Raw genomic sequence first — 57,671 nt, forward strand, 5'->3', positions numbered from 1 at the left:
AAATGAAGCAACTGCGCATCTCGGGAAGCCGGACGGTTTCAATCGAACTGACCACCACCGTGCGAGTGAAACCCAACCTTCTCGGGTTACTGACGTCGGGCGTGGGCGGTGGTTTGAATGCGGGGATGCTGTGGTTCAACGTGATTTCGCTAAAGACCGCCTACAACAGCCTGCAGCAGAGCGATGCACCGGAATACACCATGGGGTTTGCTTCATCGATTTTCGGGGTGATCGGTGCAGTGGCGGCGACGTTAGTCAGCGTGCGCGCAACGCAAAAAGCCGTGATGCTGAGGTTGAGCTCAACAGCACCAGGAATAGCTTTTGGCAATGGCATAATCAAGTTCTTAAGTAGTAATTTGTTTGCGCGTTTAGCAGGATACCCTGCAATAATAACTGGCCTAATTGCTGATGTACTTAAGGCACAGCGTCAGCGCAGTAATGGGAACAAAATGGCAGCTAGGTATACGACGGCTGGCGGCGCAACCATGGCTGCTGGCTCCATCGTCGTACTTGAAGCAGGACTTGCAGTTGCTGGCGCTACGTCGTTGGTGCCCTTTGCCGGATGGGCCGCAGCTGCGCTTGTCCTTGTAGGTGCAGCAATCCTTGGAGGAGGCTTCTATCTCCACGCCAAAGCACATGAGCAACTTCACAGCCCAATTGAGCTTTGGGCCGCGCGTAGTATCTTCGGCAATCGAATTAACGATGGAGAGGTCCGTCCTGAAATCACCTTGGACTATGAAAAAAAACTGCCTGCCTTCCCATCGCTGCACGCGGAAATCCAAGATTGGCACAATGAGCATTACGGGCCAAAACTACTATCAGCCGAACAGGCCATATCATTAGGCGTAAACAAAGTCGATACCCGATGGCATCAGAACGATCACTGGACGCCGCCAAACTGGACAGCCATCACACATAACGAAGTAGTCACGACTCAGCCAACCGTTGAGTTCACAGTGCTTCTGCCAGGCTTCGTGTTAGGGGCAAGCGAATGGTCAGGAAGTTTAAGTAGCATTCGTGAAGATGAGGGGATGGACGTTTTCTCAATCGCCCCCTCTGCCCACCTCGTAGCTGCGGGTTTGGTTCTGCATTTCGAGAACACACTATCCAACCAGCACCATGTTTCCCTACATCTCGCCTACAGCGCCAACCAAGGGCTAGACGGAGACAATGAGATCCATTCAATTTTCCGTCTTGAGCGCTGATCATGGCAACCATTTGGCTATTCAACACGACATCCGATTCAGGTCATAAACCTGCTATTGGCGGACAGCTATTGAGCTTATCCAAAAATACTATATGCCTGCGAAATCCTTGGATAACAGACTCTGTTTTCATGGGGAAGTTATACTGCGCATCGATTATAATAGTTATGGCCGGCATCTATCCCACTACTTTCTTCTCAAGCGATGCCTGGAACCCTTATACTTTCGACCTAGCACTGATGATCGGATTCACACTCACCCCCTTTATATTCTTCCCCTTCCTCGCCTACCGAATATACCTTATAAAAAACTTATCTAACATCTGCCTCCACCGGCCAACTCGAAAGATTTACTATCAACGTTTGAGCAAGACGTTAATCTTCGATTGGAATAACACCGGAGGAGGAATTTTCAAGCGCACTGAGTTTGGCGGTTCATCGTTCAGCACCAGCTATGCCCTCGCTTTCGCCCCTCGCCGAGAGGACGGCAGCCTCCACCAAAAGGATTGCCTCTGGGTGGACAGCAACGAACCCACCGAACCGGGCGTCAAACACGTTGCCGAAGTCTGGGAATACCTCCGCCACTTCATGGACCACGGCCCGGACAAACTTCCCCCACCCGGCGAACCCAACTGGTGGCACAAGCCACTGCACGCGATCTGCCTGACCCCGGCAGAAGCCTGGCGCCACTACGCCCCCTGGCGAACCGGCGAACCCGGTGAAATGCAAGGCAAGAAGAACTGGCAACTGCCGTTCTGGGCCGTGCTGTTCCCCTACAACCTCTCAGTCGCCATCTGCTGGTACGGCGTCTGCCGCCTGTTCAACGTCCGAGCAGCCGCACCGCCCGCAGAAGCCTTCGAAGAGGCACCTCTGCAACCAGGCAAAAGGAAGCGCAAATGAAACCCATCGTACTCGTAGGTCACCGTCATAGCTGCCCGCTGCATGGCGAAGGCACCGTGAAAACCGGCGCAAGCGCAACATTCGTCGATGGCAGAGCCGTCGCACGTGTGGGCGACCGCATCAGTTGCGGTGCCGTCATCGAAACAGGCGCTGCCTGCACGATCATCGAGGGCCAACCAGCGGCACGGGAGGGAGACACAACCAGCCACGGAGGGACTCTGGTTGAGGGAGACCCAGGTTGGCTCGTTGACTAAAGGCAAAAGCCAGCCACCTACCACATCCCCACACCAACTTACTCTAGCTTAATAAACCCCACATGTAGGAATATACTTACACAGGCAACTAAAAACCAAACAAATCCAATAACAGCGAGACCACCACAACCCGCCAAAAACATTTCACAAATTATTTCATTGCTTGCATTCCTACTCAGCAGCAACTAACACTACATCCATCAACTGATGGAGAAACAACATGTCCCGCCTCGCCGAATTCCGCGCCCTCGAACGGCTACTCGCCGCCAAAAAGTCCGAACTTTCCTTCATAAAAATCGACCCCCGCCTAAAGCGCGAATTCGAGTTCGAAAGCAAACTCCACGACTTGCTTGCCGAATACCAATTCGACCTGTCGAATGTATTAGCCATCAGTGAAAGTCAAGACAACAGCACTCAACACCTATGGTCACCACCTCCACCACTCCCCCGTTTCAGATCGCGGCAAAGCAAGCACTACAGAAACCCCTACACCGGCGAGGTGGTAGAAGCGAAGAGCACGTCACACAAAACCCTCCAATTGTGGATCAAGCAATACGGCCGCGCGAAGGTCGAAAGCTGGGCAACTGTATGGTTCTGATTGCACTTGAGCCAGTTGACTCCCTATCCGGAACACATCCAGCCCTTCCTCCCGCCGCCACCTGCCAAGTCTGCGTTTATCAAACAGCGAGAGGTGCATACCGCCTAGCTTCGATCCAGGCTGCCCCTCGCCCCGCAGGCCAACGCAACCGTTCGGTAACCGAACACTAGCCCCGTCCTTGAATTGACGCTGCCGCCTTCACTGCTCACCATGCTCCGGCCTTGCGTGCCCCCTGCCTGGGAACCGGTCACGCGCCCGTAGCACCGCAGCTGAATACAATTTCAAGAAACGAGCAGTTCATGACCCATTCCAAGATCACCCCCGCCGCCGCCCGAATGCCCCAAGGTTCGATCGGCGACAAGCTTCGCGGCGCCTTCGGCGTCGGCAAGACCCGTTGGGGCATGCTTGCCCTGGTGTTCTTCGCCACCACCCTGAACTACATCGACCGTGCCGCGCTCGGCATCATGCAGCCCGTCCTGGCCAAGGAAATGAGCTGGACGGCGATGGACTACGCCAACATCAACTTCTGGTTTCAGGTCGGCTACGCGGTCGGCTTCCTGCTGCAGGGCCGGCTGATCGACAAGGTCGGGGTAAAACGCGCGTTCTTCTTTGCCGTGCTGCTGTGGAGCCTGGCCACCGGCGCCCATGGCCTGGCCACCTCGGCCGCCGGCTTCATGCTCTGCCGCTTCATCCTCGGCCTGACCGAGGCCGCCAACTACCCAGCCTGCGTGAAGACCGTGCGCCTGTGGTTCCCGGCTGGCGAGCGGGCCATCGCCACCGGCCTGTTCAATGCCGGCACCAACGTCGGCGCCATGGTCACGCCGGCCCTGCTGCCGCTGATTTTGGCCGTGTGGGGTTGGCAGGCCGCGTTCATCGCCATGGGCAGCCTTGGCCTGGTGTGGGTGGTGCTGTGGCTGCTGAAGTACTACAACCCTGAAGATCACCCGCGGGTGCGCCAGAGCGAGGTGGCGTACATCCAGCAGGACGACGAGCCTGAGCCAACCCGCGTGCCGTTCAGCCGCATCCTGCGCCTGCGCGGCACCTGGGCCTTTGCGCTGGCCTACGCGATTACCGCGCCGGTGTTCTGGTTCTACCTGTACTGGCTGCCACCGTTCCTCAACCAGCAGTACAGCCTGGGCATCAACGTGACGCAGATGGGTATCCCGCTGATCATCATCTGGCTGACGGCGGACTTCGGCAGCATCGGCGGCGGCATCCTGTCTTCCTGGCTGATCGGCCGTGGCGTGCGCGCCACCACGGCGCGGCTGGTGTCGATGCTGATCTTCGCCTGCACCATGGTCAGCGTCACCTTTGCCGCCCACGCCAGTGGCCTGTGGGTCGCGGTGACGGCCATCTCGCTGGCAGTGGGCGCACATCAGGCGTGGACAGCGAATATCTGGAGCCTGGTGATGGACTACACGCCCAAGCACCTGGTGAGTACTGTGTTCGGTTTCGGCAGCATGTGCGCGGCGATTGGCGGGATGTTCATGACGCAGATCGTCGGTAGCGTGCTGACCGCTACCCATAACAACTATGCCGTGTTGTTCACCATGATCCCGGCGATGTACTTCCTGGCGCTGGCATGGATGTACTTCATGGCGCCGCGCAAGATCGAGCGCGCCTGAACGCGCTGGCCACTTACCTCCACGGGGCCCTTGCGGGCCCTTTTTTTGACCAATCTGATACACGCACTGTGTGTGGGGCCACGCCTGACTCAAGACATGCGCTGTACCTGTGCGAGCGGCTTCAGCCGCGAAGAATCCAACGCGGTGCCTGGCACCGGCTGCGCCGGTGTTCGCGGCTAAAGCCGCTCCCACAAGGCCCCTGCCAAGTCAGTGAATCATGTGCAGCTCTGTGGGAGTGGGCGTGCCCGCGAATACGGGCGATAGCCCGTGCCATGCGCCGCGTTCTATCAGTCAGACTCTGGCCAACACTGCCATGGCCTTCTCCAGCGCCATGCGCGCACGCTGTTCGCCGCTGATGCCCTGCTCCAGCAACTGCCGTGTGGGGATTTCCAGGCTCAGCGGCACACTTGGCGGCAAGCCGCGCAGCAAGCCGACCAGGTCGGCATCGCCCTCGCCGGGGAAGCGCCGTTCATTGCGCGCCTGGCGCAGGATCTCGTCCATGTCGGCCGGTACCGGGCCGGTAACGTCGCACAACTGGGCATAGCGCATGCGCTGCGGCGCCAGCTGCGCCAGGTCGCCCAACGAAGACCCGGAGCGGTTGAAGTGGAAGGCATCCACCAGTACGCAGGCATTGGCGCGATCGGCATTGGCCACCACCCGCATGGCCTGGCGCAGGTCACGTACATCGGTCCAGGGCATGAACTCCAGATGCGGATGAATACCATACCCCACCGCCAGGTCGCACAACGCGGCAAAGCGCTCGGTCAAACGCGCCTCATCCGGGTCGTTGCCAGCCACCAGAAGCTCCGTGCCGCCCAGTTCGGCACCCACCGCCAGAATCGGCTCGAGATCGGCCACGCAGGTTTCCGGCTTCAGCCGCAGGATTTCCAGATCGAGCACCTTGATGCCGGTGTCGCGCAGGCGCGCCTGGGTTTGCCGGCGCAGGTCGGCATCGGCCAGCAGCGGGAAGTGCTGCTCCTGCTCGGTAGCAGGCAGCAGGCGCAGGCCCACGTGGCTGTAACCGGCGCGGGCTGCTGCCTCGACCATGTCCGGTGGGGGTAGCTCGAGCACCGTCAGGGCCGCCAGGGAGAAAATTCGATCAGTCATTATCGTCACCAAACACGTTAAGCGATGTGCTCGGGCGCACAGGCCCGGCCACTTTCCGCTGCCTGGCGGATCGCCTCGATCAGCGCCAAGGTGCGGCCACCGTCGGCGGCATCGATCAGCGGCGCTTGTTCACCCCGAGCCACCCGCACGAAGTGCTGCAATTGCAGGGTCAATGCCTCGCCGACGGGGATGCTTTCCTCGCTCTGCAACAACGGCGTGTGCCAGCCCGACCCGGCCTCGGCGTAATGCCAGCGCTTGAGTTGCGGAATGCTCAGCGCTCCCCGGGTGCCGGCCAGCAGGTAGCACGGCTGGCCATCCTGGCGTGGGTACACCGGGCTTTCGCCGGAATCCAGTTCCCAGCTCCACGGTGCGGCCACCGCATCGGAGCCGGTCAGGCTGCCCAACGCACCATTGGCGAACTGCAGTAGCACCGCCGCGCTGTCTGCGTTGGCAAAACCGCGCACATCGTTGCGGGTGAACGCCTGCACCTGTACCACCTCGCCGCACAGGTGGCGCAGCAGGTCGAGGTCATGGATCAGGTTGGTCAGCAGGAAGCCAGCGCCCGGCTCGCGGCGCCAGGGGGTTTCGAAATAACTGTCGGGCTTTTGCAACTGCCATAGCGCGGTGACGTTGATCAGCCGGCCCAGCTTGCCGTCGCTGATCACCTGGTGGGCCTTGGCAATCAACGGGTTGTGCCGGCGGTGATGGCCAACCAGCACGGGTACCCCCCGGCGGCGCGAGGCCTGCACCAGCGCGCGTACTTCATCCAGATGCACGCCCAGCGGTTTTTCGACCAGCACCGGTACGCCAGCCTCGACGCAATCCAGGGCGCTGGCGACATGCAGGTTGTTCGGGTTGGCGACGATCACTGCCTCGGGGCGCACGTGCTCAAGCATCTGACGGTGGTCGGCAAAACACGGCACGCCGCATTCGACAGCGAAGGCCTCGGCCTGCGGGCTCGGGTCGGCCACGGCGCACAGCCGGGCCTGCGGCACATTGAGCAAATGCTGGTAATGCTGGCGGCCCATGATGCCGGCGCCGATCAAGGCAATACGAAGGGGTGCGTTCAACAGCCTGTCCTCTTGTCATGATTGTCATGCGGATTGTGAAACCAGGTTCCACAATCTACATTCGACAATTTAGAACCATGTTCGGCTTTTCAGAAGAACCGGCAGGACGGACTGTGCGGTAATCGACCGGAAATGCACCGTCAGGCGAACAGCTCGCTGGCCCGACTGGCCGCCGACAGCTCTTCTGCCGCCGCCAGCAACAGCGGCGCCAGCTCTGCCAGACGGGTTTGCGCCAGGCGGGCACTGGGCCCGGCGATGCTCAGTACACCGATCACCTCATCACTTTGCGGGCGGCGTACCACCGCAGCCAAGGCCGAGGTGCCAATCGCCGAGGTTTCCTCGACCCAGGCATAGCCGCGCTCGCGGGCGCGGTGCAGGTAGGTGAGCAGCTCGTCGGTGGAGCGTGGCGCATTCGGGCCGAACTGCGCCGGGTCGGCAATGCCCTGGCGCAACACCATCTGCAGCGCCTGCTCATCGTCCAGGCTGGCCAGCCAGGCATGCCCGGACGCGGTATAGAACAGCGGCGCGTCGCGGCCCATGTCCGGGTCGTAGCGCAGCCCGGAGCGGGCGCCCTGGGACTTGGCGATCCAGGTCTGGCGGGCACCGTCGATCACACCAAGACGCACCAGTTCGCCGCTGTCCTGCGCCAGGCGGTCGAGAATCGGCTGGATGATGTCAGCACCGCTGCTGGCCAGGTAACGAAAGCCCAGCGCCACCAGCTTGGCCGACAGCTGGTAGCGGCTGTTGTCACGGTTCTGCCGCACATAGCCCAGCCGCACCAGCTCGGCGAGCATGCGATGGGCGGCGCTTTTGGGGATGTCCAGGCGCTCGGCCAGGGTTTGCAACGGTAGCCCCTGCGGCTCACCGGTAAGGCTTTCTACAAGACTGAAGGCGCGTTCGATCTGACTACCAGCCATGACACGGGTCCCTGAAATTTTTGCGAATTCTAGAAGATGATTCCACACCGCCGATAGACGCCGCAGCCCGGGAAATGTCCGGTTATCGCCCATTACTTGCCCAGGATGGTCGCCACACCCTTGCGGGGCGATTCGCTGCCAACAAGAATATGGAACCTTGTTCCAATAATAATACAGGAATCCCGCAATGCCTTCTGCTCCCTTCGAAACCGAATGCGATGTACTGGTCATAGGCTCTGGTGCCGCCGGGCTGGCTGCGGCGGTGACGGCTGCCTGGCATGGGCAGAAGGTGATCGTGGTGGAGAAGGAGCCAGTGTTCGGCGGTGCCACTGCCTGGTCCGGCGGTTGGGCCTGGGTGCCGCGCAACCCGCTGGCACGCCGGGCCGGCATCGAGGAAGACATCGAGCAGCCGCGCACCTACCTGCGCAACGAGCTGGGGGCGTACTACAACGCCGAGCGCATCGACGCCTTTCTCGAGGCGTGCCCGCACATGGTGGCGTTTTTCGAAAAGCACACGGTGCTGCAGTTTGCCGCCGGCAACGGCATCCCCGACATGCATGGCGACACACCGGGTGCAGCCCAAGGTGGGCACCAGGTGATCGCTGCTCCCTATGATGCCCGCGAGGTTGGCGCGCTGCTGCCACGCCTGCGCAAGACCCTGCGCGAAACTTCGTTCATGGGCATGCCGATCATGGCCGGTGCCGACCTTGCCGCCTTCCTCAACATGACCCGCTCACCCAAGGCCTTGCTGCACGTGTGCAAGCGCTTTGGCCGCCACTTATACCACTTGGCCCGGTATGGCCGGGCGATGCACCTGGTCAACGGCGTGGCGCTGGTGGCCCGCCTGGCCAAGTCGGCACAGGACCTGGGCGTGCGCCTGCAGGAATCGGCGCCGGCCAAACGCCTGCTGGTCGAGGATGGCCAGGTGCGCGGGGCGCTGGTAGCAATGCCGCAGGGCGAGCAACTGATCTGTGCCAAGGCCGTGGTGCTCGCGGCGGGTGGCTTCCCCAACGACAACGCCCGGCGCCGGCAACTGTTCCCGCGCGATGCCAGCGGCCATGACAACCTGGCCCTGCCCCCCAAGGGCTGTTCGGGCGACGGCCTGCGCCTGGGCGAGTCGGCCGGCGGCGTGGTCGCCACCGAGCTGAAGTCGCCGGTGGCCTGGGCGCCGGTTTCGCAGGTGCCGCACCGCGACGGCAGTGTTGGCCACTTCCCGCACATCATCGAACGCGGAAAACCGGGCATCATCGGTGTACTGGCCAACGGCAAGCGTTTCGTCAACGAAGCGCACGGCTACTACGATTATGTGTCGGCCATGATCGCCGCGGTGCCACAGAATGAAGAGGTGTGCTCGTGGCTGATCTGCGACCATCGTTTCCTGCGTCGCTATGGCCTGGGCCATGCCCGCCCGGCGCCGCTGCCGGTGTGGCCGCACGTGCGCAGCGGCTATCTCAGGCAAGGCGCCACCCTTGAACAGCTGGCCCAGGCCTGCGGCATCGACCCGGTAGGGTTGCGCACCACGGTCAGCGACTTCAACAACCATGCCCGCAACGGCCAGGACCCAGCGTTCGGTCGCGGCTCCACACCGTTCAACCGCAAGCAGGGCGACCCGCAGCACAAAGGGCCCAACCCGTGTGTGGCGCCCATCGAGCAGGGGCCGTTCTATGCGGTGAAGGTACAGCCCGGTTGCTTTGGCACCTTTGCCGGGTTGCGCACCGATGGCAGTGCCCGGGTGCTGGATGAGGCCGGGCAGCCGATTGCAGGCCTGTATGCGGCGGGTACCGACATGGCCAGCGTGTTTGGCGGCTGGTATCCGTCGGGGGGCATCAACCTGGGCCCGGCACTGACCTTTGGCTATGTGGCCGGGCGGCATATTGCCGGGGTGCGGGGGTATGAGTGATTGGTCCTGCATACCGAAAGGATTGCAGCACCTGTGAGACCGAGCGCTGAAACTGCCACGGCAAACGCCTTTCGGCCCTCATGCGATCTGAAGGCAAACTCTCACTGCTTCATGCCCAGTTCGGCATCATCCATCAGCGCCTTGGCCATCGCGCTCAGGTAATGAGCGGCCCAGATCATCATCGGTTTCTCATCCATCAGCCCGGTGATGGTGAGCTCGATGCGGAACAGTGGGTGGGTGCCGTTTTCGCCTTGGTAGAAGGTGGTCTTGCCGACAGTGAATTGGGTGTCTTCTGTGGTCATTATTCAATCCCCCTGAAATATCTCGAGTGCCTGAGCCGGCCCTTTCGCGGGTAAACCCGCTCCCACAGGTACTGTGCAAGTCTTGAAGACTGTGATGATCCTGTGGGAGCGGGTTCACCCGCGAAGAGGCCTGCCCTGGCGACACATCAATAAAGCCTTAATGCAAATTGGGCATCTGCACCTGGATCAAGTGGGCCTTCGAATGAATGGGGGATTTGGGGTGGATCGGGGACAAATTTCAGCATGCTTTGGTATCCATTTGTTGGGCCACTACCGGCCTGCTGTCAAACAGGTAGGTAGGTGGCAGCTGTACATAGGTTGACAGACCGGCGGATACCAGAACCGGCGCACGCGAACGTGCCCCATGCACAGCCACCATGAAGGGCAAAGCCATGCGAAGTATCTCGTCGCGACCCGCCGAGACTAGAGCGCTGCCAAAGCGGCCGCAACGGGAAACAGGCGGCGTGAGTATCTTTAGGAAATGGCCTACAAGGAAGGGGCTAAATCTGATTTTTCGTTCAGGCCGGGCAACGCATCTGCCCCAACCAGTACGCTACATCCACCTCATCGATCTGCTCTGCACGCAGGAAGCGCTCGGCATACTGGCGGTACACACCGCTGCTGAGGAACAGCTCCAGCAGTTGCCCGTCGATGTGCCCGTCGCGGGCCATGCCCACCAGGATCTTCACTGACTCGGACAAAGTCTTCGGCGCCTTGTAAGGCCGGTCGGCCGCGGTCAGCGCCTCGAAGATGTCGGCAATCGCCATCACCCGTTCGGCAATGCCCAGGTCCTGCTCGCCCAACCGGCGCGGGTAGCCGCTGCCGTCGATTTTCTCGTGGTGGTTGCCGGCGATGTCCGGAACCCGCTTGAGCTGGCGCGGAAACGGCAAGGAACTGAGCATGATGATGGTCTGCACGATGTGCTCGTTGATCTTGAAGCGTTCCTCATCATTCAGCGTGCCGCGGCGGATCGCCAGGTTGTACAGCTCGCCGTAATTGCTGGCGTAGGCCGGCAGGCACATGTCGAAGCCCCAGCGGTTGCGCGGGTCGTCCTTGGCCACCGGCGGCTTGCGGGGGCCCCAGGGCACGCAATGCTCAGGGCGGTCGGCCAGCAGTGGTTCGTCAACCGGTAGCGCAGGTGCTGGCAGGTCGGCAAAGCGTTCCACCTCATCACGGGAAATGCCCAGGCGGTTGTCGAAGTGGCGCTGCCAGCGGTGCTGGCCAATCTGCTGCAGGCGCTGGATGTCGGCGTCCTGCATGAACTCGCCGCCAATGTTGGCCTGGGCGACGAAGGCGAAGTCGTCCTGCAGCTGGGCCTGGCTGCGCGCCAGGGTGGCTTGCAGCGCCTGCGGGTCGGCACCGCTGGCCAGGCCTTGCCAGTAGGCCAGCTCGGCATCGCGCCACAGCACTTCGAAGCGCATGCGTACCTCATGGATGCGGTTGTACAAGGTTTCCAGCTTGGTCGCCTTGTCTACTACGTATTCGGGGCTGGTGACCTTGCCGCAATCGTGCAGCCAGGCCGCCACACGGAATTCGTAGCGTTCAGCCGCGCTCATGCTGAAGTTGGCGTACGGACCGGTTTCGGCCGCCACCGCCTGGTCCAGCAGCATCTGCGCCAGTTGTGGCACCCGCTCGCAATGGCCGCCGGTATAGGGGCTCTTGGCATCGATGGCGTCGGCCAGCAGCTTGATCATGGCATCCAGCAGGCGTTGCTGGGCTTCGGCCAGCTGGCGCGTCTCGATGGCCACCGCCACCACCCCGGACAGTTCCTCGACAAAGCGCCGAAACGCCTGGCCCACTTGCTCATGTACATGTTCATCGTCCAGTTGCAGGACCAGGATGCCCAGCAGCGCCTGGCTACGGTCATTCAGCACCAAAGCCAGGCTGTGCTCCTGTAGACCAAGGGCTTGGGTGACCGCCGCCGCCAGGTGCTGCTGGGCAGCCTGGTCCACGGCCAGCTCGCCCGGGTACTGCTCGCCGCGGCAGGCGGCGGCGAGGCGCAGCAAGGCGTGCTCGGTATCGAACAGGTAGACCACGCCGGCATTGACCCCGGAGGCTTCCACCAGATGGCTCAACACACCGTCGAGCATGCGCTCCAGGTCGCGCTCGCGGCTGAGTGTGAGGGTGATCGCCTGGAAGCTGCGGATGGTGCCGGACATGCGGCTGAGCACGCGGCTCAGTTCACGTACCTCGGACACCCGCGAGCGCACCCCCACTTCGCGGCTGAAATCAAAGCCGGCCAGGCCTTGTAGCTGTTCAGCCAGCAGCCGCAACGGGCGGCCGATACGCCGACCGAGCACACCACCGAGCACCAGCAGTACGCTCATCAGGGCAGCGGTCCAGAGCAATTGTTCGAGCAGTACCTTACGCGCACCGGCCAGCAACTCATGACCTGGCACGGCAATCAGCACCTGCAGGTCCTGCCCGGCCAGGGTGGTCAGTGGCACCCGCATGCCATACCAAGTCTGGCCGTCCACCTGATAAGGCTGCGCCCGGGCGCCTAGCGGCAGGTCGGCGTAAAGGTGCTCCAGGCTGGGAATGCCCAGTTCACCGATGCGCGACAAGCGCACGGCCTGCCCTTCGTGCACGATCACCCGCTGCAGGTCCGGGTAGGCCACTACGCTGCCCTGATCGTCGACCACGACGATCTCGGTGCCGGGGGTCATGCGCAGGCCCTGGGTCTCGCTGGCCAGGTCGTCGACCGAAACGTCCATGCCGATCACCGCCCCGCCGTCGATGCTGCGCTGGGCCATGGTCAGGCCGATCTCGCGGGTGGTGAAGAACACATACGGGTGGGTCAGCACGGTGGTGGGCTGGGCGCTGGCTTCGACAAACCAAGGGCGTGTGCGCGGGTCGTAGCGGTATTCGGGCTTGGCCTGGGCCTGCAGCAGGTTCAGCGCGCGGTCGTAGAAACGCCATTCACCCTGCACCGCCCCCCCCTCACGGCTGACGCTCTGCACCAGAAATGCCGTACCCGGCGGCGCGGCGAAACGCTGCAGCAATTGCGGGTCGCGCAAGCGACGCACCAGCAGGAACTCACCACTGGGGTAACCCATGTAGGCAGCACTGAGCATGCGGTTGGCGTCCAGCGTCTCGACCAGTTGCGGCAAGCGTTCCAGGCGCTGCGCCGCGTTTTGCGCAGCCGGGTTGTGGGCGAGCAGGCGGATACTGCTGTGCACCGGGTCGATCAGGCGCCGGGCGCGCTCGTCGATGGTCTTGCCTATTTGCTGGGCAGAATCACCCGCTGCGGCCACCAAAGTCTGGCGAATGCCGCGATAACCCTGCCAGGCCAGGGCGGCGCCGAGCAGCAGCATGCCCAGTACGATGGCGAGTGCCACCAGCCACTGCAGTGAAATGCCACGTCCGGCGTTGCCAGCAGCACGACCATTCGACACGCAGCCCATCTCAGGTACTCCATGTATGGCACATTGCCTTGGCTGATACCCGCAGCAGTGTAGAGGGCGGGCGGGCTTTTTGCCGGGCTGGAGAAGAAATTTAGCCTTGCACGACTCTTCTAGCCAGCACTGACCCTTGTAGGAGCATGCCTTGAGGGCAATAGGTTCAGGCGCGCAACTGGTACCAGGTGGTCTTGAGCTGCGAATACTTGTCGAACGAATGCAGCGACAGGTCGCGGCCAAACCCGGACTGCCTGCCGCCGCCGAACGGCACCGTCACGTCCAGCGCATCGACCGTGTTCACCGACACAGTGCCGGCCTTCAACGCCCGCGCCACTCGATGCACCTGGTTGAAGTCATCGCTCCACAGCGACGCCGCCAGTCCATAGATGCTGTCGTTGGCCAGGCGTATGGCCTGCTCTTCACTGTCAAAGGCACTGACCGCCAGCACCGGCCCGAACACCTCCTCCCGCGCCAGGCTCATACGGCCATCGACACCGGCAAAAATGGTCGGTTCGATGTAATTGTCCGAACCGTCGATAGTCAGGCGCCGACCACCGCACACCAACCGCGCCCCATCGTGCCCGGCGCGGGCGATGGCGGCTTCGATCCGGCCAGTCTGCCCGGCATCGACAATCGCACCGGCCCGGCTCGCCGGGTCCAGCGGGTTGCCTGGCAGCCACTGGCGGGCCTTGGCCTGCAGGCGCTCGATGAACGCGTCATGGATGGAGCGCTGCACGTACAGCCGCGAGTTGGCCGAGCACACCTCGCCCTGGTTGAAGAAGATGCCGAATGCCGCCTTTTCCGCAGCCAGGTCCAGGTCCTGGCAGTTTTCGAACACCAGGTTGGGGCTCTTGCCACCACACTCCAGCCATACCTGCTTGAGGTTGGACTGTGCCGAGTACTGCATGAAGTACTTGCCCACCTGGGTAGAGCCGGTGAACACCAGGCAATCCACGTCCGGGTGCAAGCCCAGCGCCTGCCCGGCCTGCTCGCCCAGGCCCGGCACCACGTTCAGCACGCCTTCCGGCACACCGGCCTGCAGCGCCAGCTGGGCCAGACGCAGGGCTGAGAACGGGGATTGCTCGGCGGGCTTGAGCACCACGCTGTTGCCGGCAGCCAGCGCCGGGGCGAGCTTCCAGGCGGCCATGTCGAGCGGGAAGTTCCACGGCACCACGGCGGCGACCACGCCGAGGGCTTCGCGGGTGATGGTGGCCAGCGCGTTGGGCGCGGTGGGTGCCACCTGGTCGTACAATTTGTCCAGCGCCTCGCCGTACCAGGCGAACACCTGCGCCGAGCCCGGCACGTCGATGTTGTAAGCGTCCATGACCGGCTTGCCCATGTTCAGCGAGTCCAGCAGGGCCAGTTCTTCGCGATGGGCCATGATCAACTCGGCCAGGCGCAGCAGGACCTTCTTGCGCTCGCCGGGGGCCATGCGCGGCCATGGGCCTTGCTCGAAAGCCCTGCGGGCGCTGGCGACGGCCAGGTCGACCTCGGCCTGGCCGCAGGCGGCGACCTGTGCCAATACCTTGTTGCTGGCGGGGTTGATGGCGGCGAAGGTAGTGCCGTCCTGTGCGTTGACGGGTTTGCCGTCGATCAGTGCATTGGCCGGGAGGTAGAGGTCCGAGGCGCGTTGTTGCCAGAATTCGAGGGTGTACATGGGTACTCCAGGCGACCGTCGTGGCGGTCTCTGTTGCTTGTAAGATGCAGTGTCGATACAGCCCTGTGAGAGCGGGTCCATCGAGGCGTCGAACCGCCGCGAACACCGGCGAAGCCGGTGCCATGCACCGTGGCGCATTCTTCGCGGGTGAATCCGCTCCCGCAGGGGCTGCGGTGCGCTCGAAGATTTTTAGAGCTTGCCGACCAGCCGCGCCGTGCGGTCCACGGCAATCCGGGTCTTCTCCACCAGCTCATCCAGCTCGCTGTGGTTGGCGATCAGCGCCGGCGCCATGATCATCCGGCCCAGGGTGGAGCGAATGATCACCCCTTCCTCGAAACCAAAGGTTCGGCACTGCCAGGCCAGGTCGTTCTCGTTGGCGAAGCGCTTGCGCGTCGGCTTGTGCTCGGCAAACTGCAGCGCCGCCACCAGCCCGGCGCCCTGCACCTGGCCGATCAACGGGTGGTCGGCGAACACCTCACGCAGAATGCGCTGCAGGTATGGCCCGGTGTCGTCCTTCACCTGGCGCACGATGCCTTCGTCACGCAACGCTTTCAGGTTGGCGATGGCCACCGCCGCCGCCACCGGGTGGCCGGAATAGGTCAGGCCGTGGGCGAACACCCCGCCCCGCTCCACCAGCGCCTCGGCAATGCGCTTGCTCAGCACCAGCCCGCCCATGGGCACGTAGCCGCTGGTCAGGCCCTTGGCGATCGACAGGGTGTCGGGCTCGAAGCCGAAGTACTCATGGGCGAACCATTCGCCGGTGCGACCAAAGCCGCCGATCACTTCATCGGCGCACAGCAGCACGTCGTGCTGGCGGCAGATGCGCTGGATCTCGGGCCAGTAGCTTTCCGGCGGGAAGATCATGCCGCCCGCGCCCTGGAACGGCTCGGCGATAAAGCCGGCGACGTTCTCGGCACCCAGCTCAAGAATCTTTTCCTCCAGTTGCAGGGCGCAGCGGCGGCCGAATTCGGCCGGGGTCAGGTCGCCGTCCTCGGCGTACCAGTACGGTTCGTCGATGTGCGCCACATCCGGGATCAGCCCGCCCATTTCGTGCATGAACTTCATGCCACCCAGCGCCGTGGCGGCCAGGGTCGAGCCGTGGTAACCGTTCCAGCGGCCGATCATGATCTTCTTGTTCGGCTGGCCGACCACCTGCCAGTAACGGCGTACAGTACGGATCAGCACCTCGTTGGCCTCGGAGCCGGAGTTGGTGTAGATCGCGTGGCTGTAGTGCCCCGGCAGCAGGCTGAACAGCAGCTCGGACAGTTCGATCACCGCCGGGTGGGTGGTGTGGAAGAACATGTTGTAGTACGCCAGCTGGTCCATCTGCGCAGCAGCGGCAGCGGTCAGGTCGCGGCGGCCGTAGCCAAGCTGGGTGCACCACAGGCCGGACATGCCGTCCAGGTAGCGCTTGCCCTCGCTGTCCCACAGGTGCAGGCGTTCACCACCGACGATCACCCGCGGCCCTTCGGCGTTCAGCGCCTTCTGGTCGAGGAAGGCATGGATGTGGTGCGCGGCATCGGATGCCTGGTAGTCGCGGGTCTGGCGTTGCGGGGCGAAAGGCGCATTCATTGTTGGTTTTCCTTTGCGGTGGGTTGCAGGGCTGCTGGCGCTCAGCGCAGCTTGCCCATGTAGCTTTCCAGCGGGTCCTTGCCCAGCACGCCCTGGGCATTGGCCAGGGCGTCGATGAACAGGGAGAACAGCTCGGACTGGGTGCCGATGTCGAGCTTGGCGTAGACGTTCTTGCGGTGAGACTTGATGGTGTCCTCCGACACCCCCAGGCGCTCGGCCAGCGACTTGGTCGAGTGGCCACGCAATATCAGCTGGGCGATACGGCATTCACGCTCGGTCAGTAGCGAGCTGCCGAAGTTGTTCAGGGCCGCGTGGATGCGCTGCTCGAGGATGTTCTCGAAGCGCCCGGTGCGGCTGTCCAGCCCGGCGAAGTGCTTGCTGAGCACCGCCAGCACCCAGGGCGTGATACGCCCGAACAGCGCACGGGTTTGACCATCGAGCTTGTCGGTGAACGCCAGCGATACCGCCAGGCTTTGCCCGGGTGCGACCTGCAGGATGTAGTTGAGCTCATCCTCCAGGTGCGAGTGCCGGTAGAACGACTGGTAGTACTCGCTGAGCTCGAAATGGTCGGGCGCCACTTCGAACAGGCCGTAGCAACCGGACTCGACCTGCTCCACACAGGCGCCGTAGAACGGGTCGAGCAGGTAGAAGCCGGACAGGTAGCGGCTGACATTGCCTTCGGGCTGCCAGGGCGCCTTGTCATCCTGCTCGAACAGTGCGCAAGGCATGCCGTCGTGTGGGTACAGGTACACCGTGGTCGCCTGGATTGGCCGGATCACACCCAGTGCCGCAAACAGGTTGGCGGCAAAGCCCGGTCGGCCAATGGCCTCGGTGACCTTGGCCTGGTGCTCGAACCAACGTTGTGAAAGCAATTGATCAGTCACTGTGGGCCTGCCGTATGACGTAAGGCACCGCCGCCAGTGCGGTGCGTTGATGAGCAGATACTCCCATGGCATTGCGGCCACCGAAATCACCCTTTGGGGTGAGCGGCTGCAGCGCTTGCCCGGCTCACCCCAAAGGGTGATTCCGGGTACCTGCAGGGTATGGGAGCATCAACCCGCCCCAGCGCTGCGAGCCTTTCGCTCAACCTCCTTGCACAACGCCCACCGGTAGCGAGCCTGCTCGCCTGCCGCGGTGTCCTGCATCCCTTTTCAGGAGTTAGCAATGCATACAACAACAAGTACAGCCCAAAGCCCTGCACATAGCCCCGCCCCGCATGCACCTTCGCAACCCGGCGCCAACACCGGCTGCTTCCGCAAGTCCATGGGGATGACCGCCCTGGTGCTGTTCGGCCTTGCCTACATGGTGCCGCTGGCCGTGTTCACCACCTACGGCCTGGTCACCCAGATGACCAAAGGGCACCTGCCCACCGCCTACCTGCTGACCCTCGCCGCCATGCTGCTGACCGCCTACAGCTACGGCCGCATGGTCCAGGCCCACCCCTACTCCGGCTCGGTCTACACCTACACGCGCAAGGCCTTCGGCAGCCACATCGGCTTCATCGCCGGCTGGACCCTGCTGCTCGACTACATCTTCCTGCCGCTGCTCAGCTACCTGCTGATCGGCATCTACATGTCGGAATACTTCCCGGCCATCCACGCCTGGGTGTGGGTGGCGGGCTCCATTGCCCTGGTCACCTTCCTCAACCTGATCGGCATCGAGTCGATCACCCGGGTCAACTGGATCCTGGTGGTGGTGCAACTGGTGTTCATCATCGTCTTCGTCACCTTGTCCATCCACAACCTCAGCGGGCAGGCGCAGCCGCTGTCGCTGCTGGCGCCCTTCCACCACGAAGGTTTCAGCGTGCCGTTGATCATGACCGGTGCCGCCGTGCTGTGCCTGTCGTTTCTGGGCTTCGATGCGGTGTCGACCATGGCCGAGGAAACCAGCAACCCGACCTACCGCATTCCGGTGGCGATCCTCGCCGTGTCACTGATCGGTGGCCTGTTGTTCCTGGTGGTGTCGTACTGCGCACAGATGGTGTTCCCTGACTGGGGCAGCTTCGCCGACCCGGACTCGGCGTCGGTGGACGTCATGCGCCGGGTCGGCGGCGAGCTGCTGGTGACCGCCTTCACCGCCACCTATGTGGCCGGCTGCTTCGCCTCGGCCATGGTGTCCCAGGCCAGCGTATCGCGGGTGCTGTTCGCCATGGGCCGCGACGGTGCGTTACCCCGGGCGTTCGGCCAGCTGGTGACGAAAAAGCGCGTACCGGCCACCGCCATCCTGGTAGTCAGCCTGCTGTCGCTGCTGGCCTTGGCGATCACCCTCGACACGGTGGCCAACATGATCAGCTTTGGCGCACTGTTCGCCTTCTCGGCGGTGAACCTGGCCGTGGTCAAGCACTACCTGATCGACCACAAGCTGCGTGGTGGTCGCAACTACCTGCTGTATGGCGCCATCCCCGGCCTGGGCTTCCTCAGCACGCTGTGGCTATGGAGCAGCCTGACCAGCCTGTCGTTCACCATCGGTTTGTGCTGGATGGGCATGGGCCTTGTGGTGCTGCTGGGGCTGACCCGGGCGTTTCGGGTGAAGTTGCCAGAGTTGCAGATGGCCGAGTGAGCCACGCTTGCGTGGTCCTTGTGTGCGGGTTTACCCACGAAGCTGGCGACGCGATGGATGGCACCGTCTATGCCGGTGTTCGCGGGTAAACCCGCTCCCACAGGGGCCGCACAGTGCTTGAGTTCTGTGCAGTACCTGTGGGAGCGGGCGTGCCCGCGAAGAAGCCAGCACCGGACCATCAGCCATGTATACAATTCTCAAAAACCTTGCTTACAATGCCCTGCGCCTATGACATCGGTAATCGCCGATGCGTATTGCGACAGGCTTAAGCCATGTCATCTACACATGCTCCAAAAACACTATTGGTCAAAAACGCCGAACTGCTGGTCACCATGGACGGCAAACGCCGCGAGATCAGGAACGGCGGAATGTTCATCGAAGGCAACCTGATCCGTCAGGTCGGCCCCAGCGATACCCTGCCGCAGCACGCCGACGTGGTGCTGGACATGGCCGGCAAAGTGCTCATCCCTGGCCTGGTCAACACCCACCACCATATGTACCAAAGCCTCACCCGCGTGGTACCGGCGGCCCAGGACGGCGAGCTGTTCAACTGGCTGACCAACCTGTACCCGATCTGGGCGCGCCTGACCCCCGAGATGATCGCGGTGTCGACGCAGACCGCCATGGCCGAACTGATCCTGTCCGGCTGCACCACCTCCAGCGACCACCTGTACATCTACCCCAACGGCTGCAAGCTCGACGACAGCATCCATGCCGCCGACGAGATCGGCATGCGCTTCCACGCCGCACGCGGCAGCATGAGCGTGGGCCGCAGCCAGGGAGGTCTGCCGCCTGATTCGGTAGTGGAAAAGGAAGCCGACATCCTCAAGGAGTCCCAGCGCCTGATCGAGGACTACCACGACGCCAGCCACGGCTCGATGCGCCGCATCGTGGTGGCGCCCTGCTCGCCGTTCTCGGTCAGCCGCGACCTGATGCGCGAAGCAGCCGTGCTGGCACGCCAGTACGGGGTGTCGTTGCACACCCACCTGGCCGAGAACGTCAACGACATCGCCTACAGCCGCGAGAAGTTCGGCATGACCCCCGCCGAATATGCCGAAGACCTCGGCTGGGTCGGCCACGACGTGTGGCACGCCCACTGCGTGCAACTCGACCAGCATGGCATCGAGCTGTTCGCCCGCACCGGCACCGGTGTCGCCCACTGCCCATGCTCGAACATGCGCCTGGCCTCGGGCATCGCCCCGGTGCGCAAGATGCGCGACCATGGGGTCCCGGTGGGCCTGGGGGTCGACGGTTCGGCATCCAACGACGGCGCCAGCATGATCGGTGAAGTGCGCCAGGCCCTGTTGCTGCAACGGGTGGGCTTCGGTCCCGACGCGATGACCGCACGCGAGGCGCTGGAAATTGCAACACTCGGCGGCGCCAAGGTGCTCAACCGCAATGACATCGGCGCCCTGGCCCCAGGCATGGTGGCCGACTTCGTCGCCTTCGACCTCGGCCACGTGGCCTACGCCGGTGGCCACCACGACCCGCTGGCAGCACTGGTGTTCTGCACCCCGACCCAGGTGCACACCAGCGTCATCAATGGCCGTGTGGTAGTGAAGGATGGCCAGCTGGTCACGGTCGACCTGCCACGGGTGCTGGAGCGCCACAACCAGTTGGCACGCCAGTTGGTCTGCGGCGAATAAGCCGCCATTCGGGCCGCCTTGCGGCCCATCGCCGGCAAGCCGGCTCCCACAGGGTACGCGGAGCGCTTGCGAATTCAGTTCTTTACGCGACAGCGCAGCCCAAAAGGCCAGGACATTTTGCGAAATCAGAAGACCATGACCATTTCATGCCAGGCCATGCCGCCGTGGTCCGACGGCGACGGTTTCACATACTGATACCCCAGCTTCTGGTACAACGCCACATGCTGCTCCTTGCACATCAGGTGAATAGTCAGCTTGCCCGCCGCCTTCATGCGGGCGATGAATTCATCCATCAACTGCTTGGCGTAGCCTTTGCCCTGGTGCGCCGGGTCCACCACCACCGACATGATCACCACGTTTGGCGCCGCCGGGTCGTGCCCGATCAACTCCTTGAATGCCTCGTCGGACATCACCACTTGGTGGGCACAGCCGCTGTTGATGAATCCGATGATCTCGCCCGCGTTTTCCAATACCAGGAAGCCTTGCGGATACTGCGCGATGCGGGTGCGGATCTTCTCCAGCGTGGCCGCCTCATCGCCTTCATAGGCACCGATTTCGATGGCGTAGCAACGTTCGGCGTCAGCGATAGTGGGGGTGCGGAACTGAGGGGCGCGCATGGCGGGTTTCCTTGGCAATGGCTAAAAACTGCCGCCATGGTAAATGAGCGCCGCCACTGGCGCGAAGGGGGGGCGCAGAGCGCCCCCGGAAAACACTGCTACTTCAAGTCAAAACGGTCCAGTTCCATCACTTTCTGCCAGGCCGCCACAAAGTCGCGCACGAACTTGTCACCGCCATCAGCGCTGCCATATACCTCACTCAACGCCCGCAACTGGGCATGGGAACCGAACACCAGGTCAACCCGGCTACCGGTCCACTTCACCTGCCCGCTCTTGCGATCGCGGGCTTCGAAGGTTTCGTTATCCGCCGAGGTCGGCTTCCACTCCACGCCCATGTCCAGCAGGTTGCGGAAGAAGTCGTTGCTCAGGGTACCGACCTTGTCGGTGAACACGCCCTGCTGGCTGCCGCCATGGTTGGCGCCGAGCACACGCAGGCCGCCGATCAGCACGGTCATTTCAGGCGCGGTGAGGGTCAACAGCTGGGCCTTGTCCAGCAGCAGCTTCTCGGCCTTGACGCTGTAGCGGGCCTTGGTGAAGTTGCGAAAGCCATCGGCCAGTGGTTCCAGCACGGCGAACGATTCGACGTCGGTCTGCGCCTGGGAGGCATCGGTACGCCCCGGGCGGAACGCCACGCTGAGGTTGTGCCCGGCGTCCTTGGCAGCCTTTTCCACTGCGGCGGCACCGGCGAGAACGATCAGGTCGGCCAGGGAGATTTTCTTGCCACCGGCATTGAACTCGGCCTGGATCTGCTCAAGGGCCGCCAGCACCTTGCCCGTGCCCTGATTCGCCGGCCAGTCCTTCTGCGGCGCCAGGCGCAGGCGACCACCGTTGGCCCCACCACGCTTGTCCGAGCCGCGGAAGGTCGACGCCGCCGCCCAGGCGGTGGCCACCAGCTCGCCAACGCTCAGGCCCGACGCCAGCACCTTGGCCTTGAGCGCGGCAATGTCCTGCTCGCCCACCAGCGGGTGGTCGACTTTTGGCAACGGGTCTTGCCACAGCAGCTCTTCGTTGGGCATTTCCGGGCCCAGATAGCGCGCCAATGGGCCCATGTCGCGGTGGATCAGCTTGTACCAGGCGCGGGCGAAGGCGTCCGCCAACTGGTCAGGGTTGTCCTTGAAACGACGGGCAATCGGCTCGTAGATCGGGTCGAAGCGCAGCGCCAGGTCGGAGGTGAGCATCGAAGGCGCGTGGCTCTTGCCCGGGTCGTGAGCGTCCGGCACGCTACCCACGCCTTTGCCGTCCTTTGGCCGCCACTGGTGGGCACCGGCCGGGCTCTTGGTCAGCTCCCAGTCATAGTTGAACAGGTTGTTGAGGTACTCGTTGCTCCACTGGGTGGGGGTCGAGGTCCAGATCACTTCCAGGCCGCTGGTAATGGCATCGCCGCCCTTGCCGCTGCCGTACTTGTTGGCCCAACCCAGGCCCTGCAGCTCCAGGCCCGCAGCCTCAGGCTCGGGGCCGACGTTGTCGGCGGGGCCAGCGCCATGGGTCTTGCCGAAGGCGTGGCCGCCGGCAATCAGGGCCACGGTTTCTTCATCGTTCATGGCCATGCGGCCGAAGGTGTCACGGATGTCCTTGCCCGAAGCCACCGGGTCGGGATTGCCTTCCGGGCCTTCCGGGTTTACGTAGATCAGGCCCATCTGCACGGCAGCCAGCGGGTTTTCCAGGTTACGGCCCTGTTCCTCCGGACGCTTGGCCGGCTCCGCCACCAGGTCGCCCTGGCCGGGCGGCTGGGCCTTGCCGTAGCGGGTGTCACCGCCCAGCCAGACCTTTTCCGAACCCCAGTACACATCTTCATCCGGCTCCCACACGTCGGCACGCCCGCCGGAGAAGCCGAAGGTCTTGAAGCCCATGGATTCGAGGGCGACGTTGCCGGTGAGTACGATCAGGTCGGCCCAGGAGATCTTGTTGCCGTACTTCTGCTTGATCGGCCACAGCAGGCGCCGGGCCTTGTCCAGGCTGACGTTGTCCGGCCAGCTGTTGAGCGGAGCGAAGCGCTGCTGCCCAGAGCCTGCACCACCCCGGCCATCGCCAATACGGTAGGTCCCGGCGCTGTGCCAGGCCATGCGGATGAACAGCGGGCCGTAGTGGCCGAAGTCGGCGGGCCACCAGTCCTGGGAGTCGGTCATCAAGGCGGTCAGGTCTTTCTTCAGGGCCTGGAAGTCGAGGCTCTTGAACGCCTTGGCATAGTCGAACCCCGGGTCCATCGGGTCGGACTTGGAGGAATGTTGGTGAAGAATTCTCAGGTTGAGCTGGTCAGGCCACCAGTCACGGTTGGTGGTGCCGCCACCTGCGGTTTGATGGAACGGGCATTTCGATTCGTTCGACATCTGCGGGTACCTTTGGGTCGGTTATCCAGATTTCCGGTCTATGCCAAGTGTTCTTTCAGCCGAGCGCGTGGGCTCGTGCTCCCCCTCATCAGGTCTACACGGGGCTTGCGAAGCTGTCACGACGGGGTTGGCGCAGTCTTGCACCCAGGTGCTGACATGCCGCCCACTCAAGGAATTCGCGGGGCCAGGGGAAAGACTAGCCGAGCTTGGGCAGAGTTCTAATAGAGTGGCTATTGAGGGGTGATAGGCTGGCTCTGTCAGCTTTCCTGTGCCGACCTCTTCGCGGGCACATCCATACAAGGCAACCAGGCCACCCACATGCTTCAATACACCGCCAAGCCCTCTATTCCGGAACCCGCCCCTCATGAACCGCAACGACCTGCGCCGCGTCGACATGAACCTGCTGGTACTGTTCGAAGCCCTGATGATCGAACGCAACCTGACCCGGGTAGGCGAAAAGCTGTTCATCACCCAATCCACCGTCAGCGCCGCCCTCGCCCGCCTGCGTGAACTGTTCGACGACCCGCTGCTGATCCGCAACGGCCGGGCCATGGAGCCCACGCCACGGGCCATGCAGATCTTTGCCGAGCTGGGGCCGGCCATGGACGTGATTTCCGCCGCCATCAGCCGCGCCCGTGAGTTCGACCCGGCCAACAGCTGCAACGTGTTCCGCCTGGGCCTGTCGGACGATGCCGAATTCGGCCTGTTCCCTGCCCTGCTGCAGGCCCTGCGCGAAGAGGCCCCGGACATCAGCGTGGTGGTGCGCCGGGCCAACTTCCTGCTGATGCCGGGGCTGCTGGCCAGCGGCGAGATCTCGGTGGGCGTGAGCTACACCACAGACCTGCCAGCCACCGCCAAGCGTCGCAAACTGCGCGACATCGGCGTGCGGGTGCTGCGCGCCGATGACCGCCCGGGCCCGCTGACCCTCGACGAATACTGCGCCCGCCCGCATGTGATGGTGTCGTTCTCCGGCGACATGAGCGGCAATATCGACCTCGACCTGGCGCGCATCGGCCGCTGCCGCAAGGTGGTGCTGGCGGTGCCGCAGTTCGGCAGCTTGCGCGCCTTGCTGCGCAGCACCGAGATGATCGCCACGGTACCGGACTACGCCGCCTGCGCCCTGGCCGACGACGGCAGCCTGCGTGCCGACCCGGCGCCGTTCGAAATCACCGAAGCCGAACTGTCGATGGTCTGGAGCGGCGCCCAGGACAACGACCCGGCCGAGCGCTGGCTGCGCGAACGCATCCTGCAGTTCATGGCCACGCAGTGATTCATCGACCTCTGAAGGGTCGCGTTTGAAGGCCCTTTCGCGGGTAAACCCACAGGTCCAGCACCCTGCCCGAGGACTGCGCTGTACCTGTGAGAGCGGGCTCACCCGCGAAGAGGCCGCTACAGGTTGTCACTTGCCCCGCTGCATCCACGCCGCCCCCAGCCCACTCAGGCAGATCACCGAAATACCCACCAGGCTCAGGGTATCCGGCACCTGGCTGTAGACGACCAACCCAAGCAACCCGGCAAACACGATCTGGCAATAGCTGAACGGTGCCAGCAACGCCGGTGCCGCATGGCGGAAGGCCTGGGTCAGCAGCAGGTGCGCCGTCATGCCAAAGCCGCCCAGCGCCAGCATCAGCAGCGCATGGTCCCAGCGCGGCATCTCCCAGAAGAACGGCACCAGCGCACTCATCGCCAGGGTGTTGCACAACCCCGCATAGAAGTTGCTGGTGGTCGGGCTGTCATGCGCAGCCAGGATACGCGTCAACAATTGATAGAAGCAGAAGCCCAGCGCCGAACCGAACGGATACAGGATGGCCGGGGTGAACATCGCCCCGCCCGGGTGCACCACCACCAGCACGCCGATGAACCCCATCACCACCGCCAGCCACTGCCCCACCGTCACCCGCTCCTTCAGCAGCGGCGCCGACAACGCGGTGACCAGCACCGGGGCAAGGAAGTTGACCGCCGTGGCCTCGGCCAGCGGCAGGTACTGCAAGCCACTGGTGAACAGCAGGCTGGTACTCAGCAGGCTCAAGGCACGTAACGTCTGCAACAACGGCCGGCGGGTACGCAGCACATTGAGGCCGGCCTTGGGCAGGAAGATGCCAGCCATCAGCAGCGTGTGCACCACATACCGCGCCCACACCACCATGATGATCGGGTACAGACCGCCGAGGAACTTGGACAGGGCATCGTGGCTGGCGAACAGGAACGTCGCCACCACCACCAGGGCGATGCCGCGCAGGGGTTGGTTGACTCCGGACAGCGGTGTGCTGGAACTCATGGCACTCTCGATGACGGCGCGGCTGGATGCGGCGCCCAAGGAAGGCCGCGCAGGCGTTGCCCGGCGGATGCAACAGCTCGGATTCTAGAAGAGATGCCGAAGAATAAGGAAGTTCAATCGCCGCTTGTGCAGGCCAACTGCAATTTCTGTTCGCTGATCGACCACTTTCCACGCCGCGCGCAGCTCACAAAGGCCCCCTTCAAAGGGCGCACGAAGGCTGGCAATCCCTCAATGGCGGGCGCCAGTCACCAGGAAATTGAGCAAGCCCGGTTCGTCATCCAGGGCGATTGCCTGCACCGGGCGCGACAGCTCGGCCAACACGGCATTGCAGAAGGCTACAGCAGGTGCGTCCTGTGCGTAACAACGCAACAGCCAGTCGCCCGCGCCGCCCAGCAACTGCAACGCCACCGCCCGGCCGATGCCCTGACGGCGGTACTTTTTAAGGATGAACAGATCGGCCAGCTCGAGCGCGTCGATGCCCGGCAGCTCGCTGCGTTCAACCAGCACGAAGCCGGCAATGAAGCCGTCTGCCAGCACCAGGTACGCGCCCCAGCCACCGGCCAGCCAGTAACGTTGCAGGTGCTCGTCATGGATATAGAAGCGGCCGTCCACTTCGACGTCTTCCTGCTCCCAGTCGGAGGATTCGTAGGCGTAGAACTGGTAGAGGTTGCGAATCAGCGGGGCCTGGTCGGCGGTGGTTGCCAGCAGTTCGATAGGCGGCATGGTGGTGGGCTCGGGAAAAAGGCGGATTCTAGATCACCAGCCCCGGGCAGTAAAAAGCCCGGGCCCTCCCCGCACGGAAAGGCCCAGGCAAAAACCAGTCGTTGATTGGCAAGGGACCCTGTGGGAGCGGGCACGCCCGCTCCCACAGGTATCCCTTCAGGGCTCAGCTGTTTTGCAATGCGCGCGGGCGGTGACTGCGCGCCTCGGCGTCTGGCGCCTTGGCCGCCTGCAGGTGAAAGTCGAACGCCAGCTCGGCAAAGCGCTCGCCCTGTACGCCGCGGTCACGCGCCGCCGCGGCATCCTCGACAAAGCGCAGCTCGCCGATCAGCCCGTCACGGGTGGCATAGGCAAAGTCATCCCACAGGTATTGGTCGCCGGCAAAGTTTATCTGCGTGGTCAGGTGGCGGTGCCCCGGCGCCGAGATGAAGAAGTGCACGTGCGCAGGGCGCTGGCCGTGGCGGCCGAGCAGGTCCAGGCACTCCTGGGTTGGCCCCTGCGGATCGCAGCCGTACCCCGACGGCACGATGGAACGCGCGCGGTAGCGCCCTTCGGCATCGGTGATGATGCGCCGGCGCAGGTTGTACTCGGACTGGCTCGAGTCGAAGTACGAATAGGTGCCTTGGGTGTTGGCGTGCCACAGGTCGACCGTGGCACCGGCCAACGGCTTGCCGTCGGCATCGAACACCTGGCCCTGGAGGAACATCACCACGCCCGGGTCGCTGCCGTCGTCCATGCGCGCTTCGCCTTGCGCCAGCGGCGCCCCCGCCACATACAGCGGGCCTTCGATGGTGCGCGGGGTACCGCCGCTCAGCCCGGCCGCGGCGTCCTTGGCGTCCTGCAGCAGGTCGAGGAAGTGCTCGATACCCAGGCCCGCTGCCAACAGGCCGGCTTCGTTACGGCCACCCAGGCGATTGAGGTAGTCGACGGCATGCCAGAACTCGTCCTCGCTGATTTCCAGGTCTTCGACCAGGCGTGCAGTGTCCTGCAGCACACGCAGGATGATCTGCTTGAAGCGTGGGTTGCCTTCGGCATGACCCAGGCCGGCCACTTCCTTGAAGAACGCCTGAACATCGGCAGTATGGGAAATTTTCACGGTCATCGTGCTTACCTCATCTTGTTCTTGTCAGGTAGACAGGTGCGACTCAACGGTCGTCGCTGTGGATCGACGAGGGGTGCCGGCACAGGCCGTTGACCTCGATGTCCATGTACGGGAACAGCGGCAACTGCATCAGGGTGTCGTGCAGCGCCTCGACGCTGGGCACATCGAACACGCTGTAGTTGGCGTAGTGCCCGGCAATGCGCCACAGGTGGCGCCAGGTGCCTTCGCGCTGCAGGCGCTGGGCCAGCTGCTTTTCGTCGGCCTTGAGCCGGGCGGCCTTGGCCGGGTCCATGTCGACCGGCAGTTTCACGGTCATCTTCACGTGGAACAGCATGGGAGGTCTCCTTGCATATGACTGGATCGTTTATCTGGCAGGGTCACTGTGGGAGCGGGTTTACCCGCGAACACGGGCGAAGCCCGTGCCATCCACCGCGTCGTCTGCTTCGCGGCTAAAGCCGCTCCCACAGGGGTTGTGTGTTCTTTCAGCCAGCGTGACTCAACGGCGGGCGAAGCGCGCCAGATGCTGTTCGTCCAGGGTCAGGCCCAGGCCTGGGGTGCGGGGAATGTGCAGCTGGAAGTCGCGATACTGCGGCGGCTCGTTGACGATTTCTTCGGTCAGCAGTAGCGGCCCGAACAGCTCGGTGCCCCAGGTGAGCTGGCGCAGGGTCAGGAAGGCATGAGCCGAGGCCAGGGTGCCGATCGAGCCTTCGAGCATGGTCCCGCCATACAAGGCGATGCCGGCAGCCTCGGCAATTTGCGCGGTGCGCAATACGGCGCGGGGGCCGCCGTTCTTGGCAATTTTCAGGGCAAAGATGCTGGCCGCGCCGTCGGCGGCCAGGCTGAAGGCATCCTCGACGCTTTCGATCGACTCGTCGGCCATGATCGGCGCCGGGCTGCGCTGGTTCAGGCGCACCTGGCCGCCGCGGTTGATGCGCGAAATCGGTTGTTCGATCAGGTCGATGCCGCTGTCACCGAGTACCTGGCAGGCGCGCAAGGCCTGGGACTCGTCCCAGTACTGGTTGACGTCGACGCGCACGCTGGCGCTTTCGCCCAGTTCGCGCTTGATCGCCACGACGTGCTTGAGGTCCTGCTCCACCGGGTTGGCGCCGATCTTCAGCTTGAACACTCGGTGACGTCGGATTTCCAGCATGTGCTGGGCTTCGGCGATATCACGCGCGGTGTCGCCGCTGGCCAAGGTCCAGGCCACTTCCAGGCTGTCGCGCACGCGGCCGCCCAGCAGTTCACTGACCGGCAGGCCCAGGCGCTTGCCCTGGGCGTCGAGCAAGGCACTTTCGATACCCGACTTGGCAAAGGTGTTGCCCTTGGCCAGCTTGTCCAGCTTGAGCATGGCGGCGTTGATGTTGTCTGCCGGCTGGCCGATCAGCGCCGGCGCCAGGTGCGCATCGATATTCGCCTTGATGCCCTCGGGGCTTTCGTAGCCATAGGCCAGGCCGCCGATGGTGGTCGCCTCGCCGATGCCTTCCACGCCATCGCTGCAGCGAACACGCAATACCACCAGGGTCTGCTGCTGCATGGTGTGCATCGCCAGCTTGTGCGGGCGAATGGTCGGCAGGTCGACGATAATTGCCTCGATACGTTCAATCAGCGCGCTTGTCATTCTTGCCAGGTCCCGTTATATCGAGCTGCCAACCGCAGGCCCGAGTGGTGCATTTACTTGCTTGTGCAAAGATTGCGCGAGACCCTGATAGCCGTCCAATATCGAATGAATCTCCCACCATACCCTGGAGGTCTGATGGAGCTGCGCCACCTGCGTTACTTCAAGGTCCTGGCCGAAACCCTGAACTTCACGCGCGCCGCCGAGCTGTTGCACATTGCCCAGCCACCGCTGAGCCGACAGATCAGCCAGCTGGAGGACCAGCTCGGCACCCTGCTGGTGGTGCGCGAACGCCCGCTGCGGCTGACCGAGGCCGGTCGGTTCTTCTACGAGCAGAGCTGCACCGTGCTGCAGCAGCTGGAGAACATCAGCGACAACACCCGGCGCATCGGCCAGGGCCAGCGCCAGTGGCTGGGCATCGGCTTCGCGCCATCTACCCTGTACACCGTGCTGCCGGAGCTGATCCGCGAATTACGCCAGGACAGCGAGCTGGAGCTGGGCCTGAGCGAAATGACCACGCTGCAACAGGTAGAGGCACTGAAAAGCGGACGCATCGACATCGCTTTCGGGCGCATTCGCATCGACGACCCGGCCATTCACCAGCAAGTGCTGTGCGAAGACCCGCTGGTGGCCGTGCTGCCCAAGGGCCACCCGCTGGCAAGCAGCCCGCCTACCCTTGCCCAACTGGCTGGGGAGGCATTCATCCTCTACCCGGCGAACCCGAGGCCCAGCTATGCCGACCATGTGCTGGCGCTGTTCGCCCACCACGGCATGAGCATCCGCGTCAGCCAGTGGGCCAACGAACTGCAGACCGCCATTGGCCTGGTGGCGGTCGGCGTGGGCGTGACCCTGGTACCGGCGTCGGTGCAGCAGCAGCACCGCACCGATATCGAATATGTAGGCCTGCTTGATAGTGGCGCCGTCAGCCCGATCATCCTCAGCCGGCGCAAGGGCGACGTGAGCCCGATCGTGCAGCGCTGCCTGACATTGATTGCACAACAGGAAAAACCAGCATGATTCACGGCAAGACACTGCAAGCATGGTACAGCTCCCACCCGCTGATCGCAGACCTGGTGGCCCTGCGCGAAACCCGCTGGTTCAACCCGCGCATTGCCCCTGCCGCCCAGGCCCTGGCCGATGTCGGCCTGAGCGCCGCCGACGTCAGTGCCGCCAGTGCCCGGCTGGCACGCTTTGCCCCGTACCTGGCCTGCGTGTTCCCGGATACCGCCGCCACCGGCGGCATCATCGAGTCACCGCTGCGGCCGCTGCCCACCCTGCACGCCAGCTTGCTGCAGGCCGCAGGCCTGCCAGCCAGCGGTTCGCTCTGGCTCAAGGCCGACAGCGAGCTGCCGATCTCCGGTTCGATCAAGGCCCGCGGCGGTATCCATGAAGTCCTCAAGCATGCCGAGGACCTGGCCCTGGCGGCCGGCCTGATCAGCCTCGACAGCGATTACCGGGTACTGGCCAGCGAGCAGGCCCGGCAATTCTTCAGCCAGTACAAGGTTGCAGTCGGCTCGACCGGCAACCTCGGCCTGTCGATCGGCATCATGAGTGCCCGGCTGGGTTTCCAGGCCACCGTGCACATGTCGGCCGACGCCCGCCAGTGGAAGAAGGACAAGCTGCGCGCCCATGGCGTGAGCGTGGTCGAGTACGCAAGCGACTACAGCGTAGCGGTGGCGCAAGGGCGCCAGCAGGCGGCGGCGGACCCGAGCTGTTATTTCGTCGACGACGAGAACTCGCCACACCTGTTCCTCGGCTATGCCGTGGCGGCCGAGCGGTTGGCCGGTCAGTTCGAGGCCGCGGGTATCAAGGTGGATGCCGAACACCCGTTGTTCGTCTACCTGCCCTGCGGGGTCGGCGGCGGCCCGGGTGGCGTGGCGTTCGGCCTGAAGCTGATCTGGGGCGACCATGTGCACTGCCTCTTCGCCGAGCCCACCCACTCGCCATGCATGTTCCTGGGGGTGTATAGCGGTTTGCACGACGCCACCAGCGTGCAGGATTTCGGCATCGACAACCTGACCGCCGCCGACGGCCTGGCAGTGGGCCGCGCTTCCGGTTTTGTCGGCAAGGCGATGCAGCGTTTGCTCGATGGCTATTACACGGTCAGCGACGAGACGCTGTACCGGCTATTGGTGCTGGCCCATGACCAGGAGAATGCACGCCTGGAACCTTCGGCGCTGGCGGGGATGCCGGGCATGGTCAAGGTGCTTGAATCGCCTGAGTACCTGGCACGCATGGGCCTTTCCGCCGAGCGCATGGACCGGGCCACGCATCTGGTGTGGGGGACCGGTGGCAGCATGGTGCCGGACGCGGAGTTTGCGGCCTATCTGGCTAAAGGGAGAAGCTGAGGATTTTGGGGGCGCTACGCGCCCCAAGCGCACACAGGTCAGCGCATGTCTCAAATGCAGCGCTGTACCTGTGTGGGTTTACCCTGATGCCAGTCAGCCAAGATCAATGGGGCCGCTGTGCGGCCCATCGCCGGCAAGCCAGCTCCCACCGGCCCTCCACAGTCCTGAGGCCCTGTAATTTCCCTGTGGGAGATGGCCCAGCCCTTTGGGCTGCGCTGTCGCATAGAGAACTGAATTCGCAAGCGCTCCGCGTACCCTGCGGCTTTAGCCGCGAAGAATCCAACGCGGTGCATGGCACCGGCTGCGCCGGTGTTCGCGGCTAAAGCCGCTCCCACCGGGGCCCTGCTAATTCAACGAGTTATGTGCAGTTCTATGAGAGCTGGCTTACCGGCGATCGGGCCAGAACAGTCAATCACGCCAGCGGGTAAAGCGCCTCATCGAACTGCGCCAGGCGCGGGAACACCAGTGGCTGGTCGTCCGAGAGCTGCTCCAGACGCTGCCGGTACTGCTGCAGGAAGCCCTGCCGCGCTTCATCGCTGATGTACGGCACATGCCAGGCCACGAACGGTGGCAATACCTCGAACCCGACATAGGCCAGCGTGCCGCGCAAGATCGGCCGCAACATGTCCTCCAGCGGCCCATGAATGGCCCCGTCGCCAAACATGTGCTCGCGCCCGCCCAGGGTCACGGTCACCAGCGCCTTCTTGCCCGCCAAGCCACCCTGGTCGTAGAAGCGCTTGCCGCCATAGCACACCCCCGACACCAGCACCCGGTCGATCCAGCCCTTGAGCATGGCCGGTGCCGAGAACCAGAAGATCGGGAAGTTCAGCACCAGCAAGTCGGCCCACAGCAGCTTGTCCAGCTCTTGCCGGATATCTGCGGCAATGGCGCCGCGCTTGACCCCCTGGCGCTGCTCCAGGGCATACACCAGGTACTCGGGGTTTTCGCGCTGGGTGAAGTCATCGGCACTGGCCACCGGGTTCCAGCCCATGGCGTACAGGTCGCTGACCTGCACCTGATGGCCCTGGGCGCGGAAGCTTTCCACGGCCTGGTCACGCAGGGCAGCGGTGAACGATTGCGGCTCGGGGTGAGCGTGGACGATCAGTACATTCACAAACATTCTCCTCACACAAAACAGGTTGTCTTCCAGCTGTGGCTCAGCACTGCACCGCTTTCACCTCGACGAACTCCGCCAGGCCCTCCTCGCCCCACTCGCGCCCGTTGCCCGACTGTTTGTAGCCACCGAACGGTGCCTGGTAGTTGAACCCGCCACCGTTGATGAAGCACTGCCCGGCGCGAATCTGCCGTGCCAGGGCCAGGCCATGCGCGCGGCTGCCGGCCCACACCGCGCTGGACAGGCCGAACGGCGAATCATTGGCCAGGGCCAACGCCTGGGCCTCATCGGCATAGGGAATCAGGCACAGCACCGGGCCGAAGATTTCCTCCTGGGCGATGCGCATGCGGTTGTCGACATCAGCGAACAACGTCGGCGCCACGTAAAAGCCGCGCTCGAAGCCGGCTGGCGTGTCGCCGCCGCACAGCAGGCGCGCGCCCTCCTCCTGCCCCAGGCGAATGTAGTCGAGCACGGTGCGCCGCTGCCCTGCCGAACACATCGGCCCGAGGAAGCTGGCCGGGTCACGCGGGTCACCCATGACCAGCGCACGGGTTTCGGCCTCGGCGATCTCCAGCGCCTCGGCATAGCGGCTGGCCGGCAGCAGCATGCGGGTCAGGGCCGTGCAGGTCTGCCCCGAGTTGATCATCACATCCTGTACGCCATGGCGCACCGCCGCGTGCAGGTCGGCGTCGGCGGTGATCAGCAGCGGCGATTTGCCGCCCAGCTCCAGGCACACCCGCTTCACCGTCGGCGCAGCCGCCTGGGCCACGCGTACCCCGGCGCCGGTGGAGCCGGTGAATGACACCATGTCCACCTGCGGGTGCCGGGCCAGGGCCTCGCCGACCTTGGCCCCCGGCCCGCTGACCAGGTTGAACACCCCGGCCGGCAGGCCGATGGCATCGATCATCTCGGCCAGCATGAAGGCATGCAGCGGCGTTTCCTGGCTGGGCTTGACCACCACCGTGCAACCGGCGGCCAGGGCCGGCGCCAGCTTGCCAATCATCTGGTGCAGCGGGTAGTTCCACGGATTGATGAACGCGCACACACCAACGGCCTCGCGGTACACCAGCGAGTTACCGACTTCGCGCACCTCATCCATCAGCCCGGCCAGTTCGGCGTACTGCTCCAGCCCGGCGATCGGGCCCTCGACCTGCACCGCCTGGCACCACTGCACCGGCATGCCCAGCTCGTCGGTGATGACCGAGGCCATGTCCGCCGCGCGGCATTTCAGCTGTGCGGCCAACGCCGTTATGTACCCGGCACGTACACGGGACGGCGTACGTGACCAGCCCTCAAAGGCCCGCCGCGCGGCCATCACCGCCCGCTCGACATCGGCCTCGGCGCCCAGCGGCACGCGGCCGATGGCCTGTTCGCTGGCCGGGTCGATCACCTCGGCCATACCCTGCCCGCTCGGTACCTGCCAGGCGCCGTCGATGTACAGCCGCGCATACTCACGCATGGGCCTGCCCCGGCATCAGTGCGGCGGCGCAGCGGGCGATGCGCTGGCAAGCGTCGGCCAAGGCCTCGTTACCCTGTACCAGGCCCAGGCGGATATGCCCGGCAGCGCTGGGGCCGAAGGCTTCGCCGGCGAGCACCGACACGCCCTGGCTTTCGAGCAGGTGGTTGGCGAAGGCTTGGGCACTGAGGCCGGTCTCGCGGATGTCGACCATCACGAACATACCGCCATCGGGCTTGAGCACCTTGATGCCCGGGCAGCCGGCCAACTGCTCGCACACCAGGTCGCGGCGCTGGCGATAGGCCGCGCGCATGCTGTCGAGCTCGGGCAGCTGCTGCTCCAGTGCGACCACGGCGGCGTCCTGGATGAAGTCCGGCGAGCCATACAGCATGCACAGGGCGAGGTTTTCCAGATGGGTGGCCAGCTCGGTCGAACCGACCACCCAGCCCACCCGCCAGCCGGTCATGGCATGCGACTTCGACAGACTGTTGAGGGTGGCGGTGCGCTCGGCCATGCCCGGCAGGCTGCCGGGGCTGACATGCTCACCGTCGTACAGCAGCTCGCTGTACACCTCGTCGGAGATCAGCCACAAATCGTGCGCGACGCACAGTTCGGCCAGCGCTTCCCAGCTGGCACGCGGCAGGCTCGCCCCCGAGGGGTTGTGCGGGCTGTTCAGGGCCAGGGCGCGGGTGCGCGGGGTGATGCGCGCGGCCACGTCACGCGGGCACACGCGAAAGCCGTTCTCCGGCTTGACCGGCACCGGTACCACCTTGGCACCACAAGCACCGAACACCGCCTCGTAGGTCACGTACATGGGTTCGGCGACAATCACCTCGTCACCCGGATCGAGCACGCACTGGGCTACGCAGTACAGCGCACACTGGGCCCCCGCCAGCACCGTCACCTGGTCGGCATCGACGGCCTGGCCGCTGCGCTGCCGGTGGCGGTTGGCAATGGCCTGGCGCAGCGCCAGCTTGCCGCGTACATCGGCGTAATGGGTGTGGCCCGCACGCAGGCTGCCGATGGCCGCCTCGACGATCGGCGCAGGGGTGTCGAAGTCCGGGTCACCCACCGACAGCAGCAGGATATCCTTGCCCTCGGCCTGCAGCGCCAGGGCGCGGTAATGGATGTCCCAGGCGGCAGCCCCGTCGCCGGCGATGCGTTGAGTGAGCTTGGCGTAGCGCATGGCAATCTCCCTTCATTGGCGGTTTCAGTCGACGAGAATCTTCGGGTTGGAACTGCCCCATACGGTGTACAGGTCGGCGAGCAGCGCGCCGTTGATTTCTTCCATCTCGGCCTGGGTGATTTCAGCCCCGGCCTGTTTGCCGAACAGCACCACTTCGTTGCCACCCTTCACATCGGGGAAGTCGGTGACATCGACCATCAAGGTGTTCATCGACACCTTGCCCACCACCGGCACACGGTGGCCGTTGATCAGCACATGGCCCTTGTTGGTGAACACCCGGCGGTAGCCATCGGAGTAGCCGACGGTGATGTTGGCCAGGCGCGAATCACGCGCCAGGGTGAAGGTGCGGTCGTAGCCGACAGTGTTGCCTGCCGGGTAGCTGTGCACCGCCGCCACGTGCGACTTGAACTGCATGACACGTTGGTATTCGGTGCGCGTCGGCACGGTGTCGCCGAACAGCGCGCCGCCGGTGCGCACCATGTCCAGGCGCGCTTCCGGCACTTCCAGCGTAGCGAAGGAGTTGGCGGCGTGCAGGGTGAGCTTGCTGCGATCAAGTTTCGCATGCTTGATCAGCCAGTCGGTCTGCTCGTTGAACGCTGCCAGGCCTTTACGCACATCGTCCTTGTCTTCCACGGCGAAGTGGGTCATCAGCGCGACCAGCTTGAGGTGCTTCTGGTCGGTGACCTGCAGCGCTTCGCCACGGCCGGACCAGGTGCTCATTTCCACGCCGTTGCGGCTCATGCCGCTGGAATTGAGCGCCAGATGGATGCGCAGGGTCTTGCCATGGCGTTCAGCGATGGCATCGAGCTGGCGGGCGAACTCGGCGCTGCCGACCAGTTCTTCCATGTCGTACTGCAAGGCCTCTTCCACTTCGCCGAGGCTGGCCAGGCGTACCCGCACCAGTTGCCCGGTGAAGCCGCTGGCGCGGACCACGCGGGCCTCCTCATTGCTGGCCACCGCCACGCAGGGCACGCCTTGGGCGATGATCGACGGCATCACCAGGCCGATACCGTGGCCATAAGCATCGGCCTTGAGCACGGCGCACAGCTTGGACTTGCCGCCCAGTTCGGCCTGCAAGGTACGGATGTTGTGTTGCAGCGCGCCGGCACTGATTTCGACCCAGGCGTTGCTGTTCTGCACGGTCAGGGCCGTGGTGCCGTTGTCCATCGACAGAGGCGGTGCGGCGTACAGCGGGGCCTGGCCAGTGATCAGCAGAGCCAAGGATGCAGCCAGAAGGGTACGGCGAAATGGCATGGTGATTTCTCTTGTTGTTCGTGGTGTCTGCGGCTTAGCAGACGCAGGTATGTTTAAGTTCGATAAAGGTGACGCCGGGGGTGGCGAAACCGCTGGCCAGATCGGCCTGCAGCGCGTCCAGGTCACGCGGCTGGCGCACGGTGCAACCGAAGGCACGGGCCAGACCGATGAAATCCGGGTTGCGCGGCAGTACGCCGACCGGCTCGATATCCAGCCCGAGCATGTCGTCGCGGATCTGGCCAAGGGCGTCATTGTTCCACAACAGCACGACCAGCGGTCGGTCCAGTTCCTCGACCGCCGTGGCCAGTTCCTGGGCGGTGTAGAGGAAGCCGCCGTCGCCTACCAGCACCAGGCCTGGGCGGTGATCGCTGGCGAACATGCCGCCGATGCCGGCCGGCAGGCCGTAGCCGAGGGTGCCGTAACCGGTCGGGTGCAGCCAGCTGCGCGGCGCCCGGCTGGCGAAGGCGTAGTTGCCGGTGTAGGCCAGCTGGGTCATGTCGCTGCTGATGAAGGCATCGTCGGGCAGCACGGCGGCAATGCGGTCGAGGATTGCCTGGTGCACGGCCTGCAGCGGCGCATGCCCGCTGCGAATGGCCAGGCGCAGGTTGGCCACGGCTTCGCTGGCCTGGGTCGGGTCACGGTGCAGCGCTGGCAGGTGTTCGAGCAGGCCGGCCAGGGTCTGCCGGGCATCGCCGTGCAGGGCAATGGCACAGGGGTAGAAGTCGTTGAACTTGCGCGGGTCGATGTCGACACGCAGCAGCTGGCCAGTGATCGGCAGGCGCTCGCGCCAGAAGTCGGTATCGGCCATTTCGGTACCCACGGCCAGCACCACGTCGGCCTGGCTGATCAGCTGCCAGCCGGGCTCGACGCACAGGCTGGCGCCGGCATTCAGTGGCGCGTCCGCTGGCAGCAGGCCCTTGCCGGCCACGCTGGTGAACAGTGGGGCTGCCAGCCGGGTGCTCAGTTGCTGCAGCTGCTCGGCCGCGTGCAGTGCCCCACCGCCGGCAATGATCATCGGGCGCTTGGCGGCGGCCAGCTTCACGGCGGCCAGGTCGAGGGTGTCGCGGCACGGCTGGCCACGCCCGGGGCGGCGCACCACCTCATCGCTCCAGTCACAGCTGACCGGCGCGGCCAGTACGTCCAGCGGCACCGAGATGTGCACCGGGCGCGGCCGTTCGCTGTCGAACACGGCCCAGGCGCGGGCGATCAGTTCGGGCAGGTCGTCACCGCGCAGGGCCACGGCGGAGAACGCGGTAATCGGCGCGGTCATGGCGCGCTGGTCCTGGGTTTCGTGCAGGCAGCCCCAGCCCTTGCCCAGGCTGGCAGTGTGGTTGACGCTGGAAATCACCAGCATCGGGATGGAGTCGGCATAGGCCTGGCCGATGGCAGTGGCGGCATTGGTCACGCCCGGGCCGGTGATGACGAAGCATACCCCCGGTTTGCCACTTACCCGGGCATAGCCGTCGGCCATGAAGCCGGCGCCCTGCTCATGGCGGGTCAGTACATGGCGGATGCCGCTGCCCGGCAGGCCACGGTACAGCTCCAGGGTGTGCACGCCGGGGATGCCGAATACCGTTTCCACGCCGTAGTTGGCCAGCAGGCGCACCAACGCCTGACCGGCAGTCTGGTGGTGCTTATTCATGTCGTTCTCCTTGCGCCTGACCGAGGCGGATCAGCGCGTCGACCGCAGTGGTGCCATGGGCACCGACCATCAATGGGTTCACATCCAGTTCCAGCAGTTGCCCGGCGTTTTCGCAGGCGTAGTCGGCCACCGCGCGGATAGCCGCAACCAAGGCGTCCAGATCGGCGGCCGGGCGGCCACGAAAGCCTTGCAGCAGGCTGGCGCTGCGCAGGCTGAGCAGCGCGGCACGGATGGCGCTGTCGGTGGTCGGCAGCAACAGGCTGACGCTGTCCTTGAGCAGCTCGACCAGCACGCCACCGGCACCGATCACCAGGGCCAGGGCGAAGTCCGGCTCGCGCTTGATGCCGACGATCAGTTCAGCCAGCGGCGGCTCGGCCATGGGTTCGAGCAGCACCTGGTCGAACGCTACCTGTGGGGCGTAGGCGGTGATGCGCTGGCGCATCTGCACCAGCGCGACCTCGAGGGCAGCGGCATCGCGCAGGTTCAGCGCCACCGCTCCGGCTTCGGTCTTGTGCGGCAGTTGCGCGCTGAGCGCCTTCACTACCAGCGGGTAGCCGACGCGGGTGGCGTCTGCCACGGCGCGCTCGGGGGTGCTCAGCACCCCGGCTGGTACCGGCAGGCCGAAGGCACGCAGGGCTTGCTTGGATTGCCATTCGTCCAGCAGGCGGCTCTCGCCTGGGAGCGCCTGTGGGCACAGCGGCACCCGCGCGGCCTCGCCCTGCTCCAGCAGCCGCTGGCGGTTGCGCTGGTAGGCGACGATGCGGCCCCAGGCTGCCAGGCCATCTTCCACACCCTGCAGGGCGGCGATGCCACGCGCGTGCAAGCGCTCACGCGCGCAGGCGGGCAACAGTTCCGGGAACGCCGAAGTGACGAAGCCGATCTTGCCGTGGCGTTCCAGCGCATCGCAGTACAGCGCCAGCAGCAGGTCGCATTCCTTGCGTTCGCCGGAGAACGCCGCCGGGTAGTCCAGCACCAGCATGGCCGCGTCGGCGGCGCCGCTCAGGGTGCTGTCGAGCATACGTTGCAGGGCCGCTGCATCACCCCAGATGGCAGTGGTGAAATCCAGCGGGTTGACCAGGTTGGCATAGGCCGGCAGCACTTCGGCCAGTGCCGCCACCTGCCCTTGTTCGAGCTTCGGCAGGCTCAATTGGTTACGCTCGGCATAGTCGGCGATCAAGCCGGCATCACCACCGGAACAGGCCAGGGCGAGCAGCTCGCCATTCACCGGCAAGCGCCCACAGGCAGCGGCCTTGAGGGTTTCGACGAAGCTCACCGGGCCACTGACGCGGATCACGCCCAGGCGCTGGAACAGGCTGTCGTACAAGGCGTCGGAGCCGGACAGCGAGCTGGTGTGGCTGAGCGCCAGTTCGGCACCGATCTGCGACACGCCAGTCTTCAGCGCAATGACCGGCGTACCCTGCTGCAACGCCTTGCAGGCAGCGCGGGCGAAGCCTGGCACGTTCTTCAGGCCCTCCAGGTGCAGGCCGATCGCGGTTACCCGTGGGTCGTCGAGCAGTACGTCCATCAGCTCGGCCACGCCCAGTTGTGCCTGGTTGCCGACCGAGGCCATGTAGGCCACCGGCAGCGAGCGCTCGCTCATCGACAGGTTGTAGGCGAAATTGCCGCTCTGGGTGAGGATCGCCACGCCCTTCTCCACCTGCTGGCCACCATGGGCCACCGGCCACAGGGCAGCGCCGTGCAGGTAGTCGAGCAGGCCGTAGCAGTTGGGGCCTAGCAAGGCCATGTTGCCGGCGGCAGCGAGCAGGCGCTGCTGCAGCTGGCGGCCTTCCTCGCCGCTTTCGGCAAAGCCCGAGGCATAGCAGATGGCGCCACCGGCGCCGCGTGCGGCCAACTCGGCAACGCACTGCAAGGTCAGCTCACGGTTGGTGGCGATGAACACCGCGTCCGGGGCATACGGCAAGTCGGCCACCCGTGCCACGCAGGGGATGCCTTCGAGGCTGTCATGCTGCGGGTTGACCAGCCACAGCTCGCCGCCAAAGCCACCTTCGGCGCAGCGCTTGAGCGCCCGCGCCATGCTGCGCCCGCCGATGAAGGCCAGGTGCCGGGGCGCCAGCAGGCGCTTGAGGTTGTCACGAATCGAATGCGACATGGGTGTTCTCCTGGCGCTCAGCGCAGCAGCGGGCGCAGCAGTTCGCGGGCGATGATGTGCCGCTGGATCTCCGAGGTGCCTTCCCAGATGCGCTCGATGCGTGCGTTGCGCCAGATGCGCTCGACCGGCCCTTCGTCCATCAGGCCCATGCCGCCGAAGATCTGCACGGCTTCATCAGCGACCTTGCCCAGCACCTCACTGGCGAACAGCTTGGCCATGCCGGCCTCGCCGTCAGTCATGCTGCCCTGGTCCATCTTCCAGGCGGTATGCAGGGTGAGCATTTCCGCAGCGCGAATCTGCGTGGCCATGTCGGCCAGCTTGAACGACACGCCCTGGTAGCTGCCGATGGCCTGGCCGAACTGCTTGCGGTCGGCGGCCCATTGCAACGACAGGTCGAGGGCGCGCTGGGCCTGGCCCACGCAGTTGGCGGCGACCATCACCCGGCCGGCGGTGAGCCAGGCGTTGGCCACCTCCCAGCCCTTGCCGACCTCACCCAGCACCTTGCTGGCCGGTACCCGGCAGTCGTCGAAGAACAGCTCGTAGGTGTGGTAACCACGATTGCTCACGCACTTGGGGCCACGGCGGATGGTCATGCCCGGCGTGCCGCGGTCGACCAGCAAGGCGGTTACCGCATTGCGCTTGCGCCCGTTGTGCTCGTAGGTGTCGGTAACGGCGAAGACGATGGCGAAATCGGCGTGGCCGGCGTGGCTGATGAAGTGCTTGCTGCCGTTGATGACGAAGTCGTCACCCTGGCGCACGGCGCGGGTCTTGATGGCGTTGGCATCGGAACCGGCACCTGGTTCGGTGAGGGCGAAGCAGTCGATCTTCTCGCCCTGCACGCACGGCAACAGGTAGTCGTTGACCTGCTCCTCCTTGCAGGCCATGAGGATTTTCGACGGCCGCGCGACGAACACGTGCAGGGCCCAGGACACCTTGGACAACTCACGCTCGATCAGCGCCTGGGACAGGTAGTCCAGGCCACCACCGCCGACCTCCTCGGGCATGTTGAAGGCATGGAACCCGGCGGCGATAGCCTTGCCGCGGATCTGCGCAGCCAACTCGGGCGACACGGCGTCGGCGCGGTCTACCGCCTCCTCATGGGGCAGCAGCTCCTTGGCGACAAAGCTGCGTACCGCTTCCACCAACATTTCTTGTTCTTGAGTCAGTTGGAAATTCATCTGCGAAGGTCCTGGTGAGGGTCGGTTATCGGGTTACTGCCCGGTGAAACGGGGGGCGCGGCGTTGCACCGAGGCTTGCAGCGCCTCGGCACCGTCCTGGCTACGGCCGCACAGCAGGCCGGCCTGACGCTCGGCTTCCAGCTGCTCGGCCAGGGTGCGCCGGGCGCCGTCGCGGATCAGCCGCTTGGTCTGCGCGTAGGCGAAGGTCGGGCCGTTGGCCAGGCGCCCGGCCAGCTCGGCGGCCACGGCGGGCAGTTGCTCGTCGGCGCAGACTTCGCTGACCATCCCGGCCGCCAGGGCACGTTCGGCCCCCCACAGCTCATCGAGGAACAACAGGCGCGTGGCCTGCTCGCTGCCGATCAGCCGCGGCAGGTGCCAGCTGGCGCCGGCGTCGGGGCTGTAGCCCATGCTGGTGTAGCCGGCCTTGAAACGTGCCGAGGCCGCGGCGATACGCAGGTCGCAGCACAGGCTGAGGTCCATGCCAGCGCCCACGGCAGTACCGTTGATAGCGGCGATGGTGGGCTTGTCGAGGCTGTGCAGGCGCAACATCAAGGCGTGGGCGGTTTCGGTCCAGCCGTAGCTTTCCAGGGTGCCCTGGGCTTCGGCCGCAGCCCATTCGGCCAGGTCGGCACCGGCGCAGAAGCTGCGGCCGCTGCCAGTCAGCACCACCACGCGCACGGCCGGGTCGCTGTTGCAGGCTTCCAGCAGGGCGTGCAGTTGCTTGAGGGTGGGGATGTCCAGCGCGTTGCGCTGCTCGGGGCGGTTGAGGGTGATCCAGGCAACGCCGGCTTCGACCTTGCTCAGCAGTGACGACGGGGTGGTCATGGGGGCCTCGGTGTTGTTGTGATGGTTTTGGGAGGGCTTGATGAGGGAGATACTAAACGAGTGTTCAACAAGGTGGCAATTGGGCGCGGATAGGGCTGTAACAACTCTTGAGGACGATATATGTCGTTGTTTTTATTAGCCTTATTTGCTTGGTCAAGGTTGAGATAGGAGGTGGTTGTTACAACTTTGTACAACTGACGGATTGCCGGGGCCGCTTTGCGCCCCATCGCGACACAAGGCCGCTCCCACAAGTCATTCGCAGTCTTCAGGTCTGCGCGCTACCTGTGGGAGTGGCCTTGCGTCGCGATGGGCTGCGTAGCAGCCCCGAGATTGAAACCTCAGACTCCTGGCGCGCTCGGCTCGAAAGCCCCCTGCCGACGGCGGTTGACGAAGAAGTACGCCGCATAGCACAGGGCAATGAAGCCAAAGCCCCAGTACAACGACGGCCGCTGGGTTTCATCCAGCGCCAGGAACACGAACAGCGAACTGCACAGGGTGATGCACAGCAGCGGCACCAGCGGGTACAGCGGCGCCTTGTACTTCAAGTCCTGCAGTTGCCCACCGTCACGCAGATAGACCTTGCGGAAGCGGTACTGCGCCAGGGCGATGACGATCCAGGTCACCGTGCCAGACATGCCGCTCACCGCCATCAACACCATGAACAGCGTGTCGGCTGCCACGAAGCTGGTCATCAGCGAGATCAGCGCAAAGCACAGGGTGATGCTCAGCGCCCGCAACGGCACGCCACGCTTGCTCAGCGGCGACAGGCTTTTCGGCGCCATGCCGCTCTTCGACATGGCCCAGAGGATGCGCGTGGAGGCATACAGCCCGGAGTTGCCCACCGAGAGGATGGCGGTAAGGATGACGAAGTTCATCAGGTCGGCGGCGAAGGGAATGCCGACCATGTCGAACACCTGCACGAACGGGCTTTCCATCAGCCCGGCCTGCTGGTACGGCACGATGGCCGAGAGCACGGCAATCGCCAGCACGTAGAAGATCAGCACACGGAACACCACGTTGCGCACGGCCCGTGGGATGCTCTTCTCCGGGTGCTCGGTTTCGCCGGCCGCTACCCCCATGATTTCGCAGCCCTGGAAGGCATAGACCACGGTCATCATCACCGCGAACACCGCCGACAGGCCATGGGGGAACAGCGCCTCGCCCAGCAGGTTGTCCAGCATCGGTGCCGGCGCCCCGCTGCTCAGCGGGATGGCGCCGAAGATCACCAGCAGGCCGATGATGATGAAGCCGAGAATGGTCGCCACCTTGATTCCCGAGAACCAGTACTCCGCCTCACCGAAGGCACGGGTAGCCAGGGCATTGAGGCCGAACAGCACGACCACGAACAGCGCCGACCAGTACCAGATCGGCACCTCGGGGAACCAGCGGGTCATCAGCATGCCGGCGGCGGTGAACTCCAGGCCCACGGTGGTGGCCCAGCTCATCCAGTACACCCAGCCGATCATGAAGCCGGTGGCCGGGCCGATGAACTTGGTGGCGTGGGCCTGGAACGAGCCGGACACCGGCATCTGCACCGACAGCTCACCCAGGCAGACCATCACCAGGTACATCAGCAAACCCGCGACCAGGTAGGCCAGAATCGCGCCGACCGGGCCGCCCTGGTTGATGGTCACGCCCGAGCCCATGAACAGCCCGGTGCCGATCACCCCGCCCAGCGACAGCATGAAGATGTGCCGGCTTTTCAGCGCGCGGGTGAGCTGGATCTTTTCGCGGTTGTCAGTCATGGCGCACCTCGCCTTTGCAGCCGGTGCCTGGCCACGCGGGGGTGCCGCGCGGAGTGGTAGGAAGGAGGGGCTGAGCGCTACGGCATGTCATTATTCTTGTCTCCAATAAGCCTCATGGACCGCGTGCAACACGGTTGCCATGGATTATTGGAAACGGATGTAAGGTGCCGTTGTACGAACGGATCGAAGATGTAAAAAGTCGTAAGTTTTTTGTACGTCAGCTCTGGATCAGCTGTTCCAGGCTGGCGCGGGCCTGGGCAAGCTCGGTGGCCAACGGCTCGCGGAGCGCTTTCAATGCCTGTTCGTCATGCTGCCGGGCCGCGTCCTCAAGGCGTCGCAACAGCGCAGCCAGGCCAGAAAAGCCCAGGGAATCGCAACTGCCGGCCAGGCGGTGGGCCAGGTGCAGCACCTCGGTAAAGTCCTGCGCCGGCAGCGCCTCGGCCAACGCCGTGACGTGCTGCTCCAGCGACTGGCGCAGCACCTTCAGCAGGCCTTGCAGCTTTTGTTCACCCAGCAGCGAGCGGTGGGTGTCGAGCAATGACCAGTCGATTGTCGCGTCGACGCCAGCCACTTCCACGGGTGCCGCTTCGGCCAGCGCCTGGCGCAGGTTGTCCAGCCGCAGGGGCTTGGCCAGCACCCCCTGCATGCCAGCATCCAGGTAACCCGGCACTTGCCCCGGTTGCACGCCGGCCGTCAGCGCCAGGATGCGGCTGTGGCGGTTCGGCCCGGGCGTGGCACGCAGTTGTCGGCACAGTTCCACCCCGCTCATGCCGGGCAGCTGCACGTCGAGCAGGATCAAGTCGAAGCGCCGCTGTGCGCAGGCCTGCAGGGCCTGCCCGGCGTCTTCGGCAAAGCTCACCCGGTGGCCATCGCGCAGCAGCAACCCGCCGGCCACCTCGCGGTTCAACGCCACGTCCTCGACCACCAGGATATCCAGGCTGGCCAGGGGCGAAGGGGCTGGTGAACTGGCCAGCACTGGCTGCCCGCGAGCCATGTCGAGCTCGAACCAGAAGCGACTGCCCTGCCCTTGCACGCTGTCCAGGCCAATGCTGCCCCCCAGCTTTTCCACCAGGTGCTTGCAGATTGCCAGGCCCAGCCCGGTGCCGCCGTAGCGCCGGGCCACCGCCTCGCTGGCCTGGACGAAGCGGTCGAAGACCCTGGCCTGCACCGCCGGCTCGATGCCGATGCCATTGTCACTGACCGACACCCGCAAGCGCTGCGATCCCGGATCATTGACCAGTACCTGCACCGCAAGCCGCACCTGGCCGTGTTCGGTGAACTTGATGGCGTTGGCCAGCAGGTTGCTGAGCACCTGGCGCAGGTACTGTTCGGCACCGTGCTGGTACTCGGCCAATTGCTCGTCGATGTCCAGATGCAGGGAGTCGCCGTTATCCCTGGCCATGGGTTCGAGCAGCGCCAGCACCTCCTGGCACAACTGGCGTAGCGAAAAACCGACCAGCTCGGCGCGGCTCTCGCCCTCCTCGAGCCGGGCGAAATACAGCACTTCGTTGAGAATCGCCAACAGCCCCTCACCGGCCTTGTACAAAGCCTCGACGCGCTGGCGGTCGGCCGCCTCCAGCCGGCCGCCGCGCAGCAGCTCGGCCATGCCGAGAATGCCGTTGAGCGGTGTGCGCAGCTCATGGCTCATGGTCGCCAGGAAGCGTGACTTGGCCAGGTTGGCAGCTTCGGCCTCGTCCTTGGCCCGGGCCAGGCTGGCCGTGCGTCGCTCGACCATGGCCTGCAGTTCGTCGCGCTTGTCCTGCAGCGCCAGGCGGTCGCGCTCGCGGCGCTCGATGTCGCTGAGGATGGCGCGGCGCATGTCATCCAGGGCATTGGCCACGGTGTCGATCTCATCCGCGCGCGGCGACGGGCGGCGCCCCAGGCGCAACGGTTCCTGCCACTGGCCGGCACCAATCCGCCGGGCGAATTCAGCCATCACTTGCAGGTGGCGGGTGACCAGGCGGTAGAACAACCCCGACAACGCCACCGCCAGGCCACACAGGAACACGCCCATCCACAGCAGGCTGGCAAGGCCCGTGGCATACAGCCGCCGGTGCACCGCGCCGAGGTCGATGCTCACTTCCAGCTCGCCCAGGTGCCTGGCCGGCCCCGAGGGCGGCTGGTAATCGAGGGGGAAGCGTTCGATGCGCAGCGGCCCCTTGGGCTCGGCGGCACCGCGCAGCAGCTGGAAGTCGTCGCTGACCAGGCGCACCCGGGCGACATCGGAAAAATCCACCAGCCCGCGCAGTTGGGTATCCAGCTGTGCCTCGTCCAGGTCCCACAGGCTGCGCTCCAGGCTGGCCAGGTAGCCGGCGCGGATCAACGCCATGCGTGCCTCGATATCGCGCATCTCGCGGCGGTATTCGAAGTACAGCTGTACCGAGCTGGCCAGCACGGTGAAGCACAGGCTGAACAGCAGAATGAACAGCAGCAGGCGGCGCAGCAGGCCATCAGTGCGCAGGCGGATCATCGGGCATCCGCCGGCAGGTTGATCATGTCGCGGTAGGTCACTTCGCTCTGCTCCAGCCAGCGCTCGATCTCGCCGGCCTGGTTCATGCGCAGCAGCTGCGCGTCGATTTCGTCCATCTGCCGGCTCAAGGGCGATTGCCGTGATACTGCAACGCGCAGGTAGTCCACGCTCAGGGCCGTGGGCATTACGCGAATGTCCCGCGCCCCGGGCAGGTTTTCGATGAACAGCTGGCCGGTGCGCCGCTCCTGGATCACGTAGTCGATGCGGCCGCGGATCAGCTTGCCGAAGTTCTGCTGGCTGGACGACACCCGCTCGATGTTCTGGTGGCGGGCGACGAAGCGGTCGAACTCGGCGCCGTAGCTTTCGCCGTACAGCAGGCCGCCGCGGTAGCGGGCCAGGTCCTCCAGGCGCTGGAACTGCACCGGCCGCAGGCGGTTGTAGAACACCGCCACTTCCTCGCGCACCACCGGCACCGCGGAAAAGCGCATGCGCTGATCACGCTGGTCGCTGTTGTAGGCCAGCACCACGTCCACCCGCCCGGCGGCGGCGTCCATCAGGCAGCGCTTCCAGTTGCCCAGCACCACGGTCTGCACCTGGTAGCCCATGCGCGCGAACAGCTCACGCACCACGGTGGGAGCCAGGCCACGCACCTGATGGCCGTCACTCCAGGATATCGGCGGGTACACCGGGTAGTCGCAATAGCGCACCGGCTGCTTTGCGCTGGCTTGCACGGCGAACAATGCCAAGGCCAGCACCCAGGCACTGCGGGTCATGCCGCCACGCTGGCGGTGAACAGGTAGCCGGTGCCGTGGATGGTGATGATCAGCTGGGGCTCGGCCGGGTCGTCGTGCAACTTGCGCCGCAGGCGGCCGACCAGCACATCGATGGAGCGGTCGTTGGGCACCCACTCGCGGTTACGGATCTGGTCCATCAGCTGGTCGCGGCTGAGCGTGTGGCCGCTGTTGCGCAGGAACACGCTGAGCAGCTGGAACTCGCCATGGGTCAGCAGGGTTTGCCCGCCACGGGCGTCGATCAGGCGCCGGCGGTCGGTGTCCAGCGCCCAGTCGGCGAACTGCTTCAGCGATTGCGCACAGGGGGGCGCCGGGTGTACCTCGCGGGCATGGCGCACGCGGCGGATCAGGTTCTTGGCGCGAGATACCAGCTCGCGGGGATTGAGCGGCTTGATCACGTAGTCGTCGGCGCCGCATTCCAGGCCGACGATGCGGTCGATGTCGTCGTTGCGACCAGTGATGAGGATGATGCCCACCTCCGAACGTACCCGCAGCTCGCGGGTCAGGGTAAGGCCGTCCTTGCCGGGCAGACGGATGTCCAGCAGCACCAGTTCGACATCCTGGCTGCCGAGCAGGGCCTCGGCCTTTTCCGCGGTGTCGGCGCAGTGCACGTCATAGCCTTCCTGGGACAGATAGGCCTGCAGCAAGTCACGAATAAGCGGATCGTCATCGACGATCAATACCCGAGGCGTCATTGCGTGTCGTCTCTTTTTTTATTGGTGTTGTTCTACGCACTTGCGACAGCAGCGTACTCGTTACTGAACAGGCGATCAACAGCCCTCCGCCAGGCTGAAGCGGCGCCGGCCACCGGCCTGCAGGCCATCGACCCAGGCCTCGCAGATCAGCATGCCCTGCTCGGGGGTGAAGGTACCGGGGTTGAGCCCCGACTCCAGCCACAGGCCGTCGAGCAAGGCACTCAGGCTGATGGCCGCAAGGTCGGCATCGAAGCCCTGCCAACCCTCCTCTGCGGCCAGCGTGGCCAGCAGCCCGCTCAATTCATTACGGTATTCGCCATAGGAATGGTCATGCACCTGGTTGATCGCATCGGCAGTCTTCACTGCGCCCCAGAACGCCAGCCAGGCGTCGAGCAATTGCGGGTCGAGCAACTCAGCGCAGAACGAGGCGCGGAAGAACGCCGACAACCGCTCGCGGGCATTGGGCGCGGCCTGGGCCATGGCCTCGCGCAGCAGGCCCATCACCCGGCCGGTGACCGCCATGTAGGCTTCGGCCACCAGCTCATCCTTGCCGGCGTAGTGATGGCTGATCAACCCGACCGAAACCCCGGCCTCCGCCGAAATCTTGCGAATCGACGCGCCCTGGAAGCCATGGCGCTTGAGGCACACCAGGGTCGCCTCGACCAGGTTGGCTTTGCGCAATTCCGGCAGCATGCGGTGGTAGCGGGCTTCCTGACTCATCGGCGACTCTCGGGCTAGGGGCTGGACTGAACGACTGTACAACAAGCCGAACTGCGTGATAAACCCTTGGCACCCTGCCCACAACAACAAAAGCGGCTGCCATGAACGACCTGATCACATCTGACCTGGACCAGGGCCTGCTGACCCTGGCCTTCAACCGCCCCGACAAGCTCAACGCCTTGAACACCGCCATGTACCAACAGCTGGGCGACCTGCTGCTGGCGGCCGGTGAAGACCCTGATGTCGAAGCCATCATCATCACCGGTGGGCCGCACTGCTTTACTGCCGGTAATGACTTGCGCGACTTCCTCGACAACCCGCCCGCCGACCTGGACAGCCCGGTGTTCCGCCTGATGCGGGTGGTGATGGGCCTGGACAAGCCGCTGATTGCCGCGGTCAGTGGCGCGGCGATCGGCATTGGGGCCACCTTGCTGTTGCATTGCGACCAGGTGCTGGTCAGCCGTTCGACCAAACTGCGCATCCCTTTCGCGCCGTTGGCCGTGTGCCCCGAGTTTGGCTCCAGCTTGCTGCTGCCGCGCCTGCTTGGCCATGCGCGAGCGGCTCGCCTGCTGCTGGCAAACGAGTTGCTCGACGGCGAACGGATGGTGGCCTGGGGGTTGGCCAATGAACTGCATGAAGACGGTGAACAGTGCCTGGTAGGTGCCCGGCGCCTGGCGCGGCAACTGCAAGGCTACCCGCAGGCGGCGCTGCGCATCAGCAAGCGGCTGCTAAAGGACGGCCAACGGGCCGAGCTTGAGGCGACAGTGGCGCGGGAAGCCCGGTTGTTCATCGAGTGCTTGCGCACTGAAGAAGCGCGAGCGGTGTTGCGGGGATTGATCAAGGACCGAATCGACTGACGCGGTCCCTTGTGGGAGCGCGTAATGCCAGGGATATGGGCGGCTAATACCCGGTCATCTCCAGATACCCACGCCCACCCGTACTCCCGGTCAAGCGCACCGGCCCCTCCCAATACGGGAACCGCGTCTCCATCCAGGCCTGCGACTCCACAGCCTCGACTTGCACATCCACCCCATGCCCCGGTACCCGCACCCGCCATCGCGTCGGCACCTGCTTGCCGTTCCTTTGCCGGGCCCAGACCAGCGCCTGCAGCTGAATCTGCGCCCCCTGCAACGCCACCACCTCACCCTGCGGGCCAACCCAGGTCCCGGCGCGATACGCCTCCCCCTGCACCTCGCGCACCTGGAACAGCATCAACCTGGCGCCACTGTCTAGGTGCAGGGAAAACCAGTCCCACCCCGTCTGCCCGGCGGCCAGCGGCTGGCTACTCCATTCCCGGTCCAGCCAGGCCTGGCCGGTGACAGCGATGCACTGGCCGTCACGCTGCACTTCCCCGTTCACGCGATAAAACGGCTGACTGTAATAGTACGAAGCCTGCCCCTTGCCGGACTTCTCGCTGTAGCCCTGATCCCCGTGCAGCACCAAGGGCCGCTCACTGTGCAGTTGCAGGTCATAGCGAAAGCCTTCAGCACCGGCGACCATTTGCAGATGCTCGATGCCACTGCTGCCCTGCAACGACCAGTCATTGATCCACGCCCGGAACGGCTGGGCCTGCACACCGGCCTGGCCGATACCGCCACGTGCCAGGGTTTCGCCAGACTGATGACCGCCCGGGCCGGTCAGCGCCGCGTGCCCCATCCACAGGTTCGGGCTGTTCCAGCCGGCAGTCTCCGGGCCTGCGCGCAGGGCCGAGCGGAACAGCGTCCACTGCACGCCCCAGTCCCGTCCTTGGGCGTCCTGGAGGTTGGCGGTGACATACCACCATTCGATGCGAAAGCCATCGTGGGCACCGTGGTCACGCGGAAATTCCAGGCGATGGTCGCGGCTTACCTGGCTGAATTCGCCCGCCTGCTGCCCGAGCCCGGCATAGCTTTGCTCGGCAGGCTGATCACAGCCGCCCAGCACCCCACACAGCAACAGCCACGCGCTACGCTTCATCGGCAAACGGCCTCAACAGTTCGCGCGGCTGGCGAAGCGCCAGCTGCCACAGGGGCCAGGCGCTGGCCAACAGGCTGGTAAGCATGCCCAGCACGGCCAGTTGCAGCAGCTGCGCGGGGAACACGTAAAGCGGCAAACGCCAGCCGAATGCCTGCACGTTCACCACCGCGACCAGGCACCAGGCCAGCAGGATACCCAGCGGGATTGCCAGCAGCACGGTAAGGCTGCTCAGCAGCAGGGTCTGCCCAAGGCTCAGCCATACCAGATACGTGCGCCGCACGCCCAGCGCCCACAGCGGCGCCAACTGGCCCAGGCGGGTCTGGCCCAGGGTCAGCAGGTTGATGAACAGCGCCACACCAGCCACGCCAAGGGTAAGGCTGTTGAGCGCAGCGGTGGCGGTGAAGGTGCGGTTGAACACATCGGTGGACCAGCGTTTCAGAAGCGCCTGCTCGACCACACGGCTGTCGTCCAGGGCAAAGCGCTGTTGCAATGCAGCCTTGAGCGCCGACACCTGCTCGGTCGCCAGATCGACACCCAACCCGGTCAGGGTTGCCTGCGGCCAGTGCCCGCGCAGCCAGCCGGCATTGACCAGTACGTGCCCTTTGGGGTTGCCGTAATCGGCGTAGATCCCCACAACGGTCAGAACAGGCGAAGTGTCTGCCGGTAGCCTCAGGCTATCGCCCAGCTGCAGTTTCAGTCGCCTGGCCAGCTGTTCACTGAGCATCACGGCCTGGCCACTGGCCAGTTGCTGCCAGGCCTGCTTGTGCTGCGCCAGCAATGGCCAGCGCGTGCGATAGACGGGGTGATCGACGATGCCCTGGACCTGCACCGGCCAGCCCTGCAGCTGCGTTTCCACACGCCAGCCGGGCAATACCACATCAACTGAAGGTTGCTGCCTGAGCCACTTGGCTATCTGCAAGCCCTGGGCGGTGTCCCTTGGGGTGACATACAGGTCGGCAGACAGGCGCAGGTCAAGCCAGCCGACAAAGGTCTTGCGAAAGCCCTCGGTCATGCTGCCCACGCCGACACTGGCGGCCAGCGCCAGCAACAGTGCCATCAACGCCAGGCTCAGGGCCGGCAGTTGCTGGCGGCTGTCGGCGACGAACCATTGCGACAAAGGCCGCCGGCAACGGCCTGCCAACCAGGCCAGCAGCCGGTCGAGCAAGGCCGGCAGCAGCAGCGCCGCCGCCAGCAGCAAGCTTGCCAGCAGGCCGAACGCGCTGGGCAGGCTGTCGCCCAGCACGCCACAGCCCAAGGCCAGCAACAGCAACAGGCCGGCCACCAGGGCCTGACGCCACAACCACGGCCCCTGCGCCAACCGCCACGCCTGAGGTTGCGCCAGTGCCAGCAACGGTAACCGAGCCGCACGCATTACACTGCCCAAGCCCGCCAGCAGTGCCCCCAGTACGCTCACCAGAACACCCATCAGCCACCACGCTGCAGGCAGGCTCAGTGTCCCGGCGACTTGGGCGCCATACAGGCCGCGCAAGCTGGCGGCGACATCGGGCAACAACCACGCGGCCAGTCCGTAACCACTGGCCACCCCGGCCAGACCGCCCAGCACCGCGAACAGCCCCAGTTCCAGTACCAAGGCACACAGCAGGGTATGCAGGCCGATGCCGCAGGCGCGCAGGTTGCGGATCAGGCCGCGCCGCTGTTCCAGTGCCAAACCGATTGCAGCATGGGCGATGAACAGGCCGACGACGAACGCCAGCAGGCCGAGGGCGGTCAGGTTGAGGTGGAAGCTGTCGGTCAGCCGCTGCAAACCGCCATCGTCCTGCTGGGGTTGCAGCTCAAGGTAAGGCGCGATATCCGCCGGCAACGGCCCCGGCGTGGCGGCCACCAGCAAGCGCGACAACTGCCCGGGTGCGTGCAGCAACGCTTGGGCGTGACCGATATCGACCACGATCACCCCCGGCGCCAGCGCTGACTGTAAAACCAACGGCGGCAGCAGCTGCCCTTCGCTGTCAGGTACTGACGCCCCCGGGCCTGCATTCAGCTGGCGCAAGGTGTCTGGCCCGACCCAGGCTTGCCCAGGCATGCCGATGAAGGCCTGCAGATCGAACGTTTGAGGCTGCACACCGGCGATACTGCTGGCCGGCGGCAGGCTCAACGGCTCGATGCCGACCAACCGCACGCTGCGCCCCGGCTCACCGGGCAAGCGCAAGCGCCCCTCCAGTACCGGCGTCACCGCCCAGCCCAAGCTGCGCAACTGCACGTACAGCGCCTGGTCGAAGCGCTCGCCATGGCGCGACACCAGTTGCGCCTGCAGCGGCCCGGCCAGCACCGCGCTGGCCCGGGCATAGTCGCTGCGTGCCTGGCTGTTCAGCGCCTGCACGCCGGTCCACAGCGCCGTGGCCAGCCACAGGCCGGTGACGATGCTGAAAAACTGCACGCGATGACGCCGCCAGTGGCTGAGCAGCGCCAACAAGGCCAGCGACAGCAGTCTCATCAGCCCTGCTCAGGCCGCACGCGGCCGGCCTGCAGGTAACAACGCTGCTGCAAGCGCGCCGCCAGCCGCGGGCTGTGGGTCACCATCAGCACACCACTGCCAGCCTCGGCGACCAGTTGCAGCAGCAGGCTCAAGACCTCGTCGCTGCTGGCCTCGTCAAGGCTGCCGGTGGGTTCGTCGGCCAGCAACCAGGCCGGGCGCCCAGCCAGGGCACGGCCGATGGCGACCCGCTGCTGCTGGCCGCCAGACAGCTGTTCCGGGTAACGCGCCAGCAAATCCGCCAAACCCAAGCGTTGCGCCAGGTAAGCGACCCAGTGCGGATCATGGCGAGCGGCCAGCCTGGCCTGGAACGCAAGGTTGTCCGCCACGTCCAGGCTGCTGATCAGGTTGTACTGCTGGAACACCAGGCCAATACCCTCGCGTCGCCACAGCGCCAGCGACGCCTCGGAACGGCTGTCGAGCGGGACGTCGTCGATCAGGATGCGACCACTGTCGGCACGGTCCAGGCCGGCCACCAGGTGCAGCAAGGTGCTCTTGCCGCTGCCCGACTCACCCATCAGCGCCAGGCTGCTGCCGCGCGCCAGGCGCAAGTCGACGCCCTGCAGGACGGGGAGCGGGCCCTGGGGGGTGGCGAATGATTTGTGCAGTTGTTCGATGACCAGCATCGACGGGCCTTGGTGGGTTCACGTGTCTTCTTAGGAATAGCAGGTTCGGGGCGATGCAAGTGCGTCGTTCCATCGGCAAGTTCCATCACCGCACCGGCGTCATGAACAAATCTTCATTTTGAGGGCGGGCCGCGTAATTACGGGCACGACAGCCATCCGCCCGGCAACAGCTACAGGCCTTCGCCTTGAGAGGGTCCAGTACCTTGCGTAGCATCACCGCCCCCCGGGCCCGCTATGCGGGCCATTCGCGGGCAAGCCCGCTCCCACAACAGCGCCCCCTTTACCCAACCACACCACCAGCAGACAGAACCGCCGATGCCGCAACCCATCCCCCTAAAGGACCACGAAAAGGAAAAGCACCTGGTCAACCGCCGGCTTCTGGCCTGCGCTGCCCTGGTCTTCTGCCTGGTCGCCGTCCTGGTGGGCCGGCTCTATGTACTGCAGGTGCTGCAGCACGACCAGCAGACCGCCGTGTCGGAAAACAACCGCGTGCACGTACTGCCTATCGCCCCCGAACGGGGGCTGATCTACGACCGCAATGGCGTGGTGCTGGCCGACAACAAGCCCAGCTTCGACCTGACCATGACCCGCGAACGGGCCGGCGGCGACACGGCCAAGGTACTCGACACCCTGGCGCAGGTGCTGAAGCTGACCGACGACGAGCGCAAGCAGTTCGATAAGGACCTGCGCCGTGGCCGCAAGCCGTTCGAGCCGGTGACCCTGATGGTCGGCCTGAGCGAAGAGCAGATCGCCCTGGTAGCGGTGAACCAGTTCCGCCTGCCAGGCCTGGAGGTGGAACCACAGTTCATCCGCGAGTACCCGCTGGCCGAGCATTTCGCCCACTCGGTGGGCTATGTGGGGCGCATCAACGAGAAAGAGGCCAAGGCCCTCGACAGCACCGAATACCGGGGCACCCAGTCGATCGGCAAGACCGGCATCGAGCACTTCTACGAAAGCCAGTTGCACGGCCACGTGGGCTACGAGGAGGTCGAGACCAACGCCCAGGGCCGGGTGATGCGCGTGCTCGACCACAAGGCCCCGACCCCGGGCCAGAACATTGTCCTGACCCTGGACGCCCACCTGCAACTGGCCGCGGAAAAGGCCCTGGGCGACCGCCGTGGCTCGGTAGTGGTGCTTGACCCGGCCAATGGCGACGTGCTGGCGATGGTCAGCAACCCCAGCTTCGACCCCAACCTGTTCGTCAAGGGTATCAGCTTCAAACAGTACGCCGCCCTGCGCGACTCCATCGACCGCCCACTGTTCAACCGCGTGCTGCGCGGCCTGTATGCTCCCGGTTCGACGGTGAAGCCGGAGGTGGCCATCGCCGGCCTCGACAGCGGCGTGATCACCCCGGGCAGCCGGGTGTTCGACCCGGGCTACTACGAGCTGCCCAACTACGACCACAAGTACCGCAACTGGAACCGCAGCGGCGACGGCTGGGTGGATATGTACACCGCCATCATGCGTTCCAACGACACCTATTTCTACGACCTGGCGCACAAGCTGGGCATCGACCGCCTGCACGACTACATGGCCGAGTTCGGCCTGGGCCAGAAAGTGTCGCTGGACATGTTCGAGGAAGCGCCCGGGCTGATGCCATCGGCCGAGTGGAAGCGCGCCACCCGGCGCCAGGCCTGGTTCCCGGGCGAGACGCTGATCCTGGGCATCGGCCAGGGCTACATGCAAGTCACCCCGCTGCAGCTGGCCCAGGCCACCAGCCTGCTGGCGAGCAAGGGCGTGTGGCACCGCCCGCACCTGGCCATGACCGTGGGCGGCGCTACGCCGGTCGACCCCAACCCGATGCCCGATATCGTGCTGCACGACAGGCACGCCTGGGACCAGGTCAGCCAGGGCATGCAGATGGTCATGCACGACCCGCGCGGCATCGCCCGCGCGGCCGCCGCCGGCGTGCAGTACCGGATTGCCGGCAAGAGCGGCACCGCGCAGGTGGTGGCGATCAAGCAGGGCGAGCGCTACAACCGCGACAAGACCCTGGAGCGGCACCGCGACAACGCCCTGTTCGTCGGCTTTGCTCCGGCTGATCACCCGAGTGTGGTGGTGGCGGTGATGATCGAGAACGGCGAGGCCGGTGGACGGGTGGCGGGGCCAGTGGTGCGGGAGGTGATGGATGCCTATCTGCTGGATGAGCAGGGGCATCTGAAGCCAGAGTATGCGGCTGGGGTAGCGCCTCGCAGCGTGCCGCACACCTGAGACTTTTGCCGGCGATTTCCGGCTACCCGTGGGGCGACCTGCTAACCAACGCGGCCTTCCATCTGCAACGGTTGAAGGAGACCCTTCAGCGCCCGCCGGCCATATATTTCAGAATGTTTCTTGATTTTTGAGCGTAGCCACGCCGCTGCGCTTGTCACCAACCGGTCATCAGAATGGCTGACTCGCCAAAGGCCACGACGCCGTGGCCTGGCGAGCCGGATTGCTCAGGATGCCGCGCGCGGCATCAGCTCATACGGGTGCTTCCACCCTGGCAACGCCTGGATCCGCGCCTTCCATGCCTCGATGTGGGTGAACTGTGCCAAGGGAATGCCAGTGTCCTCCGGCATGAACACATACCCGGCCAACGACAGGTCAGCGATAGTCAACCGGCCACCGACCATGAACGGCGTCTTCGCCAGGTGCGCGTCGACAATACGGTAAGCCGCCATGGCACGTTCACGCAGGAACCGGGTCACCTCCGTTTCGCCGGTTTGCTTCAGGCAGAAAAGAAAGCGCAGCGCCGCGTAGTAGCTGGTGAACTTGTGGTTGTCGAACAGCATCCAGCGCCAGATCTCGCGCTTTTCGTCTTCGTCGCGGGGGCCGAACTGCCCGGTTTTCTCGGCGAGATATTCAAGGATCAGCGCAGACTGGGTGAAGGATTTGCCGGCGTGTTCCAGCACCGGCACCTCGCCCTGCTCGTTCACTTCGTCGCGCCAGGCTTGTTCGCGGGTTTGGCCATGGAAGAAATCGACGAACACCGGCTGCCAGTCCTGGCCGGTGAGTTCAAGCATCAGTGCGGCCTTGTAGGCGTTACCGGATTCGGCGAAACAATGCAGCTTGTAGTCGGGCATGGGCGAGAACCTTCAGTATCCGTTGAATGATTGGGCCATCAGCCCGAGCAAATCACGCCTGACTCGACAGGGTCAATGCCTGTTTCCGGGACGAACAAGGGAACTACCACCGTACCTGCGCTTTCTTAAACACTGAGTGGTTTAATTACTTGGGCTTCACGCTACTGGAGAACACACCATGCGCCACCTACTCCTCGCCCCTGCGCTGCTGCTCCTGCTGCCTGCCGGTGCTGCCCTGGCTGACGTCGACGCGGGCGACGTCGCCACCTCGGCCGGTGTTTCCGCCTCGCTTTACTCGACCTTCAAGGACGACAAACGGATCATCCCGGCGCGTGACGAGCTTTCGGCCTACGTCGCCAGCGGTGGTGCAATCCGTGGTGCTTATGTGGAGTCGGCACTGGAACAAGCCCGCAAGGACCACCCTGGCCTGCAGGCCAATGATGAAGAGCTGGCCCGTGCCCTCCTCTCGCAGGATGACCGCATAGCCGATCATTGAGGTAAGCCTGTACCGGCCCTTTCGCGGGTGAACCCGCTCCCACAGGGACCGCACCGGTCTCAAATCCAGTGAGGTTCCTGTGGGAGCGGGTTCACCCGCGAAAGGGCCGGCTCAGGCCTGCCTCACCCCCAGCCATCC

At 64.7% G+C, this 57,671-nt stretch carries 46 protein-coding genes and 1 pseudogene (1 of these 47 running past the window's edge); 14 read left to right on the forward strand and 33 right to left on the reverse strand.

From position 1 onward, the window contains the following. From FQ664_RS17695 to FQ664_RS17715, 5 genes and pseudogenes are all read left to right on the forward strand, one after another. Nucleotides 1-1,205: pseudogene (locus tag FQ664_RS17695) on the forward strand (T6SS effector BTH_I2691 family protein); the annotation flags it as partial. Nucleotides 1,206-1,207: 2 nt separating this feature from the next. Further along, entirely contained in the window at nucleotides 1,208-2,104 is an 897-nt protein-coding gene (locus FQ664_RS17700; protein ID WP_144173728.1) for a hypothetical protein, read from the forward strand. Beyond that, the gene (locus FQ664_RS17705) at nucleotides 2,101-2,358 is read left to right on the forward strand and encodes a PAAR domain-containing protein (protein WP_144173730.1); all 258 of its coding nucleotides are present in this window, start codon (nucleotides 2,101-2,103) and stop codon (nucleotides 2,356-2,358) included. Before FQ664_RS17700 ends, FQ664_RS17705 begins: the two co-directional genes overlap by 4 nt. 220 nt (nucleotides 2,359-2,578) lie before the next feature. Beyond that, on the forward strand, nucleotides 2,579-2,956 hold the full coding sequence (locus FQ664_RS17710) for a histone-like nucleoid-structuring protein, MvaT/MvaU family (RefSeq protein ID WP_144173732.1): 378 nt from the start codon (nucleotides 2,579-2,581) through the stop codon (nucleotides 2,954-2,956). Nucleotides 2,957-3,255: 299 nt separating this feature from the next. After that, nucleotides 3,256-4,581: an MFS transporter gene (locus FQ664_RS17715; protein ID WP_144173734.1), complete on the forward strand. Its 1,326-nt coding sequence runs from the start codon at nucleotides 3,256-3,258 to the stop codon at nucleotides 4,579-4,581. 291 nt (nucleotides 4,582-4,872) lie between these two features. Here the strand turns inward: FQ664_RS17715 and FQ664_RS17720 are convergent, their stop codons facing one another. From FQ664_RS17720 to FQ664_RS17730, 3 genes are all read right to left on the reverse strand, one after another. Continuing rightward, nucleotides 4,873-5,688, reverse strand: a complete 816-nt coding sequence (locus FQ664_RS17720) for a sugar phosphate isomerase/epimerase family protein (protein WP_144173735.1) — start codon at nucleotides 5,686-5,688, stop codon at nucleotides 4,873-4,875. Between the two features lie 17 nt (nucleotides 5,689-5,705). Continuing rightward, nucleotides 5,706-6,758: a Gfo/Idh/MocA family protein gene (locus FQ664_RS17725; RefSeq protein ID WP_144173736.1), complete on the reverse strand. Its 1,053-nt coding sequence runs from the start codon at nucleotides 6,756-6,758 to the stop codon at nucleotides 5,706-5,708. A gap of 140 nt (nucleotides 6,759-6,898) precedes the next feature. Then, nucleotides 6,899-7,675: an IclR family transcriptional regulator gene (locus FQ664_RS17730; RefSeq protein ID WP_144173737.1), complete on the reverse strand. Its 777-nt coding sequence runs from the start codon at nucleotides 7,673-7,675 to the stop codon at nucleotides 6,899-6,901. Nucleotides 7,676-7,862: 187 nt separating this feature from the next. Between FQ664_RS17730 and FQ664_RS17735 the strand changes: the two genes are divergently transcribed. Further along, nucleotides 7,863-9,575: an FAD-dependent oxidoreductase gene (locus FQ664_RS17735; protein WP_144173738.1), complete on the forward strand. Its 1,713-nt coding sequence runs from the start codon at nucleotides 7,863-7,865 to the stop codon at nucleotides 9,573-9,575. Between the two features lie 101 nt (nucleotides 9,576-9,676). Here the strand turns inward: FQ664_RS17735 and FQ664_RS17740 are convergent, their stop codons facing one another. The 5 genes from FQ664_RS17740 to FQ664_RS17765 form a co-directional block, all read right to left on the reverse strand. After that, nucleotides 9,677-9,877 carry a DUF3077 domain-containing protein gene (locus FQ664_RS17740; RefSeq protein WP_144173739.1) on the reverse strand — a complete coding sequence of 67 codons (201 nt, stop codon included), beginning with the start codon at nucleotides 9,875-9,877 and terminating at the stop codon, nucleotides 9,677-9,679. 518 nt (nucleotides 9,878-10,395) lie between these two features. Then, nucleotides 10,396-13,281, reverse strand: coding sequence for an HD domain-containing phosphohydrolase (locus tag FQ664_RS17745; protein ID WP_144173740.1), 2,886 nt, complete (start codon nucleotides 13,279-13,281; stop codon nucleotides 10,396-10,398). Nucleotides 13,282-13,438: 157 nt separating this feature from the next. After that, entirely contained in the window at nucleotides 13,439-14,932 is a 1,494-nt protein-coding gene (locus FQ664_RS17750; RefSeq protein WP_144173742.1) for an aldehyde dehydrogenase, read from the reverse strand. Between the two features lie 189 nt (nucleotides 14,933-15,121). Beyond that, nucleotides 15,122-16,504 (reverse strand): aspartate aminotransferase family protein, encoded by a 1,383-nt coding sequence (locus FQ664_RS17760; RefSeq protein ID WP_144173744.1) that lies wholly within the window; start codon nucleotides 16,502-16,504, stop codon nucleotides 15,122-15,124. Between the two features lie 41 nt (nucleotides 16,505-16,545). Next, complete coding sequence (locus tag FQ664_RS17765; RefSeq protein WP_144173745.1) at nucleotides 16,546-17,388, reverse strand: helix-turn-helix transcriptional regulator; 843 nt, start codon at nucleotides 17,386-17,388, stop codon at nucleotides 16,546-16,548. Between the two features lie 280 nt (nucleotides 17,389-17,668). On the opposite strand from FQ664_RS17765, the gene FQ664_RS17770 reads away from it, so the two are divergent. Beyond that, complete coding sequence (locus FQ664_RS17770) at nucleotides 17,669-19,063, forward strand: APC family permease (protein ID WP_144173746.1); 1,395 nt, start codon at nucleotides 17,669-17,671, stop codon at nucleotides 19,061-19,063. A gap of 272 nt (nucleotides 19,064-19,335) precedes the next feature. Continuing rightward, nucleotides 19,336-20,709, forward strand: a complete 1,374-nt coding sequence (locus FQ664_RS17780) for an 8-oxoguanine deaminase (protein ID WP_144173747.1) — start codon at nucleotides 19,336-19,338, stop codon at nucleotides 20,707-20,709. Between the two features lie 125 nt (nucleotides 20,710-20,834). On the opposite strand, the gene FQ664_RS17785 is transcribed toward FQ664_RS17780, so the two are convergent. Together FQ664_RS17785 and katG are read right to left on the reverse strand one after the other, a co-directional pair. After that, nucleotides 20,835-21,326, reverse strand: coding sequence for a GNAT family N-acetyltransferase (locus FQ664_RS17785; protein WP_144173748.1), 492 nt, complete (start codon nucleotides 21,324-21,326; stop codon nucleotides 20,835-20,837). 98 nt (nucleotides 21,327-21,424) lie between these two features. Continuing rightward, nucleotides 21,425-23,653 (reverse strand): catalase/peroxidase HPI, encoded by a 2,229-nt coding sequence (katG, locus tag FQ664_RS17790; protein ID WP_144173749.1) that lies wholly within the window; start codon nucleotides 23,651-23,653, stop codon nucleotides 21,425-21,427. 364 nt (nucleotides 23,654-24,017) lie between these two features. Between katG and FQ664_RS17795 the strand changes: the two genes are divergently transcribed. Then, on the forward strand, nucleotides 24,018-24,923 hold the full coding sequence (locus FQ664_RS17795; protein WP_144173751.1) for a LysR family transcriptional regulator: 906 nt from the start codon (nucleotides 24,018-24,020) through the stop codon (nucleotides 24,921-24,923). Between the two features lie 129 nt (nucleotides 24,924-25,052). Here the strand turns inward: FQ664_RS17795 and FQ664_RS17800 are convergent, their stop codons facing one another. The 5 genes from FQ664_RS17800 to FQ664_RS17825 all read right to left on the reverse strand — a co-directional run bounded on the left by FQ664_RS17800 (nucleotide 25,053) and on the right by FQ664_RS17825 (nucleotide 29,371). Beyond that, nucleotides 25,053-25,931 carry a DMT family transporter gene (locus FQ664_RS17800; RefSeq protein ID WP_144173752.1) on the reverse strand — a complete coding sequence of 293 codons (879 nt, stop codon included), beginning with the start codon at nucleotides 25,929-25,931 and terminating at the stop codon, nucleotides 25,053-25,055. A 228-nt stretch (nucleotides 25,932-26,159) separates the two neighbouring features. Continuing rightward, the gene (locus FQ664_RS17805) at nucleotides 26,160-26,654 is read right to left on the reverse strand and encodes a GNAT family N-acetyltransferase (RefSeq protein ID WP_144173753.1); all 495 of its coding nucleotides are present in this window, start codon (nucleotides 26,652-26,654) and stop codon (nucleotides 26,160-26,162) included. Between the two features lie 163 nt (nucleotides 26,655-26,817). After that, entirely contained in the window at nucleotides 26,818-27,753 is a 936-nt protein-coding gene (catA, locus tag FQ664_RS17810; RefSeq protein WP_144173754.1) for a catechol 1,2-dioxygenase, read from the reverse strand. Nucleotides 27,754-27,796: 43 nt separating this feature from the next. Beyond that, complete coding sequence (gene catC, locus FQ664_RS17815) at nucleotides 27,797-28,087, reverse strand: muconolactone Delta-isomerase (RefSeq protein ID WP_144173755.1); 291 nt, start codon at nucleotides 28,085-28,087, stop codon at nucleotides 27,797-27,799. A 162-nt stretch (nucleotides 28,088-28,249) separates the two neighbouring features. After that, complete coding sequence (locus FQ664_RS17825; protein ID WP_144173757.1) at nucleotides 28,250-29,371, reverse strand: muconate cycloisomerase family protein; 1,122 nt, start codon at nucleotides 29,369-29,371, stop codon at nucleotides 28,250-28,252. A 135-nt stretch (nucleotides 29,372-29,506) separates the two neighbouring features. Between FQ664_RS17825 and catR the strand changes: the two genes are divergently transcribed. Continuing rightward, complete coding sequence (catR, locus tag FQ664_RS17830; protein WP_144173759.1) at nucleotides 29,507-30,385, forward strand: HTH-type transcriptional regulator CatR; 879 nt, start codon at nucleotides 29,507-29,509, stop codon at nucleotides 30,383-30,385. Beyond that, on the forward strand, nucleotides 30,382-31,716 hold the full coding sequence (locus FQ664_RS17835) for a D-serine ammonia-lyase (RefSeq protein WP_144173761.1): 1,335 nt from the start codon (nucleotides 30,382-30,384) through the stop codon (nucleotides 31,714-31,716). The genes catR and FQ664_RS17835 overlap by 4 nt, the downstream gene beginning before the upstream one ends. Before the next feature lie 412 nt (nucleotides 31,717-32,128). On the opposite strand, the gene FQ664_RS17845 is transcribed toward FQ664_RS17835, so the two are convergent. From FQ664_RS17845 to FQ664_RS17905, 13 genes are all read right to left on the reverse strand, one after another. Beyond that, complete coding sequence (locus FQ664_RS17845) at nucleotides 32,129-32,830, reverse strand: NAD(P)H-dependent oxidoreductase (RefSeq protein ID WP_144173765.1); 702 nt, start codon at nucleotides 32,828-32,830, stop codon at nucleotides 32,129-32,131. Between the two features lie 43 nt (nucleotides 32,831-32,873). Then, complete coding sequence (locus FQ664_RS17850) at nucleotides 32,874-34,289, reverse strand: aldehyde dehydrogenase family protein (protein ID WP_144173767.1); 1,416 nt, start codon at nucleotides 34,287-34,289, stop codon at nucleotides 32,874-32,876. Beyond that, entirely contained in the window at nucleotides 34,282-35,472 is a 1,191-nt protein-coding gene (locus FQ664_RS17855) for a pyridoxal phosphate-dependent aminotransferase (RefSeq protein WP_144173769.1), read from the reverse strand. The genes FQ664_RS17850 and FQ664_RS17855 overlap by 8 nt, the downstream gene beginning before the upstream one ends. 24 nt (nucleotides 35,473-35,496) lie before the next feature. Continuing rightward, nucleotides 35,497-36,726 (reverse strand): alanine racemase, encoded by a 1,230-nt coding sequence (gene alr, locus FQ664_RS17860; protein WP_144173770.1) that lies wholly within the window; start codon nucleotides 36,724-36,726, stop codon nucleotides 35,497-35,499. Nucleotides 36,727-36,760: 34 nt separating this feature from the next. Beyond that, the gene (locus FQ664_RS17865; RefSeq protein WP_144173772.1) at nucleotides 36,761-38,368 is read right to left on the reverse strand and encodes a 5-guanidino-2-oxopentanoate decarboxylase; all 1,608 of its coding nucleotides are present in this window, start codon (nucleotides 38,366-38,368) and stop codon (nucleotides 36,761-36,763) included. After that, entirely contained in the window at nucleotides 38,361-40,478 is a 2,118-nt protein-coding gene (locus FQ664_RS17870) for an acetate--CoA ligase family protein (RefSeq protein WP_144173774.1), read from the reverse strand. The genes FQ664_RS17865 and FQ664_RS17870 overlap by 8 nt, the downstream gene beginning before the upstream one ends. A gap of 17 nt (nucleotides 40,479-40,495) precedes the next feature. Then, nucleotides 40,496-41,656, reverse strand: coding sequence for an acyl-CoA dehydrogenase family protein (locus tag FQ664_RS17875; protein WP_144173776.1), 1,161 nt, complete (start codon nucleotides 41,654-41,656; stop codon nucleotides 40,496-40,498). 33 nt (nucleotides 41,657-41,689) lie between these two features. Beyond that, the gene (locus FQ664_RS17880) at nucleotides 41,690-42,481 is read right to left on the reverse strand and encodes an enoyl-CoA hydratase/isomerase family protein (RefSeq protein WP_144173778.1); all 792 of its coding nucleotides are present in this window, start codon (nucleotides 42,479-42,481) and stop codon (nucleotides 41,690-41,692) included. 338 nt (nucleotides 42,482-42,819) lie between these two features. Next, entirely contained in the window at nucleotides 42,820-44,226 is a 1,407-nt protein-coding gene (locus FQ664_RS17885; protein ID WP_144173779.1) for an amino acid permease, read from the reverse strand. Nucleotides 44,227-44,443: 217 nt separating this feature from the next. Next, nucleotides 44,444-46,696 (reverse strand): ATP-binding protein, encoded by a 2,253-nt coding sequence (locus FQ664_RS17890; RefSeq protein WP_144173781.1) that lies wholly within the window; start codon nucleotides 46,694-46,696, stop codon nucleotides 44,444-44,446. Beyond that, nucleotides 46,693-47,469 (reverse strand): substrate-binding periplasmic protein, encoded by a 777-nt coding sequence (locus FQ664_RS17895; protein ID WP_144173783.1) that lies wholly within the window; start codon nucleotides 47,467-47,469, stop codon nucleotides 46,693-46,695. The genes FQ664_RS17890 and FQ664_RS17895 overlap by 4 nt, the downstream gene beginning before the upstream one ends. Next, nucleotides 47,466-48,182 carry a response regulator gene (locus FQ664_RS17900; protein ID WP_144173785.1) on the reverse strand — a complete coding sequence of 239 codons (717 nt, stop codon included), beginning with the start codon at nucleotides 48,180-48,182 and terminating at the stop codon, nucleotides 47,466-47,468. The genes FQ664_RS17895 and FQ664_RS17900 overlap by 4 nt, the downstream gene beginning before the upstream one ends. Before the next feature lie 75 nt (nucleotides 48,183-48,257). Then, nucleotides 48,258-48,902 carry a TetR family transcriptional regulator C-terminal domain-containing protein gene (locus tag FQ664_RS17905; protein ID WP_144173787.1) on the reverse strand — a complete coding sequence of 215 codons (645 nt, stop codon included), beginning with the start codon at nucleotides 48,900-48,902 and terminating at the stop codon, nucleotides 48,258-48,260. 101 nt (nucleotides 48,903-49,003) lie between these two features. Between FQ664_RS17905 and FQ664_RS17910 the strand changes: the two genes are divergently transcribed. Beyond that, nucleotides 49,004-49,759, forward strand: a complete 756-nt coding sequence (locus tag FQ664_RS17910) for an enoyl-CoA hydratase-related protein (protein ID WP_144173788.1) — start codon at nucleotides 49,004-49,006, stop codon at nucleotides 49,757-49,759. 43 nt (nucleotides 49,760-49,802) lie between these two features. Here FQ664_RS17910 and FQ664_RS17915 read toward each other — a convergent pair whose 3' ends face one another. The 3 genes from FQ664_RS17915 to FQ664_RS17925 are packed head-to-tail and all read right to left on the reverse strand — an operon-like array spanning nucleotide 49,803 to nucleotide 53,975. Continuing rightward, nucleotides 49,803-50,858 (reverse strand): lipocalin-like domain-containing protein, encoded by a 1,056-nt coding sequence (locus FQ664_RS17915; protein WP_144173790.1) that lies wholly within the window; start codon nucleotides 50,856-50,858, stop codon nucleotides 49,803-49,805. Beyond that, a complete protein-coding gene (locus tag FQ664_RS17920) occupies nucleotides 50,848-53,310 on the reverse strand; it encodes an FtsX-like permease family protein (RefSeq protein ID WP_144173792.1) in 2,463 nt (820 codons plus the stop codon). Before FQ664_RS17920 ends, FQ664_RS17915 begins: the two co-directional genes overlap by 11 nt. After that, nucleotides 53,310-53,975 carry an ABC transporter ATP-binding protein gene (locus FQ664_RS17925; RefSeq protein WP_144173794.1) on the reverse strand — a complete coding sequence of 222 codons (666 nt, stop codon included), beginning with the start codon at nucleotides 53,973-53,975 and terminating at the stop codon, nucleotides 53,310-53,312. The genes FQ664_RS17920 and FQ664_RS17925 overlap by 1 nt, the downstream gene beginning before the upstream one ends. Nucleotides 53,976-54,290: 315 nt before the next feature. Here FQ664_RS17925 and mrdA point away from each other — a divergent pair, with 315 nt between their 5' ends. Next, nucleotides 54,291-56,186: a penicillin-binding protein 2 gene (gene mrdA, locus FQ664_RS17930; protein WP_144173795.1), complete on the forward strand. Its 1,896-nt coding sequence runs from the start codon at nucleotides 54,291-54,293 to the stop codon at nucleotides 56,184-56,186. A gap of 224 nt (nucleotides 56,187-56,410) precedes the next feature. Here the strand turns inward: mrdA and FQ664_RS17935 are convergent, their stop codons facing one another. After that, nucleotides 56,411-57,037, reverse strand: a complete 627-nt coding sequence (locus FQ664_RS17935) for a glutathione S-transferase family protein (RefSeq protein ID WP_144173797.1) — start codon at nucleotides 57,035-57,037, stop codon at nucleotides 56,411-56,413. A gap of 178 nt (nucleotides 57,038-57,215) precedes the next feature. Between FQ664_RS17935 and FQ664_RS17940 the strand changes: the two genes are divergently transcribed. Further along, nucleotides 57,216-57,533, forward strand: a complete 318-nt coding sequence (locus FQ664_RS17940; RefSeq protein WP_144173799.1) for a DUF2388 domain-containing protein — start codon at nucleotides 57,216-57,218, stop codon at nucleotides 57,531-57,533. Nucleotides 57,534-57,655: 122 nt separating this feature from the next. On the opposite strand, the gene glcC is transcribed toward FQ664_RS17940, so the two are convergent. Then, nucleotides 57,656-57,671, reverse strand: partial view of a transcriptional regulator GlcC gene (glcC, locus tag FQ664_RS17945; protein ID WP_144173801.1) — the final stretch only. It continues 749 nt past the right edge of the window; the window shows 16 of its 765 coding nt (coding positions 750-765); its start codon lies beyond the right edge, outside the window; its stop codon occupies nucleotides 57,656-57,658.

Source organism: Pseudomonas persica, assembly GCF_900291015.1.
GTDB lineage: Bacteria > Pseudomonadota > Gammaproteobacteria > Pseudomonadales > Pseudomonadaceae > Aquipseudomonas.

Excerpts from the sequence above, each read along its gene's own strand:
- FQ664_RS17700 (WP_144173728.1), top strand. The coding sequence starts at position 1,208 with ATGGCAACCATTTGGCTATTCAACACGACATCCGATTCAGGTCATAAA.
- FQ664_RS17705 (WP_144173730.1), top strand. The coding sequence starts at position 2,101 with ATGAAACCCATCGTACTCGTAGGTCACCGTCATAGCTGCCCGCTGCAT.
- FQ664_RS17710 (WP_144173732.1), top strand. The coding sequence starts at position 2,579 with ATGTCCCGCCTCGCCGAATTCCGCGCCCTCGAACGGCTACTCGCCGCC.
- FQ664_RS17715 (WP_144173734.1), top strand. The coding sequence starts at position 3,256 with ATGACCCATTCCAAGATCACCCCCGCCGCCGCCCGAATGCCCCAAGGT.
- FQ664_RS17720 (WP_144173735.1), bottom strand. The coding sequence starts at position 5,688 with ATGACTGATCGAATTTTCTCCCTGGCGGCCCTGACGGTGCTCGAGCTA.
- FQ664_RS17730 (WP_144173737.1), bottom strand. The coding sequence starts at position 7,675 with ATGGCTGGTAGTCAGATCGAACGCGCCTTCAGTCTTGTAGAAAGCCTT.
- FQ664_RS17735 (WP_144173738.1), top strand. The coding sequence starts at position 7,863 with ATGCCTTCTGCTCCCTTCGAAACCGAATGCGATGTACTGGTCATAGGC.
- FQ664_RS17740 (WP_144173739.1), bottom strand. The coding sequence starts at position 9,877 with ATGACCACAGAAGACACCCAATTCACTGTCGGCAAGACCACCTTCTAC.
- FQ664_RS17745 (WP_144173740.1), bottom strand. The coding sequence starts at position 13,281 with ATGGGCTGCGTGTCGAATGGTCGTGCTGCTGGCAACGCCGGACGTGGC.
- FQ664_RS17750 (WP_144173742.1), bottom strand. The coding sequence starts at position 14,932 with ATGTACACCCTCGAATTCTGGCAACAACGCGCCTCGGACCTCTACCTC.
- FQ664_RS17760 (WP_144173744.1), bottom strand. The coding sequence starts at position 16,504 with ATGAATGCGCCTTTCGCCCCGCAACGCCAGACCCGCGACTACCAGGCA.
- FQ664_RS17770 (WP_144173746.1), top strand. The coding sequence starts at position 17,669 with ATGCATACAACAACAAGTACAGCCCAAAGCCCTGCACATAGCCCCGCC.
- FQ664_RS17780 (WP_144173747.1), top strand. The coding sequence starts at position 19,336 with ATGTCATCTACACATGCTCCAAAAACACTATTGGTCAAAAACGCCGAA.
- FQ664_RS17785 (WP_144173748.1), bottom strand. The coding sequence starts at position 21,326 with ATGCGCGCCCCTCAGTTCCGCACCCCCACTATCGCTGACGCCGAACGT.
- katG (WP_144173749.1), bottom strand. The coding sequence starts at position 23,653 with ATGTCGAACGAATCGAAATGCCCGTTCCATCAAACCGCAGGTGGCGGC.
- FQ664_RS17795 (WP_144173751.1), top strand. The coding sequence starts at position 24,018 with ATGAACCGCAACGACCTGCGCCGCGTCGACATGAACCTGCTGGTACTG.
- FQ664_RS17800 (WP_144173752.1), bottom strand. The coding sequence starts at position 25,931 with ATGAGTTCCAGCACACCGCTGTCCGGAGTCAACCAACCCCTGCGCGGC.
- FQ664_RS17805 (WP_144173753.1), bottom strand. The coding sequence starts at position 26,654 with ATGCCGCCTATCGAACTGCTGGCAACCACCGCCGACCAGGCCCCGCTG.
- catA (WP_144173754.1), bottom strand. The coding sequence starts at position 27,753 with ATGACCGTGAAAATTTCCCATACTGCCGATGTTCAGGCGTTCTTCAAG.
- catC (WP_144173755.1), bottom strand. The coding sequence starts at position 28,087 with ATGCTGTTCCACGTGAAGATGACCGTGAAACTGCCGGTCGACATGGAC.
- FQ664_RS17825 (WP_144173757.1), bottom strand. The coding sequence starts at position 29,371 with ATGACAAGCGCGCTGATTGAACGTATCGAGGCAATTATCGTCGACCTG.
- catR (WP_144173759.1), top strand. The coding sequence starts at position 29,507 with ATGGAGCTGCGCCACCTGCGTTACTTCAAGGTCCTGGCCGAAACCCTG.
- FQ664_RS17835 (WP_144173761.1), top strand. The coding sequence starts at position 30,382 with ATGATTCACGGCAAGACACTGCAAGCATGGTACAGCTCCCACCCGCTG.
- FQ664_RS17850 (WP_144173767.1), bottom strand. The coding sequence starts at position 34,289 with ATGCGTGAGTATGCGCGGCTGTACATCGACGGCGCCTGGCAGGTACCG.
- FQ664_RS17855 (WP_144173769.1), bottom strand. The coding sequence starts at position 35,472 with ATGCGCTACGCCAAGCTCACTCAACGCATCGCCGGCGACGGGGCTGCC.
- alr (WP_144173770.1), bottom strand. The coding sequence starts at position 36,726 with ATGCCATTTCGCCGTACCCTTCTGGCTGCATCCTTGGCTCTGCTGATC.
- FQ664_RS17865 (WP_144173772.1), bottom strand. The coding sequence starts at position 38,368 with ATGAATAAGCACCACCAGACTGCCGGTCAGGCGTTGGTGCGCCTGCTG.
- FQ664_RS17870 (WP_144173774.1), bottom strand. The coding sequence starts at position 40,478 with ATGTCGCATTCGATTCGTGACAACCTCAAGCGCCTGCTGGCGCCCCGG.
- FQ664_RS17875 (WP_144173776.1), bottom strand. The coding sequence starts at position 41,656 with ATGAATTTCCAACTGACTCAAGAACAAGAAATGTTGGTGGAAGCGGTA.
- FQ664_RS17880 (WP_144173778.1), bottom strand. The coding sequence starts at position 42,481 with ATGACCACCCCGTCGTCACTGCTGAGCAAGGTCGAAGCCGGCGTTGCC.
- FQ664_RS17885 (WP_144173779.1), bottom strand. The coding sequence starts at position 44,226 with ATGACTGACAACCGCGAAAAGATCCAGCTCACCCGCGCGCTGAAAAGC.
- FQ664_RS17890 (WP_144173781.1), bottom strand. The coding sequence starts at position 46,696 with ATGATCCGCCTGCGCACTGATGGCCTGCTGCGCCGCCTGCTGCTGTTC.
- FQ664_RS17895 (WP_144173783.1), bottom strand. The coding sequence starts at position 47,469 with ATGACCCGCAGTGCCTGGGTGCTGGCCTTGGCATTGTTCGCCGTGCAA.
- FQ664_RS17900 (WP_144173785.1), bottom strand. The coding sequence starts at position 48,182 with ATGACGCCTCGGGTATTGATCGTCGATGACGATCCGCTTATTCGTGAC.
- FQ664_RS17905 (WP_144173787.1), bottom strand. The coding sequence starts at position 48,902 with ATGAGTCAGGAAGCCCGCTACCACCGCATGCTGCCGGAATTGCGCAAA.
- FQ664_RS17910 (WP_144173788.1), top strand. The coding sequence starts at position 49,004 with ATGAACGACCTGATCACATCTGACCTGGACCAGGGCCTGCTGACCCTG.
- FQ664_RS17915 (WP_144173790.1), bottom strand. The coding sequence starts at position 50,858 with ATGAAGCGTAGCGCGTGGCTGTTGCTGTGTGGGGTGCTGGGCGGCTGT.
- FQ664_RS17920 (WP_144173792.1), bottom strand. The coding sequence starts at position 53,310 with ATGAGACTGCTGTCGCTGGCCTTGTTGGCGCTGCTCAGCCACTGGCGG.
- FQ664_RS17925 (WP_144173794.1), bottom strand. The coding sequence starts at position 53,975 with ATGCTGGTCATCGAACAACTGCACAAATCATTCGCCACCCCCCAGGGC.
- mrdA (WP_144173795.1), top strand. The coding sequence starts at position 54,291 with ATGCCGCAACCCATCCCCCTAAAGGACCACGAAAAGGAAAAGCACCTG.
- FQ664_RS17935 (WP_144173797.1), bottom strand. The coding sequence starts at position 57,037 with ATGCCCGACTACAAGCTGCATTGTTTCGCCGAATCCGGTAACGCCTAC.
- FQ664_RS17940 (WP_144173799.1), top strand. The coding sequence starts at position 57,216 with ATGCGCCACCTACTCCTCGCCCCTGCGCTGCTGCTCCTGCTGCCTGCC.